General features: G+C 54.7%; 44 protein-coding genes and 1 pseudogene (2 of these 45 running past the window's edge). 9 read left to right on the top strand and 36 right to left on the bottom strand.

Annotated elements, in window-relative coordinates:
• Window positions 1-2,299 carry the 5' portion of a valine--tRNA ligase gene (locus NTX17_06385; protein MCX5800998.1) on the bottom strand. It extends 368 nt beyond the left edge of the window, so only the first 2,299 of its 2,667 coding nucleotides appear in the window; the start codon lies at window positions 2,297-2,299; its stop codon lies beyond the left edge, outside the window.
• A gap of 234 nt (window positions 2,300-2,533) precedes the next feature.
• Window positions 2,534-3,646: an alcohol dehydrogenase catalytic domain-containing protein gene (locus tag NTX17_06380; GenBank protein MCX5800997.1), complete on the bottom strand. Its 1,113-nt coding sequence runs from the start codon at window positions 3,644-3,646 to the stop codon at window positions 2,534-2,536.
• Window positions 3,647-3,818: 172 nt separating this feature from the next.
• Here NTX17_06380 and NTX17_06375 point away from each other — a divergent pair, with 172 nt between their 5' ends.
• Window positions 3,819-5,513 (top strand): hypothetical protein, encoded by a 1,695-nt coding sequence (locus tag NTX17_06375; GenBank protein ID MCX5800996.1) that lies wholly within the window; start codon window positions 3,819-3,821, stop codon window positions 5,511-5,513.
• Window positions 5,514-5,520: 7 nt separating this feature from the next.
• Here the strand turns inward: NTX17_06375 and NTX17_06370 are convergent, their stop codons facing one another.
• The 17 genes from NTX17_06370 to NTX17_06290 all read right to left on the bottom strand — a co-directional run bounded on the left by NTX17_06370 (window position 5,521) and on the right by NTX17_06290 (window position 26,360).
• Window positions 5,521-7,230 carry a hypothetical protein gene (locus tag NTX17_06370; GenBank protein ID MCX5800995.1) on the bottom strand — a complete coding sequence of 570 codons (1,710 nt, stop codon included), beginning with the start codon at window positions 7,228-7,230 and terminating at the stop codon, window positions 5,521-5,523.
• A gap of 79 nt (window positions 7,231-7,309) precedes the next feature.
• On the bottom strand, window positions 7,310-8,017 hold the full coding sequence (locus tag NTX17_06365) for an acyltransferase (GenBank protein MCX5800994.1): 708 nt from the start codon (window positions 8,015-8,017) through the stop codon (window positions 7,310-7,312).
• A gap of 55 nt (window positions 8,018-8,072) precedes the next feature.
• Window positions 8,073-9,134: a Gfo/Idh/MocA family oxidoreductase gene (locus NTX17_06360; GenBank protein MCX5800993.1), complete on the bottom strand. Its 1,062-nt coding sequence runs from the start codon at window positions 9,132-9,134 to the stop codon at window positions 8,073-8,075.
• A gap of 66 nt (window positions 9,135-9,200) precedes the next feature.
• A complete protein-coding gene (locus NTX17_06355) occupies window positions 9,201-10,049 on the bottom strand; it encodes a sugar transferase (protein ID MCX5800992.1) in 849 nt (282 codons plus the stop codon).
• Window positions 10,050-10,929: 880 nt separating this feature from the next.
• Window positions 10,930-12,000 (bottom strand): radical SAM protein, encoded by a 1,071-nt coding sequence (locus NTX17_06350; protein ID MCX5800991.1) that lies wholly within the window; start codon window positions 11,998-12,000, stop codon window positions 10,930-10,932.
• Window positions 12,001-12,253: 253 nt separating this feature from the next.
• Window positions 12,254-13,348, bottom strand: coding sequence for a glycosyltransferase family 4 protein (locus NTX17_06345; protein MCX5800990.1), 1,095 nt, complete (start codon window positions 13,346-13,348; stop codon window positions 12,254-12,256).
• An 18-nt stretch (window positions 13,349-13,366) separates the two neighbouring features.
• Window positions 13,367-14,359 (bottom strand): radical SAM protein, encoded by a 993-nt coding sequence (locus NTX17_06340; protein MCX5800989.1) that lies wholly within the window; start codon window positions 14,357-14,359, stop codon window positions 13,367-13,369.
• A gap of 42 nt (window positions 14,360-14,401) precedes the next feature.
• Window positions 14,402-15,622, bottom strand: coding sequence for a glycosyltransferase family 4 protein (locus NTX17_06335; protein ID MCX5800988.1), 1,221 nt, complete (start codon window positions 15,620-15,622; stop codon window positions 14,402-14,404).
• Window positions 15,588-16,745 carry a glycosyltransferase gene (locus NTX17_06330; protein ID MCX5800987.1) on the bottom strand — a complete coding sequence of 386 codons (1,158 nt, stop codon included), beginning with the start codon at window positions 16,743-16,745 and terminating at the stop codon, window positions 15,588-15,590. The genes NTX17_06335 and NTX17_06330 overlap by 35 nt, the downstream gene beginning before the upstream one ends.
• Window positions 16,723-18,129: an O-antigen ligase family protein gene (locus tag NTX17_06325; protein MCX5800986.1), complete on the bottom strand. Its 1,407-nt coding sequence runs from the start codon at window positions 18,127-18,129 to the stop codon at window positions 16,723-16,725. Before NTX17_06325 ends, NTX17_06330 begins: the two co-directional genes overlap by 23 nt.
• Window positions 18,130-18,196: 67 nt before the next feature.
• Window positions 18,197-19,111 (bottom strand): glycosyltransferase family 2 protein, encoded by a 915-nt coding sequence (locus NTX17_06320; GenBank protein ID MCX5800985.1) that lies wholly within the window; start codon window positions 19,109-19,111, stop codon window positions 18,197-18,199.
• Window position 19,112: 1 nt separating this feature from the next.
• Complete coding sequence (locus tag NTX17_06315) at window positions 19,113-20,411, bottom strand: flippase (protein MCX5800984.1); 1,299 nt, start codon at window positions 20,409-20,411, stop codon at window positions 19,113-19,115.
• Window positions 20,408-21,175: a DapH/DapD/GlmU-related protein gene (locus NTX17_06310; protein ID MCX5800983.1), complete on the bottom strand. Its 768-nt coding sequence runs from the start codon at window positions 21,173-21,175 to the stop codon at window positions 20,408-20,410. The genes NTX17_06315 and NTX17_06310 overlap by 4 nt, the downstream gene beginning before the upstream one ends.
• On the bottom strand, window positions 21,176-22,303 hold the full coding sequence (locus tag NTX17_06305; protein MCX5800982.1) for a peptidoglycan bridge formation glycyltransferase FemA/FemB family protein: 1,128 nt from the start codon (window positions 22,301-22,303) through the stop codon (window positions 21,176-21,178).
• Window positions 22,291-23,418, bottom strand: a complete 1,128-nt coding sequence (locus NTX17_06300; GenBank protein ID MCX5800981.1) for a DegT/DnrJ/EryC1/StrS family aminotransferase — start codon at window positions 23,416-23,418, stop codon at window positions 22,291-22,293. The genes NTX17_06305 and NTX17_06300 overlap by 13 nt, the downstream gene beginning before the upstream one ends.
• A gap of 75 nt (window positions 23,419-23,493) precedes the next feature.
• Entirely contained in the window at window positions 23,494-25,758 is a 2,265-nt protein-coding gene (locus NTX17_06295) for a polysaccharide biosynthesis tyrosine autokinase (GenBank protein ID MCX5800980.1), read from the bottom strand.
• Window positions 25,759-25,784: 26 nt separating this feature from the next.
• A complete protein-coding gene (locus tag NTX17_06290) occupies window positions 25,785-26,360 on the bottom strand; it encodes an SLBB domain-containing protein (GenBank protein MCX5800979.1) in 576 nt (191 codons plus the stop codon).
• 242 nt (window positions 26,361-26,602) lie between these two features.
• On the opposite strand from NTX17_06290, the gene NTX17_06285 reads away from it, so the two are divergent.
• Together NTX17_06285 and NTX17_06280 are read left to right on the top strand one after the other, a co-directional pair.
• Window positions 26,603-27,766: a glycosyltransferase gene (locus NTX17_06285; protein ID MCX5800978.1), complete on the top strand. Its 1,164-nt coding sequence runs from the start codon at window positions 26,603-26,605 to the stop codon at window positions 27,764-27,766.
• Window positions 27,767-27,818: 52 nt separating this feature from the next.
• Window positions 27,819-28,715: a class I SAM-dependent methyltransferase gene (locus NTX17_06280; GenBank protein MCX5800977.1), complete on the top strand. Its 897-nt coding sequence runs from the start codon at window positions 27,819-27,821 to the stop codon at window positions 28,713-28,715.
• Window positions 28,716-29,122: 407 nt separating this feature from the next.
• On the opposite strand, the gene NTX17_06275 is transcribed toward NTX17_06280, so the two are convergent.
• Complete coding sequence (locus tag NTX17_06275; protein MCX5800976.1) at window positions 29,123-30,604, bottom strand: glycosyltransferase family 39 protein; 1,482 nt, start codon at window positions 30,602-30,604, stop codon at window positions 29,123-29,125.
• A gap of 370 nt (window positions 30,605-30,974) precedes the next feature.
• Here NTX17_06275 and NTX17_06270 point away from each other — a divergent pair, with 370 nt between their 5' ends.
• From NTX17_06270 to NTX17_06260, 3 genes are all read left to right on the top strand, one after another.
• Window positions 30,975-32,078, top strand: a complete 1,104-nt coding sequence (locus tag NTX17_06270; GenBank protein ID MCX5800975.1) for a DegT/DnrJ/EryC1/StrS family aminotransferase — start codon at window positions 30,975-30,977, stop codon at window positions 32,076-32,078.
• Window positions 32,079-32,611: 533 nt separating this feature from the next.
• Window positions 32,612-33,913: a glycosyltransferase family 39 protein gene (locus tag NTX17_06265; protein ID MCX5800974.1), complete on the top strand. Its 1,302-nt coding sequence runs from the start codon at window positions 32,612-32,614 to the stop codon at window positions 33,911-33,913.
• Window positions 33,914-34,393: 480 nt separating this feature from the next.
• Complete coding sequence (locus tag NTX17_06260) at window positions 34,394-36,511, top strand: hypothetical protein (protein MCX5800973.1); 2,118 nt, start codon at window positions 34,394-34,396, stop codon at window positions 36,509-36,511.
• Window positions 36,512-36,643: 132 nt separating this feature from the next.
• Here the strand turns inward: NTX17_06260 and NTX17_06255 are convergent, their stop codons facing one another.
• From NTX17_06255 to NTX17_06240, 4 genes are all read right to left on the bottom strand, one after another.
• Window positions 36,644-37,558, bottom strand: coding sequence for a methyltransferase domain-containing protein (locus NTX17_06255; protein MCX5800972.1), 915 nt, complete (start codon window positions 37,556-37,558; stop codon window positions 36,644-36,646).
• A gap of 408 nt (window positions 37,559-37,966) precedes the next feature.
• A complete protein-coding gene (locus tag NTX17_06250) occupies window positions 37,967-38,695 on the bottom strand; it encodes a GAF domain-containing protein (GenBank protein MCX5800971.1) in 729 nt (242 codons plus the stop codon).
• Between the two features lie 21 nt (window positions 38,696-38,716).
• A complete protein-coding gene (locus NTX17_06245) occupies window positions 38,717-39,478 on the bottom strand; it encodes a FliA/WhiG family RNA polymerase sigma factor (protein MCX5800970.1) in 762 nt (253 codons plus the stop codon).
• Between the two features lie 5 nt (window positions 39,479-39,483).
• Window positions 39,484-39,924, bottom strand: a complete 441-nt coding sequence (locus NTX17_06240) for a response regulator (protein MCX5800969.1) — start codon at window positions 39,922-39,924, stop codon at window positions 39,484-39,486.
• A 313-nt stretch (window positions 39,925-40,237) separates the two neighbouring features.
• On the opposite strand from NTX17_06240, the gene NTX17_06235 reads away from it, so the two are divergent.
• Complete coding sequence (locus tag NTX17_06235) at window positions 40,238-41,089, top strand: response regulator (GenBank protein MCX5800968.1); 852 nt, start codon at window positions 40,238-40,240, stop codon at window positions 41,087-41,089.
• A gap of 9 nt (window positions 41,090-41,098) precedes the next feature.
• On the opposite strand, the gene NTX17_06230 is transcribed toward NTX17_06235, so the two are convergent.
• The 10 genes and pseudogenes from NTX17_06230 to NTX17_06185 all read right to left on the bottom strand — a co-directional run bounded on the left by NTX17_06230 (window position 41,099) and on the right by NTX17_06185 (window position 53,258).
• Window positions 41,099-42,640 (bottom strand): sigma-54 dependent transcriptional regulator, encoded by a 1,542-nt coding sequence (locus tag NTX17_06230; GenBank protein MCX5800967.1) that lies wholly within the window; start codon window positions 42,638-42,640, stop codon window positions 41,099-41,101.
• Complete coding sequence (locus NTX17_06225; protein ID MCX5800966.1) at window positions 42,624-43,415, bottom strand: ATP-binding protein; 792 nt, start codon at window positions 43,413-43,415, stop codon at window positions 42,624-42,626. Before NTX17_06225 ends, NTX17_06230 begins: the two co-directional genes overlap by 17 nt.
• 90 nt (window positions 43,416-43,505) lie before the next feature.
• Window positions 43,506-46,763: a hypothetical protein gene (locus tag NTX17_06220; GenBank protein MCX5800965.1), complete on the bottom strand. Its 3,258-nt coding sequence runs from the start codon at window positions 46,761-46,763 to the stop codon at window positions 43,506-43,508.
• A gap of 302 nt (window positions 46,764-47,065) precedes the next feature.
• Window positions 47,066-47,260, bottom strand: a complete 195-nt coding sequence (locus NTX17_06215) for a hypothetical protein (protein ID MCX5800964.1) — start codon at window positions 47,258-47,260, stop codon at window positions 47,066-47,068.
• 111 nt (window positions 47,261-47,371) lie between these two features.
• Window positions 47,372-48,235 carry an undecaprenyl-diphosphate phosphatase gene (locus tag NTX17_06210; protein MCX5800963.1) on the bottom strand — a complete coding sequence of 288 codons (864 nt, stop codon included), beginning with the start codon at window positions 48,233-48,235 and terminating at the stop codon, window positions 47,372-47,374.
• Between the two features lie 12 nt (window positions 48,236-48,247).
• Window positions 48,248-49,126 carry a geranylgeranylglycerol-phosphate geranylgeranyltransferase gene (locus NTX17_06205; GenBank protein ID MCX5800962.1) on the bottom strand — a complete coding sequence of 293 codons (879 nt, stop codon included), beginning with the start codon at window positions 49,124-49,126 and terminating at the stop codon, window positions 48,248-48,250.
• Window positions 49,127-49,148: 22 nt separating this feature from the next.
• Window positions 49,149-50,240 (bottom strand): tetratricopeptide repeat protein, encoded by a 1,092-nt coding sequence (locus tag NTX17_06200; GenBank protein ID MCX5800961.1) that lies wholly within the window; start codon window positions 50,238-50,240, stop codon window positions 49,149-49,151.
• 31 nt (window positions 50,241-50,271) lie between these two features.
• On the bottom strand, window positions 50,272-50,760 hold the full coding sequence (locus NTX17_06195) for a hypothetical protein (protein MCX5800960.1): 489 nt from the start codon (window positions 50,758-50,760) through the stop codon (window positions 50,272-50,274).
• A 1,121-nt stretch (window positions 50,761-51,881) separates the two neighbouring features.
• Window positions 51,882-52,460: pseudogene (locus NTX17_06190) on the bottom strand (gliding-motility protein MglA).
• 384 nt (window positions 52,461-52,844) lie between these two features.
• The gene (locus tag NTX17_06185; GenBank protein MCX5800959.1) at window positions 52,845-53,258 is read right to left on the bottom strand and encodes a hypothetical protein; all 414 of its coding nucleotides are present in this window, start codon (window positions 53,256-53,258) and stop codon (window positions 52,845-52,847) included.
• A 418-nt stretch (window positions 53,259-53,676) separates the two neighbouring features.
• Here NTX17_06185 and NTX17_06180 point away from each other — a divergent pair, with 418 nt between their 5' ends.
• Window positions 53,677-54,624 carry a lysophospholipid acyltransferase family protein gene (locus NTX17_06180; protein MCX5800958.1) on the top strand — a complete coding sequence of 316 codons (948 nt, stop codon included), beginning with the start codon at window positions 53,677-53,679 and terminating at the stop codon, window positions 54,622-54,624.
• Window positions 54,625-54,724: 100 nt separating this feature from the next.
• Window positions 54,725-55,879 (top strand): glycosyltransferase family 4 protein, encoded by a 1,155-nt coding sequence (locus tag NTX17_06175; protein ID MCX5800957.1) that lies wholly within the window; start codon window positions 54,725-54,727, stop codon window positions 55,877-55,879.
• A gap of 37 nt (window positions 55,880-55,916) precedes the next feature.
• Here the strand turns inward: NTX17_06175 and NTX17_06170 are convergent, their stop codons facing one another.
• Window positions 55,917-56,597, bottom strand: a complete 681-nt coding sequence (locus tag NTX17_06170; protein MCX5800956.1) for a zinc-ribbon domain-containing protein — start codon at window positions 56,595-56,597, stop codon at window positions 55,917-55,919.
• Between the two features lie 156 nt (window positions 56,598-56,753).
• Window positions 56,754-57,671 carry the 3' portion of an ATP-dependent DNA helicase RecG gene (recG, locus tag NTX17_06165; GenBank protein MCX5800955.1) on the bottom strand. 1,155 nt of this gene lie beyond the right edge of the window, so 918 of the gene's 2,073 nt are visible here — the last part of the coding sequence; its start codon lies beyond the right edge, outside the window — the gene reads right to left on this strand; its stop codon occupies window positions 56,754-56,756.

Here is a 57,671-nt window from a genome sequence, read left to right as displayed (position 1 = left end):
CCTTTATCAATACCGAGGCCTTTCTGCTCGGCGCGACGTTCATCTCGGAACGAATGTTCCTTATCCCGCAGACCGCCTGCTGGAGAACGGCCATCTCCTTCTCGGCCTCTTCATCCACCATGGCCTTCGAACTCTTGGGCCACCTGGCCCTGACCAGACTCTCACCGCTACCCGGCAGCTTCTGCCAGATTTCCTCGGTGATGAACGGCATGAAAGGATGAAGCAGTCTCAGGAACGTGTCCAGGACCTTGTGAGTCACGTATTGGACCGACGCGTACTCGGGAGCATTCTTGTCCCCGTAGAAACGAATCTTGGCCAGCTCGAGATACCAGTCACAGAACTCGCCCCACGCAAACTCGTACAGCGCACGGGCCGCGCTGTTGAACCTGTAAGTAGTAAGATACCTGCCGGTCTCTTTTGTCAGCTTTGAGAGCCTGCTCAAGATCCACCTGTCTTCGAGCGTGAGCTTGAGCGACTTCGCGTCGACGCCCGAAGGGTCAAACCCCTCCAGGTTGGTGATGGCGAGCCTCGCCGCGTTCCAGAGCTTGTTCGCGAAGTGCCTCCCAGTGTCGAGCTTCTTTGCGGAAAACAGAATGTCCTGGCCCGTCGGGGTGAGAAGCGCCATCGCAAAGCGCAGGGCGTCCGCTCCGTACTCCGAGATTATGTCTATCGGGTCGGGAGAATTCCCGAGCGATTTCTGCATCCTTCGGCCGAGCTCGTCGCGCACTATCCCGTGAAGATGCACGTGCGGAAACGGCACTTTCCCGGTGAACTCAATGCCGGCCATCACCATGCGCGCCACCCAGAAGAAAATGATGTCGGGCGCCGTGACGAGAAGAGACGTCGGATAGAAGTACTTCAAGTCCTCCGTCTCCTCCGGCCAGCCGAGAGTGGAAAACGGCCAGAGCCAGGAAGAAAACCACGTGTCCAGCACGTCGCTGTCCTGCCGCAGGCTGCTGCCCGAGCACTTCTTGCACTTCTCCGGCTTTCCACTCGAGGCGTGTATCTCGCCGCACTCGTCGCAGTACCAGATGGGTATTCTGTGACCCCACCACAACTGCCGAGAGATGCACCAGTCTCTTATGCCTTCCAGCCAGTGGAGGTACACCTTACTCCAGCGCTTCGGGAAGAACTTCACCTGGCCCTTCTTGGCGGCCGCGATTGCGGGCTCGGCAAGCGGTTTCATTCTCACAAACCACTGGTCGGAAAGGTAGGGTTCCACGATCGTGTCACAACGATAGCAGTGACCTATCGCGTATTCGTACGGTTCGGTCTTCGCGATAAGCCCCCTGTCTTCGAGAGCCTCTAAAAGTCTCTTGCGGCACTCGAAACGGTCCAGCCCCGCGAAATCACCCGCGTTTTCGCTCATGGTTCCGTCTTCGTTGATCACAACGATGGGCTTGAGTCCGTGACGCTTGCCGATCTCGAAGTCGTTCACGTCGTGTGCCGGAGTCACCTTGACCGCACCGGTTCCGAACTTGGGATCCACGTAGTCGTCGGCGATTATCGGCATCTCGCGCCTCAGGAACGGCAGGACTGCCGTCTTGCCGACAAGACTCTTGAAGCGCGGATCCTTGGGGCTGACTGCAACTGCCACGTCTCCCAGCATGGTCTCGGGCCTCGTCGTGGCGACCGTGATGTGCTTCTGAGTACCCTTTATCGGATACTTGATGTAATAGAGATAACCCTTGGCATTCTGGTGGCTTGCTTCCTCGTCGGAGAGCGCCGTCTTACACCTCGGGCACCAGTTGATGATATATTTGCCCTTGTAGATTAGGCCCTTCTCAAAGAGCCTGATGAAGACTTCTTCCACGGCTTTCGACAGGCCGGCGTCCATTGTGAAGCGTTCCCTCGACCAGTCGCAGGAGCAACCCAGGAGCTGAAGCTGCTTCAGAATGATGCCGCCATACCGCTCCTTCCACTTCCAGACCTCTTCCACGAACTTCTCGCGGCCCAGATCCTCTTTGCGAATCTTCCGCTTGAGGAGATCCCTCTCCACGACGTTCTGCGTGGCGATCCCTGCGTGGTCCATCCCTGGAAGCCACAGAGTCTCGTATCCCTCCATTCTGCGCCATCTTATGATGATGTCCTGAAGCGTATTGTTAAGCACGTGACCCATGGTGAGGCTGCCCGTCACGTTGGGCGGAGGAATCATGATGCAGAAGGGCTTCTTGTCTGCGCTGGGAGCCGCCGAAAAGCAGTTCTTCTCGATCCAATATGAGTACCACTTCTTCTCGACCTTTGAGGGGTCGTAGGGGGCAGAGGCTTCCTTCGCCTCTGCCGGACTTTTGTCGTTCATTTAATCACCTTGAAGAGGCCAACCCCATTTAAGCTTAAGAGCGGCCAACGTCACAGGTTGCCGCTCAACGCCAAGATGCATGAACTCACAAGCTATCACAAAGCCGAGGCCATAGTCAATGGAAATTGGGGCGTCTTCAGGTCCTCCGCGACGCAAAGAAAAGGCTGCGTGGCGACCCTCGAAGGCCGTTCACGCAGCCACGTAGCTCAGAGCGCTTCGTTCCGCGCAGTTCCGCTATGCGATTCCCCTGCGGCGCTTCGCCTCCTCAAACTCTCTCTTGTCCGGGAAGAGCACGATCTTGGCCGACGTTCTCGGTCTCGTCATCATCTCGGTGAAGCCCTTGTCAAAGTCGGCGAGAGTGAACATGTGGGTGATCACGGGGCTTATGTCAAGCCTACCCGAAGCCAGGAGGTTTCTGATACGGAACCAGGTGTCGAACATCAACCTGCCGTTTATTCCGTGAACCTGGGCGCCCTTGAAGACGATTCCATTGTTGTAGTCAACGAGGGTCGGCGATTCGGAGGCTATCCCGAACGCCGTGAACCTGCCGCCCTTGCGTAGCATCTTGAAACCTTCATCGAGCGCCTGCGGAGAGCCGGCCATGTCGAGCACTATGTCCGCTCCGAAACCGTAGGTGTTGTCTTTGACGAACTTGACCCGGTCGATGTCCTGCTTGTTGGCGTAGAGCGTGAAATCCGCGCCCATCCGCTTGCCGATCTCCATGTTGATGTCGTACTTTCCGACGAGGAATATCTTCGTGACGCCCGCCGCCCTAGCCACGCCGACAGCGAAGAGAGCTATCGGGCCGTCTCCGACTATGGCCATCGTCTTACCGGCGACGTCGTTGTCTTCTCCCAGGACCGCGTAGGTGGCGTTTCCGAGAGGTTCCTGAACGGTTGCGAACTCGGGAGGGATGGCGCGGTCATTAATCCAGCAAACTGAATCCGGCACCGCGATGAACTCCGCGAATGCGCCGTTACAATCCACGCCCAGTATCGAGAGGTTGGCGCAGATGTGCTCTTGCCCGGTGAGGCACTGGATGCAGGCCTTGCAGGGAATGTGAGTCTCGGCGGAAACGTAGTCTCCAACTTTGACCTTCTTCACGTTCGAGCCCACTTCTACGACCTCTCCCGCCACCTCGTGGCCAAGAATCTGAGGAAGCCTCTTCTCTCCGATTCTTCCCTGAGACCACGCGTCCCACTTGTAAATGTGGACGTCCGTGCCGCAGATGGACGTGGCTCTGACCTTGACGAGTGCCTGGTCAGGGGCAATCTTCGGGGTATCGACGTCCATGTACTCTGCCCCGGGCTGGGGTTTCGTCTTCACAACCGCCTTCATTTTCGCCATGCTTTCCTCCTTATCAATTCATGCACTCATGTGATTCCTGCTTACCTATCAAGTAAGACGTTCATGCGAAGGTTGACCAAGAAGGATAGCATTTGCACCTCGTTCCGTCAAATGCTTCCGCGCCCTTTCTTGCCCTTGACACTGCCGCGCTCAGGCCCCTATCATGTGCGGCATGAAAGCTCGCGCACGTGTCACAGCCGTCTTTCTCGCGACCGCGGTCCTTCTCACTGCGGCGTATGCCCTGTGTCCATCCGGCGCGTCTTGCGCGCAGCAGAGCCCTGCCACTTCGTGTTACGCGACCTCCCACCTTACCCCACCGGAGCTTCTCCCGACGGGCCACTGGGCCTACGAAGAACTGAGAAAACTCTGGGTTCAGGGCCTCGTGGACTCCTTCTTCGTCTCGACCGAACCCGTATCCAGATACGACGTCGCAGAGCTCTTGATATCGCTCCAGGAAAGCTCGAGGCCGGCGCCGAATTCACCGGCGCTGCAGAGATTGCTCAGGGAATTCAGCAGGGAGATGAGGGACCTCGAGGGAGGAGCGAGCGGCGGGACGAGCGGGGCCGGTGCGACTGGTTACGGCGCGAACCGCGAAACGAGCGGCGCCACCGCCCACGCGGAAACGCCGTTCCTTTTCCAGAAACAAGGCCAGAACCTCGATTTCCGCTTCTCATTGTATGCGGACGCCACGGCCGACAACTGGGACACGGAAGACATGGAGCTCAGGGACGGGGCGCGAGCAGGCTTCCAAGCGTGGGTTCTTCTCAGGCCAAACATTGTCCTGTTTGAAGACATCTACGTCGGGAAGCTCTCAGGCGGCTGGCGATACGGGGAAGAGCTCTTCAGCCTCAAGGACGTCTTGATTCTCTCGGATAGGTTCTACATATCGCTGAGAGCGCCTTTCATCGACGTGACCCTCGGGAGAGACAAGCTCAGATGGGGACCGGGAAGGACCGGGACTCTCCTTCTCTCCGATGCGGCATCAAGCTACACGCTCTTGTCCGCAAGCAAGGCTTTTGGCAGGAAGCTCAAGATCTCTACCGTGAGCGGCATCCTGGACTCAGAAGAGGGAAAATACCTTGCCGGTCACAGAATCGACATAGCCCCCTCAAACTCAATTCAGATCGGCTTCGCCGAAACGGCAATCTACCACAGCCGCTTCGTAGAGCCTCTCTACGCCATCTCGCTCGTGCCTTTCACTCTGGTGGAGAGAACTCTCCACCGCGATTCCCAGGATTCGGGGGCGGACGATCCCGCAAGAAACAACGTGGGAGTGAGCACCGATCTTGTGGTGAGGGCGTGCAGAGGCGTGAGCCTCTACGGCGAGTTCATGCTGGACGACTGGGCTGAAGAAACTTCCAAGAGACCGACCAAGCTTGCGTATCAACTGGGAACGGCAATGTCCAAGTCCACCGGCGGCCGCACCTTCAATGCCATTGCAGAACTCTCACGGGTGTGGAACTACACCTACAGCGTCTCCTACAGCGATGTCTACGACAGAGACGCCTCTCACCAGGGCCTGCCCCTCGGTTACTGTCTCGGCCCCGATTCCAAACGCGTCTTTCTTCTTCTCTCCTGCGATGTCTCGCGTGACTTTGAACTGGGCCTCAGTTGGGACGAGATACTCAAGGGCGAGGGAGAGTTGGGACAACCGTGGCGGGAAGAAATGGGCATGGTCAATGCGGATAAGCTCTCCGGAATCGTGGAGACGAAACGCTCAATCGCGCCCTTTGTGAGGTGGCTCCCTCGTGACAACGTCCTAATCGAAGCGTCGGCGGGGCTCAAGCAGATCGAGAACAAGAATCACGTCGAGAAGGAAGACGAGTCCGGCGCCCTCTTCTCGCTGAGACTGGCCGCCAGGTGGTAGGCCTGGCCTAATTCCCTATCACCCACTCCGGCCTGAAACTCACGCTCAAGCCGATCTCATAGCTCGTCAACTTCGCGCCGTCGAGATTCCGATAGTCCGACACTCTCTCCAGCGAGGCAAACCCGTCCACGTCCAGATGAAGGGTCGGATGAAATCCTGCGAGGATACCCACCCTGTGCGACTTTTCCGCCGTCCCCAGCGGGAACGAACCCTCCGGGAAGGAAGCGTCACCCCAGGGCCCAACCACGGGGACCGGCCAATCGTTCTCAATCGAAGTCTCGCCGTGCCGGGCAAACCTGTAGTCAATCTCGCACGTGAACTTCTCGTTCAACCATCTTGTCACGGAAACATAGAACGCGTCTGCATCCGGTCCGAGCGGATGCCCCAGAAGCGCGCCGCCATAAACGTACTTGTTCCACGGAAGGGGCTGGCTGTACGTCCACGGGTTCACGCGCACGTATTCCAGATTGACCGAGGTGTTTAGAAGACCGAACGGATCACCGCTGTGTAGCCCCAGGAGAAAAGCAATCTCAGGCGGTTCCTTGTCCGTGGAGCTCTTCCGTTCGAATTGGTAGTCGTCAACAAGGAACTGCCCGTAGAGTTGTAGCCTTTCCTTAGGCCACCACGTGGCGTCGAAGGACCACATCGGATTATCGTTCTCGTTGAGATTCCACTGCTCCGCGTAGTAGAAGCACAGGGGATTGATGTAGCCGGGTTCGAGTCCCCTGTCCGGCCCGCCGTACACGACCGTCTCCGAGAGCCCCACCTCGAGATCGCGGGTGATGCGTACGTCGAGGCGATGCCCCGAAAGGTGGCGTGAAATGACCTCGCCCGGGTAGAGGCTGTCGGCCTCGTACGGAACAGACCCCTCGAGTTTCAGATCGCCGAGCGTCGTGAAGAAACCTGTCGCGGTCACTCTTCCCAGGTGGAGGCTCATACAGATCATGTCCATGGGAGGAGCAAGGTCCGAAAGAATGAGCGAACCGCTCTTGCCCGGCCCCCAGGAGACCTTGTCCCTGCCGAGCAGGAACTCGAACGGCCCCAGAGCAAGCTTCCCGTATCCGTTCGCAACGTACCCACCCAACTCGTCTCGCCACGGCCGGCCAAGAAAACCGGGATCCTCGGACACATTTGTATCTACCCTGAACCTGTGAGAAAGGCTCAGGCCGTGCGGCAGCGTGACCTCCGTCCAGCCTGAGAGAATCGCGCGCCCGGTCCCCTCGCTCTCAGTTTTCGTCTCCTCGGACTCCTCACCTCCCACTTCCTCGATCCAGGTCACTTCTCGTTCGCTTGACGTAGCGACTCCCTGAAGCTCGGCTCCCAGCTCGACGGTGGAGTTTCCAGCCGGTTGAGCGCTCGTCCCGGCTTGTCCCGCCGTCTGCGACTTCGTGACCTGTGTCGCGAATTCGTCCTTCAGTCTTTCGACGAGCCACGCTTCGTAGGGGCTCAACTTGACTTGACCTGAGCCGACTGCCTTATCCAGCAGGGCAAGCCCTTCGACCACTTTTTCTCTGCTGTACGGACGGTCGGAGAAGGAGAAGTTTCGAAGAAGACCTCTCCTCCCAAGCTCCTCTATGTAACTGTGGATTCTCGTGTCGGAGGGCACATTGCTGATGGTTGAGGAGAACAAAGGAGAACTGAAGAGACAAGACATTGCCAGAAGGCCTGCAAGAAAGACGTGCGTGACGACGAGGATTCGTGTGAAACGTGCTCTCATTGTGTTACTCCCGCGTATCGCGTGCTTCAGCTTCGTCCAGCGGACGCCTGGGACTGCCCGCCCGGAGTCAGCAGGTCCTCTACTTCTTTTCGTACGGCTCCCAAACGTAGGGCCGCTCGAAGAAGCCCTTTCTGCACTTGAGCTCACTCACCTTGCAGAGAACCTTCGCAGGCGAGCCGGCGACCACAGTTCCTTCTTCAACGTCCTTGACCACTACGGAACCTGCGCCGACCAGGGAATTCTTGCCGATCACGACGCCGGGGAGAATCGTACTGTTGGCACCGATTCTGGCATACTTCTTCACGGTCGCGCCACCGGCGCATTCCTTGTACCTGGGACATCCCATGGGATGCGGGTCGTCGGTGAAAACGACGTTGGGGCCGATGAACACGTGATCTTCCACGGTCGCCATTTCAAGAAAGGCTCCGCTGTGGATACGGACGAAGTTCCCGATTCTATTGTCAAACTCGAGCACTGCATTGGTACCTATGGAACAGCCGTTCCCGATTACGTTGCCCTCGCGGATAAGGGCGCCGTGTCCCGTCTGTAACCCATCCCCTATTCTTGTGCCTGCGTAGATTGTCGTAAAGGACCTGACGACGCAGTTGTCGCCAAGAACGGTTTCAAGCTCTCCGTCCGTCTTGCCGCGAGGCGGCTTACCGACGACGACGGGCGACTCCAGCACGCAGTTCTTGCCCAACTTCACGTTCTTGAAGATCGAGCTCCCGGCGTGTTCGCCCGGTCGCGACAGCGGTTTCTCCCTGACAGGTAGTCGCCGCGTCTTCATCTTGTGTGGTCGTTTCTTTGGTTTCATAAGGCAGGATTGGTGCAAGCAAGAAGTCTCAGGCGACGGTGTCGTGGAGCATGCATTCCACGGCGCGGCCCTCTTTCATGGAACGTTCCATCGCCTCGAGCACCCTCACGACCCTCACGCCGCTTCGGCCGTCGCTGCGCGGCGTCTCCTGAGTCAGTATGCAATTCAGAAAATGCTCCACCTCGGCTTTGAGTGGTTCACAAGTGTCGAGCTTCGGAGACACGATGTCTCCGGAACGGTAGCTCAGGTGATACTCTCCGAACGTCTCGGGATCCTTGAAGTCCACGCCCTTGTCGTAGAGCTTGACCTTTTCTATGTTTTGAGTATCGTCGTATATCAGCATCTTGCTGCTCCCGACGATTGTAGTCCTGCGCAGCTTGCTCGGCGAAAGCCAGCTCACCTGCACGTGCGCGATTACACCGCTCGCGAATTCCATACTCACGAAAGCTACGTCGGGAATCCCCTTCTGAACAAAGGCCTTGCCCATCGCAAACACTCGCGCCGGAGCCTCCTCGAGCCAGTAGAGAATCATCGACAGATCGTGTGGAGCAAGATCCCACACCACGCTTATGTCACTTTGATGCAGTCCCAGGTTCACGCGCGTGGAGCTTATGTAATAGATGTTCCCGAGCTCGCCTTGCGAAATGAGCTCCTTTATCTTGAGAACAGGAGGGCTGTATTCGAAAGTGTGACCGACCATGAGCGTGACGCCGTGCGCATCGGCCAGTTCTATCAGCTCTGTTCCCTGTTCGACGTTGAACGAAAGAGGTTTCTCGACAAACGTGTGTTTGCGCGCCTGAATGGCCTTCTTCGCAAGCTCGTGGTGGGTCGAGACAGGAGTCGCGATCATGACGGCGTCAACGCCGCCGTCTCTGAGGACCTCGTCGAAGTCTGTCGTATAGTAGAGGTCGGGATAGCGTCTGGACAGCCGTTCCAACTGGTCGTCGTCAACGTCGCAACAAACGACCCTTCCACAGGAGCCGTTCTCGACCAGATTCCTGATAAGATTGGGACCCCAGTAACCGCATCCAACAACGGCAACGTCAAGCATGCCGTTGCCGCGCGAACAAATCGAAGAACCTTTTTCCAATTGTCAACTCTCTGTGACCGGAGCCCGGGCCTCAAGAGTAAGATCGTGAGCAGTCAACACGGCGCCTCAATGGGCGCCCTTACCGAGCAAGATAACAGGTATTGTTTGGAGAATCAACTTCAAATCCCACCAGAAAGACCAATTCGAGATGTAATACAGGTCCAGTATGACCATGTCTCGAAAACTGACGTTGCTCCTGCCTGTGACCTGCCACAATCCGGTGAGTCCAGGGGTTACGGAGAGTCTTTCCTTCTGCCAGTCTTCGTAGAACTCCCATTCGTAAGGCAAGCAGGGCCTCGGCCCCACCAGACTCATGTCACCTTTCAGCACATTTGCGATCTGCGGAAACTCATCGAGACTCGTTTTTCTCAAGAAGCGCCCGAAGGGAGTGATCCTCGGATCGTCTGTAATCTTGTAAACCTTGCGCCCGTTACCGTCGACGGCCGCCTCGCGATTATCTTCGACGAACGCTTTGAGGTATTCCTTGTGCTTGGAGTCGTCGCCGCTCACCATGCTCCTAAACTTGTAGAACGTGAACTCCTTCCCATTCTTGCCGATTCTGGTTTGTTTGAAGAAGATAGGGCCTGAAGAGGTGAGCTTGATGAGAACGGCAGTCACGAGGAAAACCGGAAGAAGGACAATTGCACCAACGAGCGCCCCTAGAACGTCAGCGACTCTCTTCAGTTGGGTACGCCAGCCCCTGAGCTCTGTGGGGCGGAATCTGACGAGCGGAAGGCCATTGAGAGCGAGGGCGCCGTGACTTTTCTTGATGATCTGGAATACCGGCGAGGCGGCCAGAACAGTATGGCCATTCCGGATAAGTGAGAGGCAAATCCTGAAGATCTTTCCCAACGGCAGATCTTGTCGCGCGAGCAAGAGTCGGTCAACGGGTGCTCCGCCGTTCTTGTCTTTCAAGAAGATTGTCCCTGAGGCCACGCCAGCTGGAATGGCGGAAGCTGGGTGAACCTCGCTCCCATCTGAGCTGGGGCGAAACGCATCGGATGCGCTCCGGTCTTCAGTCACGTATGCAAGGCGAGTTTTCCGGACGGATTCCGAGAGCCCGGCCGTTCTGTCTAAGGAATGCGAGCGCGAGATGCGTGATTCTCCTGAAAGGAGCAGTCCCAACTTCGAAGGCCCTCCGGGAGCCCACGCAGAACCCTCGGACCTGGTCAGTATGGAAACGATCTCAGCCGATTCCCTTGCCGTACCCACCAAGAGCACGTGATCGTGCCTATGGCTCTCTTCTTGTTCTTTCATTTGGCCGAAGTCTTGTCCCCGGAAACAGTCAGAAGCCCGCGTTGAAGGACGTCCGTATCGCGTCTGCGACATACTCCATCTCATCCTGTCTCAGCCCCACGAACATTGGAAGCGAGAGTATGTCTTTCGCCCGCTTCTCGGCAAGGGGAAAAGCCCCTCGCTATAGCCAAGACAGCTCTTCCTCAAGGGATTCGACTTTAGCACTAAGGATGCCTGCATGGATAGAGTGAATTCGCTCCTTTGACCCCATGTTTCGTGAACGTGCTTCTCCTTCAGATCGTGATCACGAAGCTTCCTTGTCGTTGACGAGGGCAAGCGCGATGCCGTTCTTACGCCTTTCCGTCATGGCGTCATACCTGCAACTCCCGTTGCTCCCCTTGCTGCTTCTTCACCTTCGAAGCCTTCTTGAACGTCGTGCCGACCTGTCGGATCGGTGGCATATCGATGCCCTTTCCCTTCAGAAGCTCTTCCACAGTTAGGATCTGTAGCTTGGGATAGTTCTGCTTCCAAAAAGGCCTCGCGCCGTACTTAGTCTTCGCTAGTAATGATCACAACAATAGCAGTAGGACTTCGAAGCCTCCTCTCGTTTTTCGGGCAACGCCAAGGCTTCCATTCTGAACTGTCGGAATTCCTTTGAATTCCATAGTCTCTCAAAACCCGTCTCTATGGCATTGCCGCAAATGTAATAACTGGGACAGCAGGGAGTGACTCTTCCGTCTGCGTGTATCACGGCAAAACCAAAAGGTATCCTACACGGTTGTGTTTCGAAGAGTTCCGTGAGGAAATAGCGATGGTCAACAGCAGACTGACGCACCTTTCTCAGGAAGTGTTTGACGCCAATTAGCCTATCCTGGTTTCTAAACTCGTCAAAGATTTTCACCATGTTGTCATAGTCCTTCATGTCAAGGGCTATCTGGTCAATCTGGTCATAGATTGCTGCATTCATGAAGACGACATTGTCACCCAAAAGCAAACCCAGCCTGATCATTTCGCAAATAGTGTCAATGTTCATCTTCGAGATTACAAATCTTACTTGAATTTTCGTGTTAGAACCTAGCTGGTTCCTTATCTCTCGAAGATGACTAATGTTTTTTACTACTCGATTGAGTGATGTGGCGTCTTTGGGCTTGTTGATAAGCACAAAAGTTCTCTCATCAGCCGCGTTGAGGCTGATGCTGATAGAGAAGACATGTCTCTTTATGAGGGAACTCGACATTTCTGGTCCCAGCAAGGAACCGTTGGTCGTCAAACGAAACGGTATGTCCCGATAATCGAGATACTGACACATCTCGATGAAATGAGGATTCAAACACGGTTCACCCTTGCCACAAAGATCAACTTGTTTCACGTTAGCTCTGTGTAGACCATCCACAATTCTAACGAAATCATCATACTTGAGAATCTGAGGTTTCGACTGTAAAAACAGAGTACGTTCGGGATTCGTCGATCTCTCGGCAAGGTCACTGTGAATCCAGCACATGGCACATCGGTAGTTGCAAGCATCACTTAAGGAAAGCTGCGGAGAACAACGCAGAAACGATCTGCCTCTAACAAGACGACTGACGAGAAGTTGATCTTTAACAATACTGCGGATCTTCCGAATCGCCATTCTGCCAACGTCGGTATGGGTCATTGAATATCAACCATAGGACAAGAATGCCCGCATGGCACTCGCCACGTACTCCATCTCATCCTGTCTCAGCCCCACGAACATTGGAAGCGAGAGTATGTCTTTCGCCCGCTTCTCGGCAAGGACAAAATCACCCTGCCCGTGCCTGAGATAGAGCTATACGCTGACTGCACGTGGACAGACGTAGGATAGTGTATAGCTGTGTCAACACCTACTGACATGTGCCGATCGATTATCGCTTGCACAACGAACTGTAAACCTCGTTGTACTGGTTTGCAATAGTAGTCCAATTGTGTCTCTTCTCTATTCCTATCTTGGCCTTTTGAGCAATGTCAGTCGCTTCACTTGGATGCACTAAGACATAGTCCAGCTGATTCGCCAGTGAATCGGCATTCGAGACTTCGAAAGGGAATCCCATGCCATCAGCAACTGCTTTGTTCTCAGGGGTATCACTATAAACAGTCGCGATCCCAAACGATAGACCTTCAAGAAGCGCCATCGACATGGCTTCGTATTCTGAGGGAAAGACGAAAACGCGTGCATGTGCATACAAGCAAGAGTAGTCATCGCCAGTCTGAAATCCTACAAACTTGACTCCTGGCGTCTTGCTCTGCTTCAGCTCATGGAAGTAGTTGACGTCAGTACCGCTTCCACCACCGGCAATCACAAGAGGAATGCCAGGCTGGAGCTTTCTGTAGGCTTCTAGTAACGTATGTAGACCCTTCGTGCGTTCAATTCGACCTGCTGAGCAAAACAAGTAATTCTGGGGATCAATATCCCATTTCCTCAGCAGTGATTTGTCCGGCTTGTTTCTTAATTCCATGCCGTTCGGAATATAGATGACATCTCTTCCATATCTGGACTTGTAGTAGTCAGCGAGTGGCTTTGATACACATGTAATCACATCTGGTATGTGCAAGAAAAACCGCTCTGCGATTCTGGACATGACTCTCGCGAATGTTCCCCATTTCTTCCTCAGATAGGCTTGACCGTGGGAGGTAGCTACGATCCCGTACCGAGCTCTTGGCAGCCAGGCCAGCAAGCATGGATCCACACTGTGTATGTGTACCAAATCGTACGATTCGCGCCTTGTATCACGTGAAGCATTCCACATATGTGCGATCATCTCGATGTTCTTCGATGAGCTTCCCGGAACAACCTTCACCCTAACGCCACGATAGTTGTCCACGGTTCGTGCATAAGAATCATATCCGTATACAGTTATGTCGTGGCCCTTGGATACCAGGTGGGGCACTAATGAATCGACGACTGCTTCTACACCGTGATGGCCAGGTATTCCCTTTGTACCGAGTATGGCGATCTTCATTGTGCTCCCAGAGGATTGTCAAAGTAACAACGGTTTGCCTTGAGCCATTCTCAGCTTGTTTCTCGCTACCCATCGTAAGGGCACCCAGAGATGCCCGCGCATAGCCGGCACAGCAGTTCCCGTCATCCAGCAAATCTGTCTGCAGTTCTCCACCCGTTCCCTTATAGCACTTGCCTGCTCGCTTCGCCATATATCTTCGAAAGACTGTGTTCTTAGATCTCCCATAATCATAGGGTCTACAGAACCATTGCACGCCAAGACACGACCCCAAGGATCCAAGAAGAATGTATCTGTGCCTGCTCCGCAGGGTATCGGGCGATCTTTTCCCTGGACATGTCTCAATAACCCTAGGCTCAGATAAGCCCTGAACCAGTCTTTCATCCTCTTCTTGAGATTCTTGCGCGGGGAATTGAGCAGTTGTTCGATAAAACTGACCATGACTGCTTGCACTTCCTCGCTGTTCTTGATTTCATTGTCGTATTTATGGAAATAGAACGAGTTATGAACAACCGCGTTTGCGAATTCCAGATCCATTGACGCGACCAGATCATATACGTCTAGCAAGTCTCGGCAGTTGTCTCCACTTATTGTCATGGCGAAGCCAATGTCCCTTATTCCAAGGCGTTTCAATCGTAGTATCGTTCGCATGGCACGATCGAACCCACCTTCTAGCCCCCGGAGTCTATCGTTCGAAGCCGGAAGACCTTCGACGCTGACCCGGATCGTTATGTGGGGGAATTGCTCGGCAATCGCAATCGTCTGGTCAACAAAATAACCGTTGGTGCTGATTTCCAGTCGTCTGGTCTTCTTATCAAGAATCCTCACAATCTCGACGATGTCTCTTCTCAGTAAGGGCTCTCCACCCGTAATATTCAGACGCTGCATGCCTCCGGGTATCTTCTCCAGTATCTCAGGCTTGAATTCTTCCGAAACTTTGCTGGGGTTCTTCCAGCTATTGCACATGCCGCACTTGGCGTTGCATCTATAAGTGGTGATAATTGCACATTCCATAATGAGTTAAGATCCCCGCCTCTACTAGATTATGCGGTCAAATCAAAGAACGCGCTTGTAGACATCCATCATGGCTTCATAGTGCCTTGCCACATTGTACTCCCTTTCCACCTTGTCTCTGGCCGCCCTCCCCATCTGCGGAATAAGAGGTTTGTGCTCAAGCAAATAATTGATCTTCTCGCGAAGGTCATCGGCGTTCCCCGGCTCAAATAGAAGACCGTTCGCGCCGTGCTCGATCAATTCCGGCACACCTCCAATCCTCGATCCGATAACGGGTTTGCCCAAGGCAAAAGCTTCGTAAAGAGACATGGGCCCGTTCTCATACCATTCCGACGGTATCACCACAAACATGGCATTTCGGACCAGTTCCTTGAGCTTCTCATGGGGTACGTAACCCAGGAATGTTATGCTGTTCGTATCTTGAGCATAGTCTTCCAGCTCCCTCTTCCGAGGGCCTTCGCCCGCGACATACAGCTTCGCGCTTCCCAGTTTCTTCACAGCTTCGATAAGGACGCGGCCCCCTTTCTCGCCGGACAACCTCCCGAAGTAAACCAGATAATCCTCATGGTCGTACCGAGGCGTATAAGCCCCGACGTCGATCAATTGGGGAATGTGAACGATCTTTCGACCGTCGATGCCGAACTCGATCATCTTATCTCTCAGAAACCGGCTCGGAGCGATGAAAACGTCGACGTTATTCTCATAGATACGCATGAACCTGTGAACATACAGTTCAAGGGCAGCTAGAGCGCTCGCGGCCAGCGAATCTCGTTTGCACCGGTGAATGACGGCGTTATAGTATTTTCCGTCCTTGCATCTCTCACAGACTTGTCCTCCGCTAAAAAGGAGTGTGCTGGGACAGATCAGCTTGTAATCATGCAGAGTCTGGACGATGGGAAGGTCATACTGTTTGATGCCCGATAGAATTGATGGAGACAGGTGATGGGCGATGTTCTGGATGTGGGCTAGATCCGGCCTGGTTTTTTCGATGAGGCGTCGGATCTTTGTCTTTGCTTCGCGGGAGTACAGTACTCTCATCGCAGCTTTGAGGCTCCTCGTCAAACTGGGACCTCCCGACACCTCGGAAAAATCAACATTGCTTACGAAGTATTCCTCATATTCGGAGGGAACATTCCTTTCGTGTGACATACTAAAAGGAATTACCTCGTGGCCGTGCTCTGCCAGTTCCCTCGACAGCGCGAAGGTGTAGGTTTCGGAGCCGCCTCTGTTATAGTGGAAGGCGTTGCACATTAGTACTTTCAAGTTCTCTTCCTTTGACGCCAAAGAGCTCTTCATACGCACGGGTCATTTTCTGCACCGAGAATCTGCCTTCCACAGTCTCCAGGGCGGACTTGGTAATTACACCTCTCAAAACGGGATCCCCGAGCAAGGACAGTACGCGCCCCGATGCTGCTTCGATATCCCCGTGGCTAACTAGAAACCCGTTGACCCCATCAGTTATGATCTCGTTCAAGCTCCCAACATCAAACGCAACAACCGGTACCCCAAGGTACATCGCCTCAACGACAGCCAGGCCAAAGGTCTCTATTTGAGATGTGCAGAGAAAGACGTCGAACTCTGTCACCACGGACGGAGCATCGAGGCGGGCGGCCATGAAATGAACCCTATCCGCAAGTCCGAGTTCCGCCGCGAGGGCCTTGAGACGATCAAGAGCCGGACCGTTTCCGATCAGTACAAAGTGCACAAGACTATCCTGGCAAGCCACCTTCGAGGCAATTTCGAGAAATTGATCGTGTCCCTTTTCTTTCCCAAGCCTCCCCGCGTTGCCGACAATGCGGGTTCCCGGCGAGAGTCCCAGCTCACGCCTGAGCCCGCCTGGGTTATGTCCTGAGCCAAGCCTTGCAAAATCGACACCGTTATGTATGACCTTGATCCTTTCAGGACGGAACCCCCACTTCTGGACCATGAATCTCTTGAGAAACTCGGAGACTGCAACAGTGGCACTCAACGTCGGCGAGGAAAGCCCGAAGGCGAGCCTGTTGAGGAACTGGTTTGTGCCGGGACCCACGCTGTGTTCAGTCGCAATTCGGATTGGCACTCCTGCAATCAGTGCAGCGGGGGCTCCAAAGTGAAGCGCGTCTCTGCAGTGCATGCTAAGAACGTGAGGCTTGAACCGTCTCAACAAGCTGATGAGCCTGAAAAGCAAGACGAAATCAAATCTACGTTTCTTCTGTACGACATAGAGGCTGATACGCGAATGGTCTAGCTCGGCAGCCAAGCCCTCTACCTCGGCGAAAACGCAAATGGCCACCTTGTACCCTGCAACGTCGAGCTCCTTCGCCATATCCACAACGACCCTCTCGGCTCCCGCGAACACGAGAGAGTGTATCAAGAGAAGGACTCTAGGCTTGTGTAGACTCTCCATCAACGCGCAGCAAGACCTCCTGAAGACCCACTGCCAAGCCGATTGTACATATTCCAGCTTGATCGGTAAACGCAGTCCCAGTGAGCCCTGCGAACATGATTATGGCTTGTACATAGAACGAGACGATTCCGAGAGATACTCCCTTGAGGAGTGGGTTGCGAACTCGTTTGAAGATAGAAAGTCCCCTCTTGAGGAAAATCGCGATCAGCGCACAGATAGCGGCCAAGCCAACTAGTCCTGCTTGCGCAAGCACTGTTATGACTCCGCTGTCACCAGTTTGCACATCTCTCCTTGGCAACTCCGCTGCGAACTCGGAAGACTCATGTACATACCCCACGCCAAACAAGGGATTCTGCTTGAAAAGCTCGATGCGGAACGCCCCGTCTTCTAGTCTAATACCGAAGCTGCCTTTAACCCCCGCAACGTCGCTGAATGTTGAAGCAAACCTCTGGCCGATCAGGTCAGAGGATCTAAGAAGCAAACCCTCCTTACCAATGATGGCAAGGAAGATCATCGTCAACGCCGCAGCAGCGGCAGCCTTAAGCCAAAGCCCCCGAATCCTCTTCAAGAGGATTCCACGCTTGTTGCTGTGAACGCAGGCAAGAGCAAAGAGAAAAAGCACACTTCCTACGGTGCCTATCCAAAATGCCCTCCCAAAAGTCAGAATCACACCAGAAAACACTGCAACACCAGACGCCACAGATACATCCCTTGTTCTCTTGGAAGGAGAGTAGAGATAAATACCAAAGAGACAAAGCAAAACGACGCCCGTCAGATGGAAGGAAAGAACGTACGTTCTAGGAATGTTCACTCCTCCAACGTGCGTCCACGAAAGGCCCGTGAACGGAGAAAGGGAATGATGGGTTATGAACGGAAAAACCATCACCAACTGAGACACCAAAGATAACGCTAGCAGCGCCACAAGCAGCACGGAGAGCTTTCTGCGCGACGACACAAACACAATCACAGGAATCATTACAAGGTAATAGAAGTAAGGTTCTGCAACTCGAAGAGCAAGATTGAGCGTGCCGTGGCCAGCCGCAACAGTGTATGCTGCCACTAAGATGACGTAGGTCAAGTAGGTGAAGGTGGCACGTACAGGAAACACCTGAAGCGCGTTGAAGGAGCCGCGCACAAAGAAAGTGCGTATTGAGGCTACAAAAACTGTTGAGAGAAGAAGCAAGTCACGCAGCTTGAAAATGCCTGGTATCCTAGCAAATGTGTTCGGATCAACGAATCCAAGGAAATTGTACGCACCCAGCAAGACAAGCACGGGTGAAATCTCAGAGCCAAACAAGAGAATACAAGTAACAAGAATGGCGAGGGTGAGAACTGCACCCGCGGCGAACTTTTTCGCTATTACCCACCCCTGGACCACAGCCATTCCTAACAAACATGCGGCAAAAAGCCGCATAGGGACAATACTGAAGAGGTCAGACCCTTCAGCCAGCTTATTCGCGAATTTTCGTCTTGCGTGCATCATGGACCTTCGATCTCACGATTAGGTACAGTCGCCAGGTTAGCAACTCGAATGTGGCAGCTACCCAGGCAATCAGCGCAGCACCTCTACCGTGGTGCTTGCGAAAGTATCGCACGAGGTCATCCCGCTGGATTGTCAGTATCGACAACAGGGGTTTCTTGACAGTCGAACGGCTTACGAGGTGACAGATCGCAGTATCAGGATTGTGAAATATCCTAAATCCTGCACGCTTGAGACGCATGCAGAGGTCGTCTTCCGTAAAATAGAGCATCAAGCTCTCGTCGTAGAAACCCACTTGTACAAGCGCGGACCTTCTGGCCATCAGAAACGCATCGGATATCACGTCAATCTCCCTCTGAGTGCGTCTGTCCCAATCCATCATTCTTGCGTTTCGTAACATCCTGGAGTTCATAAAGAGTCGTACCAATGGTTCCCTGCTCATGATAACCCACAGAAGAGTTCGAAAAGGCCAGCAAGTCCGTATAGTCTCACCTTCACTGTCAAGGAACATGCAGCTTGCAGCACCCGCGGAAGGATGTGCTTCCATGAACTCAACCATTCCGGAAAGCGTGTCCTTCTGAACGAAAGCGTCCGGATTGATGATAAGCACGTACTTCCCGCGCGCCTGGGTAAGCCCCTGGTTGTTGGCCTTTGCAAAGAATACGTTCTCTTTGTTAGGAATAAGCTTAACGGGTGAGAAGTCCCTCGTTACCATCTCGGGTGTGCCGTCCGCGGACGCATTGTCTACCACGAAGACTTCTGTTGGGATGCCTTGACTGCTTTCCAGTAGTGCCTTGAGACACAGGGCAAGCTCATCTCGACAATTGTGGGTCACAACCACGCAGGAAACGAGAGGGAGGGTTCCAGCAGTTCCTAGATCTTCCATGTTACTCTACCAACGCTCGCATGTTGCGGGAGACAAATCTTGCAAGCTCAGAGAAATCATTCTTCCCGACCGCCAGAAGAGACAGGGGGGTGCGCCCTGACACCTTGGCAAAGATCGTGAGAGTGACCATCATTGAGAGCAGATATGCAACTGAAGAAGCAATTGATGCGCCCACGATTCCGAAGGTTGGAATCAAAACGAGGTCTAGTCCTATCCCGATTGCCAAACTCACGGCAGCCAGCGCAGTGTTTATCGCGGGTCTCCGGGCAAACGCGTTGAAGTAGACCGTGGTGATGTGCGCCAGACCATACAAGATAGTGCCCGGGAGAAGAACTATCATGGCGTTCACCGAAGGGGAAAACGCGTTGCCGTAAGCGGCCCTTATGAGCACTCCTCCGACGGCGGACAACACCACTGCGCATCCTAACCCCCACAACATCGCCATCCGACAGGTCCTCGCCGCAAGTTCGTAGGATTCCTCCGCCGTGGCAGAAGAGAATCTGGGCAACAATGCAACCGCCATAGCGCTAGGAAGGTACATTATGACGGAGCTGATAGCAACCGCGACAGAGTACAGACCGACCGCAGAAGCGCCAAGAAAATAGGCCACGAGGAAGACGTCTAGCCTGAGACTTGCCACTCCTATGAAATTGCCCATGCAGACCGCCCCACCAAACCTTAGCGATTCCTTGAAGAGTGAGGGCAAGAAAGAAATCCCGGGCGCTGCAAAAGGCCGGACCAATGCGAGAGTCACGGCCAGAGAAATGGCTTCACCTCCCAACCAACAGTATAGGGCCGTCCAGATACTGGGATGATTCAGGACGAAAATCAAGAGTAGCGACATGGTGATAAGCGGCCCTATCGCCCTCGTAAAAGCGAATCTCCCTATCTTGTTGAGACCCTGAAGAAAGGCCGCAAGATGCTCTCTCAGTAGCCCAAGCGGAATGATCACGGTCAGGAGACCTAGGAACGGAGCTAGTGGGGCATTCTGTCCCAGCCAAGCCCTGAAAACCAGAAACACACAGGTCACGAGGAAGGTCGAACACGCAAACAGAAAAAAAGAGTTGCGAAGTAAAACCTCCACGCTGTGTTTTTGTTTGCCAATAGTACTCGCCACAAAGACAGGCACTCCAAGATTTCCAATCAAGACAACAAAGCCAGAGGTAAGCACAACGAGAGAATACGTGCCCTTGCCCGATGGACCCAGGGTCCTAGCTATCACAACTCCGCTCAGGAAACTGCTGGCCAGAATCGCCAGCTGAGAAGCAAGACTGAACGCTGTGGCTGTGCGCAGACTCACGGCTGAGGCCCCTCAGTCCCTGAAAACCTCACGGTGCTACCTTCCGCAAGAAGAGTTCTCTTCACAGTGGCAGGGTTTCCCCCCACTACAGTGCCTCGAGCGACATTTCTGTTGACTACGCTGTTCGGCAATACCACCGCAAATGGGCCGATGATGCTTCCAGGATATACCGTGGAGTTGCCTCCGATCCATACGTTGTCGTCAATCTTCACCGGCGAAATCACCGTTTCTGATCGGTCGTTCAATTCCTTTCCTTTGAGTGCTTGAAAGACACTTGAGTGTGTCCATATCCCTACTGACGGCCCTGCAATCTGAACGTAATCGCCGATCTCCAGTCCACCCGACCAGTCCAGTACCGCGCCGAGCCCTATGTAAGTATGCTTGCCGATAGAGATCTTGCCCACCTTGAAACCTGTCATCACCACCCCCCGTTCGATGAAAGATCCTTTCCCGATGACGGCATTTCCTACGAGCGCGAACTCGGAAACCACAACGTCCTGACCCACCACCGTTCCATCCCCTATCCGCGCCCCCACACCAATCTTGGCATTGCCCCCGATGGAAACGTCCCTGCCAATACTGGCGCCAGAGCAAATCCGCACAGACTCTCCCAAAGCTGTCCTTTCACCGATGCGTACCCCGTAACCAAGATAAGCACCACGACCGACGCGCACACCCCCCAACGCGAAGAAGGCGGTCCTCAATCCAGAAAAAGGCATGAAGCCAGCCCCGATTCTAATTAGCTTACCCAAACCTGTTTTCATCTACCTACTCGCTAACAGCCTTTTCAGCGCCCTTTCAGGATTCCTCAAAGCGGACAGCACCCTGACCAGCTGGCCCAGATAGGTCCTCTTTAAAGCCGAGCAATAACTGACAACCGTACCGCCAAATCCCATCTTGAACATCGAGATACCGGGAAGTCTCTCCGCGTCAATTCCCAGAAAATCATACGTGGCTGAGCCACGCCCCTTCGCCCCAAGTATGCAGTTCCACTGAAGGAGGTCATTGGCCGCGTGTTTCCTGCCATCCTCTGACGAAGCTCCGCTGAAATACAGCGACGTAGAACCTGTGTGAAGCATGATTTCTCCTGCGACGATTTTGCCCCCCCACACTCCTACGTGAAACGACGCAATACCTACTGGGACGAGCTCTTCGATCAACCGCAGGAAGAAAGACAATTTTGCGGGAGTTTTTCCCCATCTTCCGAGGGTCCGCTGAAGCAACTCGTGATAACCAGGAACGTCCTGTGACAACCCTTGTCTTACTTCAACCCCTTCCTTCTGCGCTCGGCGAATCATATTCCTCCGCTTCGGCCCGAGCATTTGCCAGAGGTCTTCCTCACTGCGCTTCAGTGCCAGGATAACCGTCTGGGCATCGTGGATTGAGTATCCAGCGGTTCTCAGGACGTCCGAATCGTACCCCGGAGGAGTGATGACATAATTCGTGTGCCCACCACTCACTCTCTCTTGCTCCTTCAGGACCGCCAGGGCTGCCTCCTCGGAATGCGGAAGAAAGATAGGCCCCCCGTAAACCGCTTCGTACATTCGTGGAGGCGACCAGGATGTTCTGAGTCCCACCCGCCCTCGCCGCGTATAGAAAGTGTTGCAGGCTACTATCTGACCACTTGCGATGGCAAGAGAAGTCACTGGCCTCAAGTTGAACTCTGAAGACAGCACAAGGTTCCATTCAACAGAATGAAATGCGGTTGACAGAGGACACCTCGAGAGAAAGGCTGACATTCCGTTTGTCAGTTCAGGGGTCAGTTCCTGAAGCTCAAGAGAAACCAGCTCCAGCGATGACGCAGCTCCACTTGCCTGTGGATGTCTGCCATTCGCCATGGCTTTCTTTCTGTGAAGTGCCGAAGGCTCAGAAGTCTCTCTCACCGTAGACATCGTAATCTACCGAACTCCTGAACGCTGGCGATGATGTGTTCGATTTCAGTCGCAGTTAGGTCAGGGTATAACGGAAGCGTGACAAGGCGCTTCCAGACTCTCTCGGTGACCGGCAGTGACCGCTTGAAGGGCGCATATACTGGGTAGAGATGGTTCGGGATGTAGTGAACGCTGGTTGCTATCCCCTGTTCCGCAAGAAAGGAAATCAACTCCTCTCTGACCGAAGGCGGCACCTTAATGACGTAGTTGTGATGTGCGCTCCTTGCATATGGTTTCTCGACCGGAGGTTCTAACCACGACATCCGCGAGAAAGCAGCATTATACCTCGTCACAATCTGCCTGCGCCGCTCGTTCAGAGCGTCAAGCTTCTTGAGCTGAACCAGACCAATACAGGCCGCGATGTCGTTCATGTGCGCCTTGAAGCCCACCTCGCGCACTGTGTACTCCCACGAGTAAGCGTTGGAACCAGATCTCTCGAACGTGGACTTGGTTATTCCAAGCCAACGCAGGCTACGGAGTCTCTCGGCAAACTCTTCGCACGGGGTAACTACCATCCCTCCCTCACCAGTAGTGAGGTTCTTTACCGCGTGGAAGCTGAAGCATCCTAAGTCACCCAAGGTACCAAGCTTCTTCCCTTTGTATTCACCGCCGCAGCCATGTGCAGCGTCTTCGACAACACTTATGTGTTTGGCTCTCGCCAGATCCAGAATTGGATCCATATCGCATGCATGGCCGCCGTAGTGAACTACTACAATGGCCTTGGTTCTGGGCGACAATAGTCTCTCAATTTCTGCGGTACTTATGTTCAATGTATCTTCTTCTACGTCGGCAAAGACAGGAATTGCGTTGTTGTAGAGAATGACGTGGTTAGTGGAAACGAAAGTCAGAGCGGTAGTGATCACCTCGCTGCCTTCGAGGTCAAGCACCTTCAGAGCAAGATGAAGAGCGGCGGTGGCAGAGTTGGTGCCGACGGCGAACCGGGTTCCAAGATACTGGGCAAACTCGTTCTCAAACTGCTTGGTCTTGGGCCCTAGCCCGAGCCATCCTGTAGAAAAGGATTCTCTCAGGGCGTCCAGTTCCTCTTCACCTATGGCCGGTTTGAAAACGGGAATCATGTCTTCTCTGGAAGTTATGTCAAATTGCCATAACGGGAAGAGGGCCGATGCGGAGCAGAGCTGAGGTGTTTACCTTCATTTCCTCTTGGAATCGGCCTCGTCAGATTGCGAATAGGATCTATAATCATAGTCGTAGTACTTGCCGCCAATCCTGTGATGAGTATCAAGGTCATTAAGGACTATCCCAATTACCTTGGCGTGCACTCCGTTCATGACAGACAACGCACGCGACAAACCTGTCCCCGCCGTAACATCACACCTCACTACCAATAGCACCCCATCGACTCTGGCACCCAATGCCGCCGCGTCTGAGATCGGCAACACCGGCGGCGAATCAAATAGCACAAATTCAAAATCTTTTGCAAGCTCGCCAATAACCTGCTTCATCTTGCGCGAACCAAGCATTTCAGATGGATTGGGCGGCAGAGTACCGGTGCCGACAACGTATAGCCCGTCGACCCTTGTACGCGTTATCACGTCCTCGAGTGCCATCTTTCCGCTTAAGACGTCACTCAACCCGCCTCCCGTTCCTCCACCCAACAACGCACCGACTGTCGGCCGCCTGAGATCTGAGTCAACAACCACGGTCTTGTTGCCGGCCTGCGCCATGACCACAGCGAGGTTAGCCACTACAGTGGACTTGCCCTCTGATGGACCCGGACTCGTAACAACGATGGTATGAAGCGGCTCATCCACCTGCGAGAAAAGTATGTTGGTCCTCAAACTGCGGTAAGATTCCGAGGCCGGGGAGCGCGGATCCATCTCCGCCAAGAGTACTCTACTGTCTTCCCCGCCGCTGCAAACCTTGGTCACTCCTACACGACCAATTCTAGCGCGAAATAATCCCTGCCTTCTGTGCCCATCTATCATGCTGGGAATAGATGCCAGTAGAGGAATCCCGTCGCCCAATAGCTCAATGTCAGATGCATCTTCGATCCTGTCCCGGAAGCGCTCAACGGAGAAGGCGCCTATGACACCCAGTAGAAGCCCCGCTACGAAGCCAAGCACCAGATTGCGTTTCTTCCTAGGAAGAATGGGTTCTCGTGGCGCTTGCGCAACGTCAATGACGGAAGCACTCCCTAACTGACCCGCCTCTTTGATTCGAGCTTCCTCGTACTTGCCCATAAGCATGACGAGAATCTGCTCGTTCGCCTGCTTGTCTCGCTCCAGTCGTGCGAGCATCAGAGCCTTGCCAGGAAGCATTTCAAGCTCACCGTTGTAGTCGCGAATGATCCCATCAAATCCTTCCACACGTGCGCGAAGCGTCCTGACTTCAACCTCAAGACCAAGTATCTTCTCAACCAGTTGCTGAGAGTAAGAAAACGGATCCTGTAGGTTTATCTCCTTGGACAGAGCGTCCTTCGTTCGGTCTACGAGTTGACTCTTGGTTTCCTCTATCCTTCGATTGATTTCCTGCATCTTCTCATGATTGTCAGTGTATCCCTGCGCCAGATAGCGCGTCCTGATTCCCTCTAGGTTCGCCAGCGTATTGCGTAGCTCGGTCACAACTGGGGCGGAAACTCTCCCTATGTCCTCCACGAGTGACGTCTTCTGAGCAGACAGTTGAGTCTCAAGGAACGAGAGCCGACGTTCGGCCGCCTCAAGATCTACTTGCGCCTGCCCTCTCAGTGCCTCAAATTCCGCCAGTTTCTTAACAGCAGCTTCGGTCTCATCAGAAAGGCTTGCCACTTTCTCACGTTCCTGGAAACTCTTGAGAGCCTCCTCAGCCTTCGACAAACGCTCCCTCACAAGGGTCGACTGCTCCTCTAGGAAGCTCTTAACCTCAGCAACTTCTCCCCTGGCGCGGTAACGGTTGAGTTCGAGGTAGGCGTCAGCGATCGTGTTGGCAATCACACTGGCCTCATGCGGACTGCCTGCCTTAGCTCCTATCCGTATGATGTTGGTGTTCTCAATAGGAGAGATTTCTGTCGATGCGACCAATTCCTCCAAGAGATCCGCCGTTGGCGCCGGGTGGGCCTTCGAGCCGAGTATTCCTAATCTGTCTGCGTCAGGGCGAGCTCGTAGATTGGCAATGACTCTCTCCGCTACCATTCTGCTTCTCAAAATCTCAACCTGATTGCTCAAGAGCATCTCGTTCGTGATACCCAACTGCATGAAGCTCGGAACACCAAAGACAGACTCTACTCCTCCCGCACGGCCTTCCACCTCCACCATGATTGTGCTTTGGGCCTGATATACTTTCCTGGTAGTGAATGTAAACACGGCAGTCACGCCCACTGTGACAAGGAGGACTCCAACGATCAGAAGGCGGTTCCTCAGAAGAACACGCAGGTAATCACTGAAGGCAGGTTCTCTCTTTTCCGAATTATTGGACTGCATCACTATGGCCTCTACTACAGATGGATCTACCTCGTTGCATAGACTATTACATTGGCAAGCAACGCAGTAACAGACAATATCGAGCCAAATCTCATAACCTTGTGCCAGAACGTCGCTGGCACAACGACTGTATCTCCTGGCTCGAGGACGGGAATGCGCGACCAATCGCCGGAGCCGGTGTAACGCTTCAAATCGACGGCGATCGCCCCTTTTCCTCCGGCCCCTGTCCGGACGAGCTTGATCTCTGTCAGGTTTGCATCCTCTGTCGGTCCTCCCGCCAGCGAGAGGAGACCAACAAGGTCGGTCCCATCTGCGACCAGGTAAAGACCAGGCTTACCTACTTGCCCCCATACGTGCACGTAGAATTGCAGTGCGTCTTCTGTACCCAAGTTAAGGTAGTACTGGGACCTTCGTGATTCGTCGGTCTTAGGAGTCTCTTGTTGATTGTTTGCCGGTTGCTGGTTTTCTATTGGCTGTTGGTCTTCTGCCGGTCGTTGACCTTCTACCGGTTCGGCAGCCAGCGCGCAACTACACCCGAGCACAGTTATCAATAGAGTCAAAGCGAACAGTCTGAACGCTAGAACGCTAGAAAGGCGAATCAATCTGACTCCTTTGTTTCCAGACGACCACAAGATGACCCGTCAAGGCACCACGCTTGGCGTATGCTACAGGCCCAAGGCGGGCTGTGTCAAGCTACTTTTCTCGTCCGATGAGGTGGATGCGAAAAGAAAGAGTGCTCGCTCAGTGCGTCGTGCGGTACAATGTCCAGGCTGTGCCCCTGCAGGGACTATTTTCGTCTGGAAGTGGCCAAGCTGCAGGTTCTAGGAGGCTATGGAGAGCAACCATGAGAAAGAGACAGGATTTCTCTGTACTACACATGACCGACTTTGACACCGAATTTCCCGGGTCATTCATAGATTGCTTGAGACGCCTGGGCGCCAGGATGGCTAGCGACAACCTTAAACTCGTGCTTGTCTTCCCTTCCCACAGAGACTGGCAGGAGACACTGACTGGCAGCAACATTTCCGTATTTCATCTTCCTTCGCCTCGTCTTAGGAATCCCCTTCGCTTCATTTTCTTTCTTTTCAGAGTGAGCAAGCTTGTAGCTTCCGAAAACGTGAGAATAATTCATTGTCATTTTGGAAAAGACTCCAAGATTTTTGCGGTGCTGCTTAGAGCGTTCTTCAACAGGAAGCTGAGGATTGTATGGCACTGGCACAACCTTCCCGCTACAAAGGTTCACAGACGCGGCAATATCGTCAAGAGACTATTCAGAGACACCTTCTACGGTCTGGCAGGTCACTGGGTAGATCGACACGTGGCCATTTCCACGGAACTGTACAGTTGGCTAGCCCATATCTCCAAAAAAGTGTCCCTCGTGCCAAATGGAATTTCCCTTGAGCGATTCAGAAAAGACAGTGTGGAACTTCCAGCGCTGGAAGAGATACGCCAACAAGTTGGTGTAACTGAGCGTTCTTTTGTAGTCTGTAGTGTGGCAAATTTCAGACCGCAAAAGGACCACGCGACTCTCTTGAAGGCAGCAAGAGAGGTCATTCAATGCAGAAAGGATAGCACCTTCTTGCTAGTAGGAGACGGCCCTACTAGAGAAGGCATCGAGAGACTTGCGCGAACCTTGGGAATACAGCAACAGGTGATCTTTCCGGGCGTGAGACGAGATGTGGAAAAAATCGTCAGCATTTCAGACGTGTTTGTTCTCTCCACGCATCACGAAGGCTTTCCCTACGTGCTACTCGAAGCCATGGCCCTTGAAAAACCAGTAGTTGCTACAGACGTCTGGGGATGTAACGATATAGTCAAGGAAGGGGTAGGCTTCCTTGTACCTCCGCGCGACTGTCAGCAACTCGCAGAAAGGATAATATGGCTCTATGACAATAGGGAGAGAGCGACAGAGATGGGAAGACTAGGCAGAAGACGGATAGAACAAAACTACGACTTGGATACTTGGACAGCGAGAATCGAGCGACTCTATCTCGACTTGTGTGAATAGGGAGTCCTCGTGGTTAGGACGCAATTCCTCCTGTGCTTGGATGGAAGCGAACATGATCCACAAAGATATTGCTGATGATTTTGAGAAAGGGTTCCTTTCCGAGACTCTGCTGAAACAGATAGAAGACTGCGATTCCTATGAGTTAGCGCACTTGTTCCTTGAGCTGTTCAGAGAGCATCAACCTGTGCTGGAGGCAGGATGCGGTAGCGGTCGCTGGAATGCTTGGTTTCGCAACCACGGCATACGAAGTGACGGCATCGACTGGAGTGAGGCTCTGTGTAGCCGAGCGCGCAAAGAAGTGCCCGAGTGCCGTTTTTTTGCGTGTGACATGCGCTCCATTCCTTTAGAAAGCAAGACCTATGGTGGGGTTATTGCACTGGGGTCGATTGAGCATGCTCTCGAAGGACCTATCCAGGCGTTGCGCGAGTTCAACCGTGTCCTACGCGACGATGGAGTTGCAGTCATAACCGTACCATATGGGGGAGTGTTGCGTCGAACAATGCGGTTTCTTCAGAGATCTAGATATAACAATGTGATACGACGACTGTTTGGCAAACCATATGCTGGTATAAGCGTTCGCGATGCAAGGAAGAGCGCCGTGAAGAAATGGCACCCACGGTTGGTTTACGGTCCCAAGGGTTGGTTTTTCTACGAATACGAGCTGACTAAAGTTCAAATGCGGGTCTTTCTGAATGATTCAGGCTTTGAAGTTCAGAAAGAATTCATTGCGTTTCTGGACGAAGGAATCTTAGGCAGTTTTGGCAGGATTGCAGGAACATGGGATGCAAAGCGGGGTAATATGAGCCTTACTTTTCTTGGAAGGCTGTTAACAAGATTGATCCCGGTCTCAGTCACGGGGCACATGCTCTGTTACGTGGTAAAGAAAAAGGGCTCCATGCCTCTTCTTGGGCCAAGGCCCTGTCTCCAAACACGTCCGTTAGGTGCCTAATATATCAGGAGAAGCACGCCTTCATTCCGGCCAATTCAGGCGCATACACTCAGATCTTTTTCAGTTTGCCAGACACGTCCTGGCATCTGGTGGACTCATTGGTAGGTGATGGGTGCAACTTTGTAGCAAGCGACTCGACCGAGCCATTCAGGCTCATGTTTTCCTCATACAGTCCATCCGACAGCGGAGCTTGCATGGCGTGTCAACGTCGGTTTTGTTTGTCCGCAAATCGCCAAGAGGTCTCACACGGGGTATACTTCCACCGCCTAGAGATAGCTGCACTCCACGAGACCAGGAAGATCTTCATTCTGAGGTAGAGTCTGCTTCCAATTGAGATCGGCGGGCCCGGACATACCGAGCACGTGGAGGCCGTCTCACCACATGGTGTTGTGGACACCGCGACCATATTAGTCACTACCCCTGTAGAATTCCGAGAGTCCGAAACTCAGTCTGTCTCGAACACGCGAGAAGTAGACGACTTGTCCCTTGCCCAAGAGTCTCGCATGCAAGCCTGCGTTATTGTACTTTCGAAGATCGCGCTCATGGATTAGCCAGACAACTGTGCTAGTGTTCGAGCGCAACCTGACCACCTGACGATTTCCTGTAATCGCAACGATCGGAAAGCCCGGAAGATAGTACTGCACCACTCTCAACGGAATCCAGGGCTCAAAGGTGCCGGGATCGCCGACAGCAATCGCGGTAGTATCGGGAGAAAAACCGCGCTTAACCGAGTCCAGGACCTCTCCTGCCCGTCCTTGCCTCTTGATCCCGTCACGGGAATAGTCCAATGCCCAGAAATTCGCAAAATTCCTGTACCTGTCCATCTTGATACCCACAACCCGTCCTCCCACCGGCAGGGGCGAAACCAACAAGAACAGCAGACAGTTGGCCAGTACGATGCTACCCACGAGAACGTGCCTGCTTCTGCCGCCCCGTTCATAGACAAATAGGCTGGAAAGAAGAGTAAAGCATGGGGTGAATGCCAAAGCGTATCCTGAGTTTCCCATGAAGAGAAGGTAGGAAAACAAGATGGGGCCGCCCCAACACACGACGTAAAAGGTGACTAGCTCTTTTCGAAGTCCGCTTCGAATCCTTCTCGCTGCGTGTATGCTCCAAATCAATGCAATCACGGCGAAGCCGAGCCCCCATAAAGAACTGCAAGAGGCATAGGCCATCGTCTTGAGGTTTCCGAAATGCGCAAGAACGCTGCCCTTGTAGAGTCGTTGCGATATCTCCAAGTACGCCTTCGGTCCACCGCTCAGAAGTACGAGTGGAACAAGCCAAGACAGACATGCCGCAGCCAGCACAAGAGCCTGTTTTGCCGCCTCCTTCAATGATCTGAGCGAAATCACAACTGCCATCCACATTGGGACAAAGTAGAGGAGTAGACTCTGTCTTATTCCGCCCGCGAGACCTAAGGCCAGGCTCGTTGCGAGAGCGTATTCCCTGTTGCCTTTCATGGTGCGGTACCCTGTGTACGCTATCAAGAGCGACCCGAAGGCATCAGCTGCATAGGAAACAGGCAATGCGCCATGCGCCCAAAAAAGCGGACTGCTAATAAGAAAGAGTGCTGAGACCACCCCGCATCGATAGTTGAGCATTTCTTTCCCGAGCATATAGATCAGAACAACTGCCCCACAGCTAAACACTATGCTCAGGGCTATGAGATCCTTGTTTGGATCTCTGACGAAGAGGTGTAGGAGCTTACCCAAGCCGACGTACAAGATGTAACCTGGGGGATGTGGCTGGTGTTTCTCAAGGTTGAACTCCTTGATGCCAAGCGCGAAATTCACGGAGTCGTGTGTGCATAGACACTTGGCAGCAAAGGGGAGTCTAGTAAGACAAGTGACCACTATCAGAGAAACGACCGTTGAGAAGTTTCTGTTCATCCTGAGCCTGCTCAAAACTTCGCCCTTCCTGACTACCGCGGATGGAAAGAAACATGAGCTTTGTCTAGGACGTAAGGAAACCCACCATTGCGTTCGTTGTCAAGGGCAATCCTCGGTCAGGAACAAGTATCTTCACGAGTCCAAAGCACACAAGAAGGAGCAGACCACCTACAAGAAGTTCCTTTCGCGTCACGACCCCAAGTTCTCAACGAAGTAGCCAACCACGAAAGCAACACAGAAAGGATCTGTTACAAGGTTACGATGCCTGGCCGGGCATCACAATGTCCATGCAGAAAGCAGCTTGTTACATGAGAGAGGGTCTCGTAGAATGGGGCAGAAAAGGTCACATTGTAGCCCAAGGAGAATCCGCATGAACATTCCACTGGTTGATCTTCAGGCACAATACGGAAGCATAAAGAACGAGATTGACGGCGTCATGGCCGAGGTAATTTTGAAATCTGCGTTCGTCGGAGGACCTTACGTCAAGTCCTTTGAGAAGGCCTTCGCACAGTCGTGCGGCGTCCGACACTGCATCGGAGTAGGAAGCGGCACGGACGCTCTCTTCATCACCCTCAAGGCTCTGGGCATCGGTGAAGGAGACGAAGTCATCACTGCGGCAAACACCTTCATCGCGACGTCGGAGGCCGTCACGCAGGCCGGTGCCAGGGTTGTCTTCGTCGACGCCGATCCTAAGACATACAACATTGACACAGGCAAAATCGAGCAAAAGATCACACCAAGAACGAAGGCCGTCATACCCGTTCACCTTTATGGACAACCCGCCGACATGGATCCGATTCTGGAACTTGCCCGAAGGCGCGGTCTCAGAGTGATTGAGGACGCTGCACAGGCGCACGCTGCTGTTTACAAAGGCCGTCAAGTCGGATCGTTTGGTGACGCGGCGTGTTTCAGCTTCTACCCCGGAAAGAACCTCGGCGCTTACGGCGACGGCGGAGCCATCGTTACTAACAGCGATGAGTTGGCGCTCAAGGTCAGAATGTTTGCCAACCACGGAAGAGTCGACAAGTACGACCACGAGGTTGAGGGCGTGAACAGTCGATTGGATGGGTTACAGGCCGCGATACTGGGAGTGAAACTGCGGCACCTCCCGGAATGGACAGAGAAGCGACGGAAGAATGCGCGTCTGTATGGCGAGCTTTTGAAAGGCGCAGACGTCGTGACTCCAGTTCAGATCCGTGATGTCAAGGCAGTGTATCATCTGTACGTGATAAGAGTGAACGGAAGCCGACGGAAGCAGCTTCAAGAGCACCTGAAATCAAAGGGCGTCGCCACCGGAATACACTACCCCATCGCGCTTCCGAATCTCAAGGCATACGCGTATCTCAAGCACAGTGAGACGGATTTCCCGGAAGCAACCAAAGCCTCTCACGAAGTTCTGTCCCTGCCCATGTATCCGGAGCTCGACGATTCGCAGGTTCAGTACGTCGCGGCATCGATAAAGGAATTCTTGTAGCAAGAGACGCTGCATGGCGTTAGAGGCCAGAGTCACTCGCACTGGCAGACCTCCGAATCAGAGCCGCGCCTGTGTCCCGCGCGAGCATCTTGACACGGAATCGGATTTCCTATGGAATAACGCTCATCACGGGGGCTTGGCGCTACATTCTCCTCGGACTGGCGGCAATTGGCCTGTACGCCGTTCGCAAGCATGCACGGCAGCTAGCATGGAATTACGCCATACTCGTACTCAGCACTTTGACCTCTTCGATCACCCTCGCGATACCTAGATACCGGCTGCCGGTGATGCTCTTCGTGTGCGTAGTCTCCGCTCTCGGGATCTACTATGCCGCCGTGAACGTGTTTGGCCGCCCAAAGGAATGTTCGCTGTGGTATGGCACATAGGCGCTGTCTCATGGCCGAATGGCCTCGGAATCATTGACTCGCCTTCGCAAGTTGTGGTAAATTGAACTAGCTCAGCTAGGTAATCATCACAGAACAGGGACTCTCGAATCCGGCTGGGAGATCCCGGACACAAGGAGTGTCCTTCGAATGACGGCGCTATTGGTTCGTTTGAGCGGCAGAGCATCAGTTGTATACTTTCTGTGTCTTCTCGGACTGATTACGTCACTCATCTTTGTCTTCCTGATGTTCCCCAAAATGTCGTCTTCCGAACACCTCGTTGTTGACTCCGATTCCTTTGGTCCGATTGCGCAGGGCATATTGCATTACCATGCCTTCAGCTACTATCCGGACCGTGTGCCTACGCTGGATAGAGGACCTGCCTACCCGGCGCTAATTGCCGTGGCGTTGATGATCTCGAACGGCTGGTGGCCGGGTTCGGTCCAACTCACACAGTGCTTCCTGTTCGCGCTGACCGTCCTGATGCTATTCTGGCTGGCGTCTGCTTTCTGGGGTAGGACAATCGGACTTGTCGCGGCTGCATTAGCAACGGTCCATCCGTTCCTGTTATGGTACTGCAGCAGGATTTGGGTGGAAACGCTGTCCATGTTCCTATTTACCGGGGCCATAACAGCCGCGATGGCGTTCCATCGTCGACCAACGTGGTGGCGCGCGCTGCTAGTCGGAGTCACACTGGGAATAGCCGCGCTGTGCAAACAGACATTTCTGCCGTTTGCCGTGATCTTGCCGGCAGCTTTGTGGCTCGTGAAGGGGAATGCTTCAAGAATCAAGATGCTCGCGGCGGCCTGCCTTCTGGCGACCCTGATAGTGTTTCCGTGGACGGCGAGAAACTATATGTTGTCCGGCAGAATCGTCCCGGTGCAAGGCAAGATGGGACAGAATATGGAGTTCGGGGACACCGTCGTGAGCAGCTTCCGACAGCATCCGTTCTCAATGTACGGTTTGTGGGAAGCGGACGCGCCTAACCAGATAGCGGTTCGCGCGAGCGTCCCGAAATCGCTGAAGGGCGCAGACAAAGAACTCGCGATTGACTCCGCTTATCTCAAGATGTGCAAGGATAGATACCGAAGCCATCCCGGGTTCCTGGTGAAGAAGATGGGCATGAACCTGGCACTCTTCTGGATGCTCAGCGAAACACCTAAGAAGAGCATGGTCCTTGCGTTGCTGCAACTCCCGTTGCTCGCGGTCTTCGCCTTCTGCGCATTCAGGAACATCAGACGCTATGGGCTGAGATCGATCCACGGCTTCATCGTGGCAATGGTGCTAGCGTTCTGGTTCCTGCATCTGCCTGTGCTGTCGATAGCCAGGTACTCTAATGCACTCATACCGACCATATTCATGTATGCCTTCGGCATTCTGGAACCGGTGTTCCGATTCAAAGATGGAGCCGATGCGCGCCCTGGCGGCGTACGCGTATCTCAAGCACAATGAGGCGGACTTCCCGGAAGCAACCAAGGCCTCTCACGAAGTTCTGTCCCTGCCCATGTATCCGGAGCTCGACGATTCGCACATTCAGTACGTCGCGGCATCGATAAAGGAATTTCTGTAGCAAGAGACTCTGCATAGCGTTAGAGGCTAGAGTCACTCGCACTGGCAGACCTCCGAATCACAACCACGCCTGTGTCCCGCATAATTCGCTTCACCTTCGGCCTCGGATGTGATATAATCCTTCTATCGGATCGCCCTCCAGAGAGTCCGTGCCATGGAAGTGGACTTTGATCCCATCGGACTCTCACGCTCACTGACTTTTCAATAAACTGCACAAATCGCTCGGCTGCCCGTGCCCTGCGGACAGATTCGAGACGTGGGTTTTACACCTGAGTGAGCCACCACCGGGTAGGTCGCTCGCATAACCAAACAACCTACGCTGCCACGATCAGTACGAGTCTTTTCTCGGGGTTGCGAGACGGCATGAAAAGAGTAAGAGTGAGAGTCAGCGTGCGTGTTGTGTTGGCGTTTGCCTTCGTTTGGCTCGCCGTGCAGGGTGTTCCCTACCCGCCGGGCGCTGTCATGGCGGAGGAGCCCGCCTTCGGGCAGAGCGCGGTTCAGTTGGAAAGTGCCGACTCTCTTCTCGGTCCGGATCGGAGCGAGAAGTCTTACGTTCTCGCCGACATAACCGTGTGGGGTGCGAGCACCTCGCTACCGTTCGCCACGAGGCTCGACAGACGCCTTGCGGAACGAACCCCGGGAACGTTCTCCGACCCCGTGCGTGCTACAATCTCGGCGCTGCCGGGTGTCACATCCAGAGACGAGCTTTTCGTTAGACCCAGTGTGAACGGTGGCTTGCCCGATTGGGTGTCAATCTACTACGGCGGATTCTCGGACTGCTACCCTTACACCCTCTACGGAACGTCTTCGATTGCGAACGGGCAGTTTGACCAGTTGCGCCTGCTCAAGGGCGCCTTCCCCGTAGAATACGGAGACGCGCTCTCGGGAGTCGTGCTCATCGAGCCAAAACGTACGGTCGCGCGGAGCGTCTCGGGCAACTTCTCTCTCGATCTCGTGAAGAGTAGTCTCAACATCAGTGGACCGTTGCAAGAGTATAGCTACGCGCTCTCCTGCGAATCCTCGTTCTACGACAAAGTCCTCGGCTCTCTCAGCGACGAGAACTATCCGGGCTCCTACTCTCTGATGTCTTCCGTGTCGAGAGTGTTTGGCCCCAGGCAGATCTCTCTCAGAACCTTCTATGCGCTCGGTGGAGTGGACACGAGGCTCGAGGCCTCCGCCGACAGGTACACCAGCGCGACGGCGAGGAGCCGAACTGTCAAGAAGCGTCACGAGCTCACCATTCAGGAAACGGGAAACAGGACGACCCGCACCACCTCCCTCGGCTATTTCTTTGACACCGAGGCATACGACGCAACCGACGGGCTCATGGGGAGGGACGCGGGAACCTTGAGCGACTTCTCTGCCGACATCTCCCTCAGGGCAGAGTCTTTCGGCATCACGCACAAGAGTACTTTTCAGATAACGAACTGGCACGTGGTGGACGTCGGGGCTTCGGTGCGAAAAGAAGAAGTGAGCCAGTTCACAAGTACCGAGGGATGGGACTTCATGCCCGTGTTCAACACGGGTCGCGATGACATCGCAGACACTTCCCTCGCCCACAGCGACGAGTCTCTCAGCTACTGGAAATACGCTCTCTTCGCTCAGAACCGCCAGGACCTCGCCGGTTGCCTGGTAACCTTCGGTGCCCGTTGCGACGCTCTCAATTCCAGTGTCGCGCCGGCGCTCCGCGCTTCGGTCGAGAGACGTTTTGGAAATCTCACTTTCCGAGTCGCCGGCGGTCAATACCTCAGGTTCCCGATCAGCGGCACCTTCAGGGAAGGAAAGCTGGCCGGTCTCGTGCGCTCCTACACGGAGCCGGAGAGAGCCGTCCACCTGGTAGTGGGTTGCGACGCAGAGATTGGTCCGGCGACCGTCACAATTGACTTGAACAGGCAGGATTACTCTGACTTAGTGATAAGGGACGCATACGGTACCGAGTCAAGAGGAGGCACGGGTTCCCTCCGGTCCGTTGACGTTACGCTGTCCAGCCCCATGGACAACCAGGACTACTGGGCGTACGTCACGGCCTCTCTGGGCAGGGCGGACATAATGGGCATACCCACTGACTGGGACCAGACCCTGGTGGGAAAGGCGGTCTGTTTTGCGAGGTTGCCGGCATCCCTCGAAGTCACGACACGGGTTTTCTGCGGGAGCGGCCTCGCCTACACGCCGGTCCTGGCCAGGGTAGCTCAGGTTGACGCTACTTCAACGCCCGTCGTGGACGAGACCGGCCAGGTGGTTTACACGGCGGTGTGGGGCGAGGACAATTCGGCAAGACTGCCGGTACAGTTCAGGCTTGACTTGAGGGTTGCACGGAATTGGGCGCCGTTCGGAAAGAACACCAGACTGTTCGTCGAGGGACTCAACCTGACAAATCACAAGAACATCTCGGGCGTTGACTATCTGGATTATTACTCCCGCACCGTCTACCGCACAAACGTGCCACGGGCAGCCAACATCGGCTGCGAGTTCTGCTTCTGAGCGGAAAGGATTCTGGAAACGGAGCCGCACACTTGCGGAAATCTTCCTCAGGTAGGGGGCAATTACCCCAAGCTCGAGGTCTCAACTCGACTAGTTTTCGGGGGCAAGGTTATGCACGATGGCATGAAAATCTCACTGTCGGGTGGCACTAAGCATATAGTGATAGTTGTGGTACCTGCGTATGAATTCAAAGTTGCTGAATAGCTTGTAAAATCGGAAACCCCACTCACCAATGCAGGGGTACGCTGTGTTTGGGTAGATTCTTATGTTTTGGAATCCCAAACACTGAAGCATGGCTTTCACCCGCCATACACTTGTGGGAAATTCGTAGTCGGCTGGTCTATGAGTAGATCGTTTGAACCAATGGTATGTTGATCTCAAGGACCTATATACTGGCTTTGGAAGCCATATGGACTTTGCCATTTGGAACATTCCCCATGCATTTGGATCCTCCAGAAACAAAATCCCTCCTGGCTTAAGCAAATTTCGAAAAGACTCTAATAGCGTGAAAACTCTTTCGCTTTCATGGTGTATGAGATCAATGGAGATAACATAATCAAAGTTGTTCTTCTTAAAGGGCAACTTGTTCACGTCTCCACCAACACATGATTTTGCCCCGCAATCTCTCTGGAGCGTATCCAGTATATCGTAGACTATATCAAAATTGACAAACGTGTAACCTTGTTGTTCAAACTTGACAAAACTGGAATCATAACCACACCCAATGGTGATAAACAACTTGGGAGGAGCCTGTATATTGGCGCTTACCATGCTCCAAAACTCTTGCTTAGAATTATTCCATTGAAGTGAACTGAATTGCTCCTTTGGATTCAATCTTTGTGACTTCATCATCCTCGAAAGGTTCTCTTCTTCCTGCAAATGGTCAATACTCATGCTGGGTGGGTACAAAAGCGGGATACCTTGCCTAACTTTGTACTCTGCACCGCAACGAGTGCATTTTAGCCATTCAACGGAATTGGCCAAGTCTCCGTCACATACGGGGCATGCTATCCATCGAATCAACTCTGGATTTGTGAGATTGCTCATTTGACTACTCCCAAGAAGTTACATGAAGCAGCCTAACATGTAGTATACTAAACTAGATAGTTCAATACACAGACAGAATTCTGCAAGATATCACGGCTCCAGCTTTCTACTGGTCGGCCGTAACCGGTTCCTACACTTTGAGCTCCAGCGATGCCCGCTTGCAGTATAGGTGGATACGCTGCGACCCTTCGTCCAGGCAACCAGATACACATAGCCAGTTCCTGTGGAATAGCAGCCTGGAGTCGTCGCTACAGGTTCCGTGTGACTATTCCCGTCTACTTTCGCATGGGCCCTAAGTCCCGGTAGCCATACCCGGTCTCCAGGCTCCCCGCATCAAACCGTGCATGCGGTCTGGCCTCGCGTGGCTTTCCTGTGAGAACTCAGACTTTATGGATCTGGCTGTGCGCCTCACGCAACGGCGATTGGCTCTCTTGTTCTCTCTGCTATCAGGGAAAGGACGGATCCGGAGATTAGTGTGCAGAAAAGCTGAAGAATTCTCTTGTGGTCGCTTACGAAGGCTCCGGGCTGCGAATGCCCCATCGTTATCACGCCGAGGGAACGCGTGCCCGCAATGATAGGGACTGCCAGGAAGGAACCCAGGGGCGGCAGACCGTCCTTCCCGGGTCTGGTCAGCTCCCGCACCAGGACCGGCTTCTTCTCTCTCGCGGCCCAGGCCGAGAGGCCCTGCCCCAGATCGAACTGCACGCGCTCGATCAGGTCTTGCGGAAAACCGAGCGCCGCCTCCAGTTCTAGTTTCGCGTTGCCTTCGTTGAGGATGAAGAGGGCGCCGTTCTGGAAAGGAATGAGGTCCCGCAGAAGAGTAAGGCACTTCTCCAAGACTCTCTCTTCTCCCGTGGGGGAAGAGACAATCTTCGAAATTGCCGCAAGGCTCGCTATCTCTTTGTCGCGCTTGTCGTGCTCGCGCGTAGAGTTGTCCGCAATGAGTCGGGCCACCCTGTTGCACAGGTGAGCCGAGAAGACCAGGGAGAAGCCTTCGGGCTTCCTGGCCACGCCCTTCGCCAGCGAACGGTGAAGCACCCTCGCCGTCTTCAAGGACACGAGGCCCTTGTCGTGGAGCGCGTCCACGAGGAGCGTGCTCGCCCTCATGAACTTGGCCCTGCTCTCACTCTTTCTCATGCCGGTCCCCTACCCCGGTCCTTACACCAGGACCTTTGTAACTCTTGGCCTGAGCCTCGAGATGGCCTTCGTGTGTACCTGAGAGACCCTCGACTCGGAGATGCCCAGGACCTGCCCTATCTGCTTGAGCGTGAGTTCCTCGTAGTAGTACAGGGCGATGACCAGTTTCTCCTGCTCCGGAAGCTTATTGACGCACTGTAGCATCATGTGGCTCGATTCTTCTTTCTCCACTACTTGAAGCATGTCCACCGCCTGCGGATCCTGGATGACTTCGCAGAGTTCGACTCGACCCGCCTCCCCGTCCAGGTGCACCGGCTGATCGATGGAAAGAACAATCCTACCCCTCATCGTCTCCCCCGCCCTGGTTATGTCCTTTGAGCTAAGGCTCATGCTCTCTCCCACCTCTGCGTCACTCACAGTCCTTCCGAGCTTCTGTTCAAGGACCTGCACTTGCTTCTGCATGTCCCTCGCTTTCCGCCTTGCACTCCTGGAGGCCCAATCCAGAGACCGGAGCTCATCAAGGATGGCCCCTTTTATGCGCCACATGGCGTAGGTCTCAAATTTCGTCTTCTTTCCCGTGTCATACTTCTTGAGAGCGTCCATCAAACCTATGACGGCTGCATTTGTGAGGTCCTCTTCATCGATCGTCTTCGGGAGTTTGAACTTGATCCTGTCAACGGCACACTTTACAAGAGGTAGATACTGTTCCACGAGCTTCGCTTGGCGGTCGTACCAACCGGGGCCGGTACGTTTGGGGAAGCTTGTGCATTTGTGTGCGCGCACGGACGTCACGCTCCTTTAACCCGGCCGGGCGCCGAGGACAAATTCCTCCGGCGTCCGGCCTGCTTTCGTCTGGGCCCCTTCAGGGCCTTCTTCAAGCATTCCTTGATGTCTTCAACGTTGAATGGCTTCGAGAAACAGCCGATTGCGCCTGCCCTCTTTGCGCTGGCCAAGACGTCCGGCGAGCTGTAGGCCGTGATCAGTATTGAGGGCACCGCCCTCCTGGTCCTTTTCATCCTGGACATGAGTTCGATGCCGTTCATTCCAGGAAGCCTGAGGTCGGTGATGAGCACGTCGCAGTGCTCGAGGTCGAGCTCCAGGGCCTCTTCCGAGCTCCCGGCGGTCAGGGTCTCGTATCCGTCTTCAGTGAGGCTTTCCGCAAGCGCCCAGGCAGTTGCACTCTGGTCCTCTACGATAACTACTTTCTTCGCCGGGCGTTTCTGCGGCATGGTTGTCCTTTCAATTGCTTGGAATCAAAAAGTCTCGTCTCGAAATCAGAGCAACTTGCGTGCCACCCACTGCGAATCTATAGCTTTTGCAATGAGTTACGGCTGTTTCGGGGCCCGACGGGGGCGCACGGGGCGCGGCAGAATCGCGTACACGGCTGAAACTGGCCTCTTTGTGGCTTCACGGTGGGCAAAATTTGTATGCCTGGCGGTCTCGCTGGCGCAACTTTTGTCACTACTCAAGGTTCGCCGCGAAATGTTCGATATATAGGGGTAGAAGCCTGGGGCAACAGCCCAAAGAAAGGATGGGGCAATCGTGAGAACTTCCATACTCGTCGCCGAGAGCGATCCTGAGTTTTCCGCAGTTGTGATAGAGACCTTTTCTTCGGGCGAATATTCCGTCAGGGCGGTCTCAACTCTTGACGACGCAATTGCGGAGATCGAGAGAGAGACCCCTGACGTCGTGGTGCTTTCGGAGGAGCTCTCCGAAGGCAAAGGCCAGGAGATCTGTCAGAGACTGCGCGAGAAAAAGGGCCAGGCAGAGGTGCCGGCGCTGATACTCCTCACTTGTGAGTCGAAGTCGCACCAGATTCTGGCCTTCAATTCCTGGGCGGACGCGTGTCTGCACCGACCCGTGGATCCTGTCATTCTCGAATCAACCGTGGAGAGCGTCGTTCAAAGAAGAAGAAAACAGGCTCCGGCGAACCCGCTCACGAAGCTTCCCGGTCCGACCGCGCTGTCCAAGGAGATGGGGCGAAGAATGGCCGCAGGGGAGGAATTTTCTGCGAGAACCTTCAGGCTCGATACCCTCCAGGCAAGCGCGTACAGAAGAAAATACGGCGAGCTCAAGTTCCTCACAATGGTGAAGCTTGCTGCACACACGATCGCCAGTTGCGCGCTCGTCCACGGCGGTAAGGAGGCCTTTGTCGCCCACAGAGGCACGTCCGAAAACCCTGAGTTCGTCGTGCTGATCGAGGCCAACAAGGCGGAAGGGTTCGCGAAAGCCACGTGCGAAGACTTCGCCGGCGGTTCAGAGCTTCTCTACGACAAGAGGGATCGCATGGAAGGCCAATTGGTAGAAATAGACGAGACGGGCAAGAGGACTTCGATTCCCTTCGTTTCCATGGCTGCAGAAGCAATGAGCGAGGAGAAGGTGGCGCATCGCTAGCAGGCGGAGTTACTCTCGCGGAGAGGCGTTCTCCTCGTCGATTACAGCGGTCTCGCCGACCACGTCCTCCCCGGCATCCTCCTCAACGTCGTCCCCGGCGTCTTTCGCGTATTCTTTCAGTTTGGTCCGCAGAGTCTGTCTGGATATGCCCAGAATCTGAGCCGCCCGGGTCTTGTTGTTGTTGGCAAGCTTGAGCGCGCGGAGTATGCATCGCTTTTCCGCGTCGACGAGAGTGCAGGTCTCCCCTTCCCGCTCGCGCGGCCGGCCCGGCTCGGGCACTTTCCCGTACTCTTCATACTGCGGCCGGAAGTCGCCTTCCTGCCTCGAGGCCAAAACGCCACGCCTGACTGGCTCGAGAACAAGATGATCCGGAAGAATGACGTCGTCTGTCTCGAGAAGCATCGCCCTCTCTATCACGTTTCTCAGCTCTCTGACGTTGCCGGGCCAATCGTATACCACCAGTCTTTGCATGGCCTCCGGCGAACAGGCACGGACGTTCTTACTGAGTTCCTTGTTGAAATGCTCCATGAAATGCAGAACGAGAGGCTCGATGTCCTCCATCCTTTCTCTGAGCGGGGGCACTTCGAGAGGAACAACAGAGAGCCTGTAGAAGAGGTCGAGCCTGAATCGGCCGGCCTCTGCCTCGTCGTGCAGCTTCTTGTTCGAGGCGGCTATTATCCGCGTGTTGACGCTTATGTCCTGGGTGCCGCCGACGCGTCTGAAGCACTTTGACTCTATCGCCCTCAAAAGCTTCGCTTGAAGCCTCAGGTGCATGTCTGCAATCTCATCAAGGAACAGCGTGCCGTTGTCGGCCACCTCAAAGAGCCCCTTCTTCAGCATCCTCGCGTCCGTAAAAGCGCCCTTCTCGTAGCCGAACAGCTCGCTCTCGAGAAGGTTCTCGGGAAGCGCGCTGCAATTGAGCGCCACAAATGGGCCTTCCCTGAAACCGCTCTTGTCGTGAATGAGACGCGCCAGAAGCTCCTTCCCCACCCCGGTCTCGCCCATGACGAGTACCGTTGAGCTGGGGCTATCGGCAACCTTCTCGGCTTTTTTCATGAGCTGCGCCATGATCTGGCTCGATCCTATGATTTCCTCGGTGTCGTAGAATCTCTTCAACTCCTGTCGGTAAAGTCTGTCCCGGCGCCTGGAGAGGGAACGTTCTATCGCATTTCCCACGGTGGCAAAGAAGACGTCCGGTTCCTTGTGAGCAGTCTTTGTTATGAAATTGAACGCGCCGGCCTTGATGCACTCCACGGCATCGGGAATGTCGCCGTACGCGGTGATCATGATGACCGTCACTTCAGGAAATTCCCTCTTTATTCTCTTCAGGACGTCAATCCCGTCCTCGGCCCCCAGCTTCAAGTCCAGAAGCACGGCGTCAACCGGCTGTTCCGAGAGCTTGGAGACGCACTCCTTGGAGGTGGTGGCGGAGAGCGCCTTGTAGCCGACGTCCTTGAGCGCCTCGCAGAGACTCCAGCTAAAGCTCTTGTCATCGTCGACTACGAGAACGTTTCCTTTTTTCAATTCCTGAAGCTTACCTACGTTCGCCATACCTCTTCTCCACCGGTATATCTACCGCAACTTTGGTTCCCCGGCCTTCGACGCTTGAAATCGCGATGCCGCCGCCATGTTCTCTCATGATCGCCTGTGAGATCGAGAGGCCGAGCCCCGTACCTGCTGACTTGGTTGTGAAAAACGGGGTAAACAGCTTGGAAAGATTCTGCTTGGGTATCCCCTGGCCCGTATCGGAGACGATGAGCCTGAGAAATTGAACCGACCGAGCAGGGGTGCCCGGTCTTGCGTCCGTCTTGCGCCGCCCTCCACTCACCGCCATTTTCTTCGCGACAGTCTTGAGCTCCAGCGTGAGCCTTCCGCCCGCCGGCATCGCGTGGACGGCGTTCAAGACCAGATTCAGGAGAACTTGAGACATCTGCCCCGGGTCCACGTAAACCATCGGTGGCTCGTCGTCGCAGCGAATCTCAACCCGCACGTCCTGCTTCTCGATCTGTTCTCCCAGAAGCTGAAGCGTCCTCTCCACGGAATGCCGCAGGTCATGTCTTACAAGCTGGGGCTGCGTGGGCCTGGCAAAGAGAAGCAGGTTCTCGATTATCTTCTCAAGCCTCCCGACCTCGTCCAGTATCACGTCCGCAAACTTGACGCGCTCGTCGTCCTTGGCGAAGCGCGAGCGTAACACCTGGGCGCTCGTACCGATTCCCGCGAGTGGGTTTCTTATTTCGTGAGCCACTCCCGCGGCCAATTCCCCCAGAGAAACGAGCCTGTCTATCTGTGATGACGGGAGTTTGCGAGACGAAAGAGTCTTCTTCATTAAGGCACAAGCTAGCACCGGCCCCCATGGCTGTCAACAGAAAAGCCCCACATAGGGGGGGCCGTCGATTCAACCGGGCCGCAGCCTGTTTCACTGCAAGACCACGAGCTTCTTCGCACTCTTGTACCCCGGCGCTTCAAGCCGGTAGAAGAACACACCGCTCGAGACATTCTTACCTTGATCGTTCGTACCGTCCCAAATGACTTCGTATGGCTCGCGTCTGGCTTTCTTGTTCTCGTCGACGAGCACCTTGATCGCGCGGCCGGTCACATCGAAGAGTCTGAGCGAGATTCTGCCGGACTTGCCGACGGTGTATCTAATCTTGGCCGTAGGGTTCGTCGGGTTGGGAAACGCCTGCCCCAGCCAAGTCACGGCGACGGGTGGCGCCGCGCTACCGTTCTCAACGCTTACAGGGTAGCTCATCCAGTTCAACACCCACATCATCCATTCGGTCAGGATGTCGTCGGAACCACAGGCAAGCGGCCCCAGAGAAGCATCCGTTCTCAGGACACAGAAATCGTAGCCCTCTGTAAGTGTCGCGTAGTAAGCACCACCGGTTGTGGTCACAAGATTGCTGACCGCCGCGTATTTGGCCGGCGACCTCGAATCGTACTGCCTCTCGGCCTTAGCACCGGCTGCAGAACCGGACACTCCGATCACGTTGAACGCCCTCAAACACCCGTTCATGCGGGCCACAAACAACGTCGTGTCATGCACTGCACCGCCCGCTACGCCTCTCACAGGCAAGCAGTAGGTGTAGTCACCCGTGTTCGACGCATAGTTGTTGGCTACGTTCGTGACACCCAGCACGTTGTTGATGAATGGCTTGCCCCAAGTGGCATTGCTGTTCAGCCATCTCGCAACAGCGTCACCACTCATCCAGAAGAACCTGGGCGTGTACTCAGATGAGTACATGACCAGCCAGCTCTTGATCATGTCAGAGTCCTGCTGATACATACTGTAGTTGAGCTGCGTACCGGCGTTCAACATGCAGTACGTGTAGGCCAACATCTGCTGAGCCGTAGCTCCAGGACCCCAGTTGTACTTGTCAGTCCCGGGTCCACCTACCTGTCCAGGGTTCGCTGCCCAACGACCGATACCGTTCCTCTGGTCACTAGTCGGTCCCAGCTTATTGAAAACGTCAAAGTCCACCTTCAAGGTGCGCAGATGACGTATGATCCTGTCGGAGTTCCTCTCGCCCCAGTTACCTCTCTGACCAAAATGATCTGCAACTATCAACTGCGGCCACGTGATCCAGCCGTACTCATCCCTCATCATCGGCAGAATCTCGAACTCCTCGGCAACTCCACCGGTCGTGTCAGGAAGCAAGAACCAGTCGCTCGATCCCGTGTAACGAGCCTTCAGGAAGAACTCAATCCTAGTACCAGGTACAAACAAATTGTTCGGAAGTATCTCCGTACCTTCCGCCAACCCATTAGCTACCCTGATAGCATCAGCCTCGTGGAACGCCGTCATCCAGGTCTGTGCAACCGTAAGCGTCGTCGCACCACCAGAAGCAGTCGCCCTGCCAGTGTCCATCCTGGCAGATTCCCATACACCGGTAGTCGCTGTCGGGAACCACGTAGTGAAGAACGCGTTCGTAACAGGCTGCCGTGGACCTACTTCCGCCATACGGAAGGTAAGCCATACCTCCATGTCATCCGCACCACCACGACAAACCATCGTGTCCCCAAAGATCGGAGGAGCGAGGTTGCTCAAATAGCCCGCTATTCTCGTGTCGGCAGTGCTCGTCGGGTTAAGCGATCCGTCCTCAGCAAACTGATCCTGGAAATAGTCCAGCTCTCCCATGCTGATGTACGGAGCAACGTCAGAACCGTACACACCAAACGACACGTTGTCAAAATACGGCGTTACGTTGCACGTGTACGAACAGTCGCTCCAACCCCACGGATCCCTATCGCAATAGTTGATAACACCGTAGGCAATCTGTGCCTTCTCGGCTGTGGGCGGGATGGTACTGGAAACATCCCAGGTCAACGGACGACACGTCGCCGTCTCACCCGTGTAGTACACGTTACCGTCGCTCAACCACCCACTCCAACCACCAGACTCGCACGCAGGAGCGTACCTAACATTGTAGAAGAAGAAAATGTACATCACTATAGGCGAGTAACCAAACCTCTCGCACACCATACGCCTGCCAGGCAATCCGGGACGATCAGAAAAATCGACCACCGGCGAATACGCAAAGTTGTCCTGCCACTGCGGATGCGGATAGGCAGGGTGGTTCTCATCGCAAAACACCAGCACACTGTCCGCAATCCCACACCACTCAGAACCAACCGGGGCGAGACAGACGTCCCCATTCAGGCCAACAGGTAGGTCGCCAAGATACGCAACGTGAGCATAGTCACCGCAACCACCATAGTAATGCGACCAGCCCGACGGTAGCCCTCCGTCTGCCACTCCCTCGAAGTTCTCACTGTCAGGCGTGCTGTTGATGGTAAGCACGTAGTTGTCGAACTCGACACCACCGCACACGGTCGGGTTGTAACCGTCCTCATCGGAGTAACTACCATCAGAATCGAAATTGAACGCGATGCGGAAATCGACCGGAGGAGTCAACGACGCCAGGTAATTATCAACGTCCATGCTCTCGCTGCCGCTTACCACATCGTCGTACGTGGCCATCGTGTCGTAGTCCACCCACTCACTGCCGCCAGTGTCGTAAATCTGCAATATGACATGGGTGTAGTCGTACCCGGATTCGCTTTCGTTGTTGTAGTCGTAAGAGAAAGTGATCTGATCGCCAGAAGCGTAGGTGTAACTCTTCGTGACTACCGTCTGATACATGTTGTTGTCGTAGCCAGTGCCACTATTGTCACTGAAGCAGAGATCGATGCCCTGCTGGTTCGTCATACCACAGAAGAGAGACTTGTTGCCAGAAAGCACGCACGACCCGATGTTGAAATACGGGTCAGCGCTCGTGCTGCTCGCCACGTGCATGTAGTCCTCTGCCTCTGTAGTGTTGTCGACACCCTTCCAGCCGTCCATGAAGAGACCGCTGTGCGGAACCCCGTTGAAACCGTCGGCGCTCCACGTCCACATCTTCCGGTTCGCCCAACCGGGAGCCGACGGCTCAGCAGCATAAGGTACCCCACCCGGACCGATCACCGTCCCGCCATAGTAGAACGTGTCGGTGCCCTGCATGGCAGCGTTCACGCCGAAGACATCGACGACGGCTCCCGCCGCCTCCATCTTGTTGGACGCATCGTCAAGCATCACGACTCTGTTCTCAAGTTCCCTGGCTTTTGCTACGCCCGGCAACATGGAACACAATATTAGCACCAGAACAATGAACACCCCCTGCTTGGCGACTGTTCGCATCGCTACACTCCTTGTAGGGCCGAGCGCCCTTCACGTCGCAGCATTCATGCGGCCCGTAACACGACAAAAAAAGCCTCGCGGGCAGCGCCGTGAGGCTTCACACTAGTTGTTGTTCAAGCTCAGTTGTCTAACCGGAAACCAATAGCCACGGTCCGCTCTCGGAGCAGGATGTTGGAAATCTGAAGAACGGATCCAGTGATTATCCGGACCTGCTACATTGTTATGATATCAAATAATTACACTCAAGTCAAGACTTTATTGAGGGCGTAGGGCAAGAGCGGCCGGGGCAGATTCACGGGATTCTAGGGTTCGATCTCCTCGCCATCGTCCGAGAGATCGTTCACGAGGCGTTCGACGATGCTAAGACGCACTTCTTTTCTGTTGTAGTAGCCGTCGGCGATTCTTCTTCGAATCGCTCTGAGACGTTTTTCGTCAAGCATCATTCCGTCACCGCCGTCTCGGAGGCGCTTGACTCTGGATGTGTGGCTCGGAATCATTGAGATCAGCCTCCTAACTCTGCTATCGGCGGAATGTTACAAAAACATTAGTTCCAAGTGAGCGAACGTCGCAAGAATCACGAGGCGAGGATTCGCGCAGAAATCTGCGCACTAGCGGGCCAGAAAGAGAAGGCCGAGCACGCCGACCGCCAGGCAGTAATAGCCGAAGTAATCGAGTTTTCCACGTCTTACGACGCCGAACAAGACTCTCGCCGCAAGGAGCGCCGAAAGGAAGGCAACCACCGATGCGATTGCGAGATTTTGCGCACCCACGCTTGGAACGCCGCTGGAACCCTTCGCCAGCTTGAGCAGTGCGCCTCCAGCGATGGCAGGAATAGAGAGAAGAAAAGAGAACTTGACCGCCTGTTCCTTTGTAACGCCAAGAAAAAGACCGGTACCGACAGTCATGCCTGAGCGCGAGATCCCCGGCAGAATCGCGATTGCCTGAGCAACCCCCACGATGAGGGCGCGGAGCTTGCTCACGTCACGGCCTCTATCTTGCGCCCATCTTGTCAGGATCAGGAAAACTCCTGTCAAGGGAAGCATGGCAACCGTCAAAGTGGCCCCGTGAAACGCGGCTTCAATCTTGTCTGAAGCCACCGCACCCACCAGAACAGCCGGTAAGGTCCCGATAACGACGGCCAGGATGAGCAAACGCCCCCTTCGTCTTTCATTCTGTGAGCCCTCGACCTGAGAGCCCACAGAACCCCCTGGAAGGAAGCCCCCGGTCTTTGAATCCACAACCTGCGACGTTCCAGCGGGCAGAATCGACCGCAGCATGAGCCATATCTCACGTCTCAAAACAAGACAGAGTGCCGCGGCCGTTGCGACGTGAACGGTAATCTCAAATGACGCGTCCGTGAGCCGCACGCCGAGGAGCCTCTCAAACAACACAAGATGCCCCGAGCTGCTTACGGGCAATAGCTCGGTAAACCCCTGCACGATTCCGAGTATCAAAGCCGTCCACCAGTTCAAAACTACCTCCTACTAAAGGCTTCCAACGCCGATTGCAGTGAGGCCAGCCAGCATTGCAAATTTGAGGACCCGAACGACCGTCTCGATCCTGCGCTTTTCAATTGGATCGCGCGGTGACCGAAGACCCCACATTGAAAACGCCTCCCAAACCAGCAGAGCGTCAAGCGGTAGCACAATGGTGAAATAGTACCGATTGTAGAGTCGGGGCCAGTAGGGAACAAAGCTCACCACTACAAGAACGAGCATGATCACCGAAGCAAGTTTGAGCGCGAATCTCTCTCCTCTGGCACTCGCGACACTCCGGCCACCCGCGAGTGAGTCCCCCTTGACGTCCTGCACGTCCTTCAGTATCTCCCTCGGCAGATTGGAAAGAAATGCCAGAACAGCGGGGAACAAAACGGGCTTCAAGTGTCCAACCGATAACCCGCCGGCCACAAGCGTAGAGCCTGCGAGCAGACTCACGAGGATATTGCCGGGGAGACCCGAGCGCTTCATCCGAGCGCTATAGAGCCACACGAGCCCACACATCCCTGCCAGGGCAAGCTGAACAGCGGGCCGAAGTCCGAGAGCGAATAGAGCCCCCGCCAACGCACAGAGAATGGCCACGACAAGCACGGCTTTTCGTGACAGCATCCCGGACGGTATTGGGCGCGATGGCCTGTTTACCTCGTCGGCGCGCACGTCGTAGTAGTCGTTGAGCGCGTAGCCGAATGCGGCGAGAAAGGCCACGGAGGCTGCCGCAAGGGCAATTGCGCCGAGCGCACCGGAGGCCATCCGGCCGCCGGCCGCAAGGAGTCCGCCGACGAAGGTGGCCGTGAATACAGCGCACGAATTGAGAATTCGCATCGCCGCGAAGAGGCCGGCTATTCTTCTGACCGAGAAGCTGTTCATGAGCTACGGTTGGGGGTGGCGATCACTTGAGAAGCCTGTCGGCGGTCATGTAGGCCTCCCTTGCCTTCGCAGGAAGGCGCTTCTTGTCATAAGCCACGCCGAGATAGAAGTACGCCTTGCAGTCTTGCGGCATGAGCTTCGTGACCATCTCAAAGGCGGCGATGGCTTCGTCAATCGCGTCTATCTTGTTGTAGGCCAGACCGAGGAAGTAGTGAGCACGCGCGTCTCTCGGATCACCTACGATGCAACGCTTGAAGTTGTCGATCGCCAGGTCGTAGATTCCCTTGCGACTGTAAACTTGGCCGAGGTAGTAGGAGGCCCTGGGGTTCTTTGGGTTTAGCTGAAATGACCATTTGAACTCCTGCAGCGCTTCGTCCAGCCTTCCCCCGTCAAGATACGCAATACCCAGGTTGAAGTGCGCTTCGGCCGAATTGGGATCGATCTCGAGAGCGGCCTTGAACTCGGCTATCGCCTCTCTGTAAAGGCCCTGGTCTCCGTAGACGGCACCCAGATTGTAGTGCCCTTCTGCGCTTTCGGGGTCAAGCTCCAGGGCCCGCTTGAAGGCAGCTATGGCGTCATCGTGGTAACCCAGCTTATCAAGAACGAATCCCAGGTTTGTGTGCGCTCTTGCGTGTAGCGGATTGAGGTCAATCGCGCTCTCGTATTGTCTCAGGGCATCCTCGAACATCTCGGTGTTGGCATACGTGACGCCGAGCCTGAAATGAGCCTCCGCGTTGCGGGGATCGAGTTCGATTGCCGCCTTCTGTTCTGCTATCGCCTCCTCAGTCCTCCCCATCTGCGCCAGTACTTGACCGAGGCCATATCCGACGGCCACAGAAGAAGGAAACGATTCTTGCGCCTTCCGGAGCACCCGCAAGGCTTCCTCGAATTCCCCTCTGTTCCTGAGCAGACTCGCAGCAATCAGGTACGCGTCTTCGTCCGCCCTGCCGTTGCTCATCAACAGTCTTATGACGGAAAGGGCTTCTTCGCTCTCGCCGTTGGCTTCGAGCGTTCTTGCAAGCTCGACCGCTGCGAGGGCGTCGTAAGGATTATCGCGGCAGGCCTTGCGAAGCGCTTGTATGTCTTTCTTTCCAGGAATTCTAGTGGGCCACATCACACTCTAGGAACACTCCCCCCTGGTACGTCTAGCGAGTGGGAAAGTAGAATCGGTTATAAGGGGCGCCATTGTACATGAAGAACAGGAGGAACCCGTCGTTCGGTGCATAGCGCAAAGACAGGTTCTGTATGAACAACCCGTTGGACTGAAACCCTTGAAGCCCCGAGTGGGTCAGAGAGCTGCCTATCGTAAGATCGAGCTTGAGCGGGTTCGACAAGGGGTACTGGAATCTGGTCAGGAACAGACCGCTCGTGTCACCTTGTTTGGTTGATCCCGAAGCGTAGGAAAATACGAGCTGATGAGAGATGTCGAGCTTCGAAGGATCCAGCAAAGAGTTTCTGCTCGACAGGGGCAAGAGATTCTCCCAGGGGTCCGCGGAGTGGTGGTCAAGCAATTGAAGCTCGGCGCCGACCAAGCTCGGCATAGAAAGCCCGAAGAAGGTGACTGCAACGAAAAGGCACGTCACAACCCTGCTGTGCGTGCGCATTAGACAATCTCCCGATCCGTTCGTTATCACGATGTCGCCCTCCTCCGGAATCCGGCACGCCCCTACCCTCGGTCCTCGTGGGTTCGGCACACAGGGCCACTCCACAAGTGGAACATAATGGACTGCAACTTGTTAGTCAAGGAAAAATCCCATCACAAAAAAGCCGTCGGTCAGAATGACTGACCGACGGCGGGGGCGCTGGAGCATCGGGTTATGCCGAACGCCTGGCGGACCTGGGCAGCGTGCCTCTTCAAGAACTACCGCGAGATGCCGTCAAGCAGGAATTCGTCTGCTGGTGCCTCCCTATTATCTGCATTGTCTGCCTCTGCCTTTACTCTCAGCCGCAGTGTGATGACAAGTTCCTTCTCTCCTTGCAGCATGCCGGCGGGGATTGTTATGACCTGCTCCAGGCTCTTCACATCGGTACTGGGCTCTTCGCTCGAGCAGGGGCTCTCCGTGTGCTCCGTGTGCTCCGCATGCTCTGTCGCTTCCTGTTGGTGTTCTCCAAAGATACCCACGTTGTTGCGCCTGACCATGCGACGGAAGAAGGACTCGTCGCCAGTAGTAACCTGCTCGCTCGCCGGCTCGTGCACGAGCGGATCTGTCTGTTCGTCCGCGGTCATCTGCTCGTCCGCTTGTTCGGTTTCCTGTGCGATCGAACGCTCCTCCGGCTGATCCTTGCTCTCCGTCACTTGCTCCGCCGTGGGAACCTGCGACGGGGGCTCAAGATCAGACTCCGTGGACAGGATGACCTCTTCGCGCACTATGTCTTTCTCCAGCGAGGCGCTCTGGACGCCCTCACTAAAGAAACCGTGCAGTATCTCGTGTTCGCGCGCAATGGTAGGCTCAGGCTCCACTTGAGGTTCCATGACCCGCTCGCCTTGCTGGGACGCTGGTCCAATCTCCTGTGAGACTATCTCCGAGACTATCTCCAGCTCTTCCGAATCGACATCCGAGGCCTCTTGGGTGGCCTGGGACGCCAGCTCTATTGTCTCGGGTTCCATCGGCTCTGCCAGCTCGTGCCCTGCTTTGTCGGACTCGTGAGAGGACTCTGCTTTCGCAATCGGCGTCACTTCGGGACACTCAGTCTCTATCTCCTGTTCTTGCTTGCGGCCGAAGGACTTGCTTATGACCATCCGATGTCCTATCTCCTCCGATAGCTTCTCGAGCAGGAGTCTCGAGAGTCCTCTGAAGGTCTCAAACACGCCGGTGCCCTCTGTTGCAACTGCCTCGAAGTACGGCGCGTTCTTCGGGTTGAGTTCCCTGTTCAGTTCTTCAATCGTGTAAGCCCCGGCAACGTCTCTCTTGTTGTACTGAATTACCCACGGAATGCTATCCAGGTTGAGATCGTACTCGGCCAGATTTTCCACGAGGTTGGCAAGACTTTCCTTGTTCTCGTCCATCTTGCCGACCTCCGAGTCCGCTATGAACGCGACTGCGTCCACTCCCCTCAGGACAAGCTTCCTCGTCGCGTTGTAGAACACCTGCCCAGGCACAGTGTAGAGAAGGAACCTGGTCTTGAAGCCCCCAAGTTCGCCAAGGTCGAGAGGCAAGAAATCAAAGAACAGGGTCCTGTCGGTCTGCGTCTTCATCGAAACCATCTTGCCGCGGCTTGACGCGGGGACGCTGTCGTATATGAACTCCAGGTTGGTGGTCTTGCCTCCAAGCCCGGGACCGTAGTAGACAATCTTGGCATTCGCTTCCTTGCCAGAGTAGCTTATGACCACCATTTTGCCTCTCCTTTGGTCTTGCTCCGAACGCGCCTGGCCCCAAAAACCTCTGCAGAATTCCTATCCAGCTCGAGCTTGTGCGTTCTTTCCGCTTGCACGGCTCAAGTTCCCGGAATCGCATAATGCCGGGAAGCTTTCGGCAATGTCGGTCCAGGCAGGCCCTCTAGAGGCGTTCCTGTACCGCTGTTGCCGAGTCCCGAAGTAGCAGTTTTCGTGCCACGAGGGTCTCTCTTCTGCGGCAAACAAGGCGGTGGCAATTCCAAGTTCTGTAACGGACTACACGTAAATCAGGTCGGTTGCGCTGGTGGTAGGACACGGAGGAATGTCAAGTCACTTGCAAGACGCAATGGGGTTTGCAATCTGCAGCAAGGCCAGGCTTGTCAACTAGCACTTGCCGTTTCGCTTGATCCAGAACCCGGGCCTCTCTTTCATCTGGGGCATCAACCCCGGTTCAACGTTGCTCGTCAAGTAGTGCTTGAGGAAGATGTTCTTGACGTCTGCGTAGCTCTCTGCGGGAAAATAGCGACTGACTTTCCCAAACATCCCGTCTCTCTCGGAGAAAATGAAAAGCGTCAATTCCGTGACCTTCTCACACTGCTCCTCCGAATACGCCAGATCGGGAGACTCCTCTATATCAAGCCACAAAGAAGCCTGGGGTCTTGATATTTCGAAGCTGTGCTTGGTCGTCATCAGATACTCCCACAGGCCGTAGATCTCCATGGGGACGTATCGCACTGTGCAGCGTCCGGAAAAACCCTGCTTGGTCACCTCGCATCTGATGAGTTTCTGACTGGGCATCTGCGGCTCCTTCCTTGCTGGTGCCGGACGTGGCACGCAAGTTGCTCCAAAGTAAGCGGTCTCTCATCGCGGGGCTTCCCCAGGGAGGAAAGCATGAGACTCAGACCACTCTCGAGAAGGCTACTGGGACCGAAAAGGACGACGTCAATCTACTGCAGATTGGCGAATCGGGTGTACGTCTCCTGCCCGCTTTATAAGGACGTAGGCTCTTGTCCCTTCGTAGCAGAATGCACAGGTCTTCCGAAGACAAGCGCAAGACAGAGCGCCTAGCCCTTTGGGCACATGTTATTGAACCCCAAGTCACCTGTCAAGGCGTATCGCATCCCCCCTCACATTTGAAATAGCTTGACAAGCATGAGTCGTTTGATTAGCTTCTCTGGCGAGTTACGCCGAGGTGTCTGCTAGGAGTTGCCCAACGATGGTTTCCCTTGTGCTTTTCAACGTACTAGGCCTATGCATTTCGGCCATGCCGGCAAGATTGGGATACTTCGTTGCAAGAAATTTAACCGCCTTCCATTACTACTTGTTCCCCTCCAGGCGCGCAGCAGTGCTTTCCAACGTGAGGCATGTTCTGGCCAACTCTCCCTCTCCGAGATTCAGGGTACTCACAGAGAACCAGATAGCGAGACTTATCTTCAGAAGTTTCAACGAATTTCTGTTCGAGTTCTTCAAGATTCCGGTGCTCAATAGGCAGAGAATAGAGAGAGCATTTTCGTTTGAAGGTCTACAGAATTTGGATTCGGCACTTTCAAAGGGAAACGGTGTCATCATCGCCAGCGCTCACATCGGAAACTGGGAAATGGGAGGAGCTGCGCTGGCCCTCCTGGGATACAAGCTTCACGTGGTCGCAGCAATACAATTCAGTAGCTCGCTGTCCGAACATGTCAAGGACGTGAAGCGAAGACTCAACATAAACGTCGTGTCGCCGGAAGAGGGCTACCGGGCGCTCTTCCGGGCGCTCAAAGACAACGAAGTCGTGGTCTTGCTTGTGGACGGAGACGTTTTCGCAAACGGACTCAAGCTGGATTTCTTCTCGGAGCCCGCCCGGATTTCGTCGGGCGCTGCTGCCCTGGCATTGAAGACCAACGCAGCCATCGTATCGGGCTACGTGAAGAGAGAGGGCCCCCTCCGCTTCAGGATGAGCGTGGGCGAGCCCATCCTTCCCGTCTCGACCGGCAACAAGGCAGAGGACATCGAGAAGCTGTTTAGGCAGGTCCTTTCCCGAGTAGAATCTTACATTGAGGAAAACCTCGACCAATGGTGTATCTTCAGAGGCGTCTGGACCGACGAGGTCAAGCGTGGAACGCTTTCAGAAGCGCAACGGACAGAAGAGCATGCCTACTATGATTCACCCTCCGGAAGCTGAACCCAGAAACCCAACTGCGACCAAATGTGTCTGCAAGACCGAATCCGCTGAAACGGCACAGACACGACGTGGCGGGGAACCTCCCTCCGCCGAGTCCGGCGTGAGGCGGCGCTTCAACATCGCCATAGTGACACACGCATACTACCCACAGTACGGCGGCGTCACGGAACACGTACACCACGCCGCCCTGGAGCTTCGCAAGAGGGGTCATCGAGTGACCATCATCACGTGCGGCCACGGCGGCCGCGCGAATTACCCCGAGGGCAACAATGTCATACGCCTCGGCAGCAACGTATTGATCCGATACAACAAGGCTTACGTCAACCTCACGACGGGCTGGAATGTCTATGGGAAAATGAGGCGCCTGCTCTGTCAGGGGCAGTACGATGTCGTCCACGTGCATTGCCCTCTCGTGCCCGTGCTCCCCTTGGCCGCGACGAGAACTGCCGGGGACGCTCTCCTTTTCGGGACTTTCCATGCTTCGGCGGAATCAAGCGCCGGCTATTTCTTGTTCAAACCTTTCCTCAAGAGGTATCACCGAAAACTCGACGGAAGGATCGCCGTCAGTGAGCCTGCGAGAGACTTCGTACGCAAGTACTTCGGCGGGGACTACAGAATAATCCCGAACGGCGTGGACCCATCAAGATTCAATCCCGACAATCCGCCGATAGAGGAGCTTGCCGACGGCAAGCTCAATGTGCTCTTCGTAGGAAGGCCCGATCCAAGAAAGGGACTGGAATACCTGATAAGGTCTATGGAGATCGTCCGTTCCCGCAGCAAGTCTCCTGTAAGGCTCGTCGTGATAGGTGATGGACCAAAGAGAAGGACGTACGAAGCGATGGTAGGTAAGCGGCACAGGGATTCCGTTCTTTTCCTGGGAAGTGTCGGCGTGGACCTTTTGCCCCGCTATTTCTCGAGCGCCCACGCGTTTTGTTCGCCCGCGACCGGTAACGAGAGCTTCGGGATCGTTCTACTCGAGGCCATGGCGTCCGGGGTTCCCATCGTTGCATCCGACATACCCGGCTACAGGACCGTGGTCACGAATGGACAGGAAGGCTTCCTGACAAAACCCAGGGATCTTGAGGCGATGGCCAGGGCCCTCTTGCTTCTGCTCGATGACCGGAGACTAAGAGAGGACATGGGGGCGAAAGGCCGGCAGAAAGCTCTTAGATATTCGTGGGCAAAGATCGCCGAACAAACCGAGCAGTACTACGTCGAGGCGATGGCCTCAAAGGCGGGAAGATCGAGAAAGTGAACGCGCGAAGCTGATCTCCGATTGGACGCGGTCGCCCTCAGAGAATCTCCTTGTTTTCTCCCAATATGTCGTTCACCGCTTCTCTGAAATCGTCTGTCCCGACGGCGTTCTCTATCCCCAGCCTGTCTTTGTATAACTCCCACGAGCGTGCGATTTCCTTGCCAAGGTAGGCAAGAACCTTTCCTTCGGCAAGTCCCTTGTCCCTCTTTTCCCTGTTGTAGAAGAGCACGTCGGAAATCAGGGCTCTTGCGAGGTTTCTGGGATCCTCGGCTCTCACGGTCGCCTCGCGGCTGCTCTCGCAGACCGTTTCCTCGACCGGGGTTCTCGTCTCTTCTTCCGTATCTTCCGGCGGCGCAGGAGATTTCTCTTCGACTTCAGGTTGCGGCTCGCTGCCCCGAGACTCCGTCCCTATCGGCTGCTCCTCCGTCTCGCGGTCTATTGGGACACCCGTCGGGCCGGGAACCTCCGCCTGCTCCGCTCCCGGGCCTCCGGGTCTGATCTCGGCTGTCTCTTCGCCGAATCCTTCGCCGAAGAGAGGCCGGCGTACCACGTCCTTCCCGAAGAGCTTCTCACCGAGTGTCTCCGGCTCACTGTCAGCTTCCCTTCGCACCAGAAAGACTACCCTGCACTTGGGGCACTTGACCTTCACACCCGTCTCTGGAACCTTTTCATCAGCAATCTTGTAACTTGTCCCGCATCCCGTACATTGTACTAGCATCGTCTCACCTTCGTTGTGCTAACGTTTTTTGCACGCTCCGAGGCGCTCGTAATACGTCATAGCCAGGCTTATGCAAGAACTGAGCCAAGCCTCGGCGGCAGGTAATCGCTTCACGGGCAGGCCGGCTTCTGGAAGGAGACCCAGGATTCTCTGCCGTCAGGCGCCGGGTAAGGCCGAAGAAATGACTCTCAACTCGCTGAGAGTCCTTCGCGCCGGCCCATTGTCGGGGTGGGCCAGCTCGGGGTCGTTCTCCAGCAAAAGGAACGCCTCTCTTCTGGCAAGAGAGAGGAGAGTTCCGTCGCGAAGAAGGTCTGCTATTCGGAACTCGGGAAGACCATGCTGCCGCGTGCCCAGGAATTCGCCAGGCCCTCTGATCGCAAGGTCGGCCTCGGCAATTTTGAAGCCGTCGTCGCAGTTTGCAAGTATTCCCAATCTTCTCGAAGCGTCCTCTCCGATCTCTTTGTCCTTTATGAGGATGCAGTACGATTCGTGGCAACCCCTCCCCACTCGCCCCCTGAGCTGGTGAAGCTGGGAGAGCCCGTATCTGTCAGGATTCTCGACTATCATGATGGAGGCGTTTGAAACGTCGATGCCGACCTCGATTACCGTAGTGCTGACAAGAACATCTATCTCACCCGACTTGAAGCGCTTCATTGTTTCTTCTTTCTCGTCGGTTTTCATCTTCCCGTGCATGAGCCCGATCTTGATTCCTCTCAGGATCGGATGTCGCGAAAGCTCTTGGGCCATTTCGGTCGCAGCCATGAGCTGCTCAACCTTCTCTGACTCCTCGACGAGAGGATAGACGACGTAGGCCTGCCTGCCGTCACGCACCTTCTTTGCAAGGAATTCATATACCTTGGTCCGCTCCCCTTCTACGACCGCTCTCGTAACGATCTTTCGTCTCCCGGGTGGCATCTCGTCGATGATCGAGACGTCCAGATCGCCATAGAGAGTCATGGCGAGCGTCCGGGGGATCGGCGTGGCCGTCATGACGAGCACGTGAGGAAAGATTCCCTTTCCTATGAGCGTGGCCCTTTGAATCACGCCGAAGCGATGCTGCTCGTCAACGATGAT

This window comes from Candidatus Eisenbacteria bacterium (assembly GCA_026388185.1).
Classification (GTDB): Bacteria; Eisenbacteria; RBG-16-71-46; order JAFGJU01; family JAFGJU01; genus JAPLKG01.
Note: the sequence above shows the minus strand (reverse complement) of the source record. Positions and strands in the feature narration are given on the sequence as shown.

Coding starts and splice junctions, on each gene's coding strand:
- NTX17_06275 (MCX5800976.1), bottom strand. CDS start 30,604: ATGAACAGAAACTTCTCAACGGTCGTTTCTCTGATAGTGGTCACTTGT.
- NTX17_06330 (MCX5800987.1), bottom strand. CDS start 16,745: ATGGAGAGTCTACACAAGCCTAGAGTCCTTCTCTTGATACACTCTCTC.
- NTX17_06185 (MCX5800959.1), bottom strand. CDS start 53,258: ATGCCCAGTCAGAAACTCATCAGATGCGAGGTGACCAAGCAGGGTTTT.
- NTX17_06380 (MCX5800997.1), bottom strand. CDS start 3,646: ATGGCGAAAATGAAGGCGGTTGTGAAGACGAAACCCCAGCCCGGGGCA.
- NTX17_06280 (MCX5800977.1), top strand. CDS start 27,819: ATGATCCACAAAGATATTGCTGATGATTTTGAGAAAGGGTTCCTTTCC.
- NTX17_06230 (MCX5800967.1), bottom strand. CDS start 42,640: ATGGCGAACGTAGGTAAGCTTCAGGAATTGAAAAAAGGAAACGTTCTC.
- NTX17_06200 (MCX5800961.1), bottom strand. CDS start 50,240: ATGTGGCCCACTAGAATTCCTGGAAAGAAAGACATACAAGCGCTTCGC.
- NTX17_06180 (MCX5800958.1), top strand. CDS start 53,677: ATGGTTTCCCTTGTGCTTTTCAACGTACTAGGCCTATGCATTTCGGCC.
- NTX17_06215 (MCX5800964.1), bottom strand. CDS start 47,260: ATGATTCCGAGCCACACATCCAGAGTCAAGCGCCTCCGAGACGGCGGT.
- NTX17_06250 (MCX5800971.1), bottom strand. CDS start 38,695: ATGAGAAAGAGTGAGAGCAGGGCCAAGTTCATGAGGGCGAGCACGCTC.
- NTX17_06265 (MCX5800974.1), top strand. CDS start 32,612: ATGACGGCGCTATTGGTTCGTTTGAGCGGCAGAGCATCAGTTGTATAC.
- NTX17_06320 (MCX5800985.1), bottom strand. CDS start 19,111: ATGGAAGATCTAGGAACTGCTGGAACCCTCCCTCTCGTTTCCTGCGTG.
- NTX17_06260 (MCX5800973.1), top strand. CDS start 34,394: ATGAAAAGAGTAAGAGTGAGAGTCAGCGTGCGTGTTGTGTTGGCGTTT.
- NTX17_06370 (MCX5800995.1), bottom strand. CDS start 7,230: ATGAGAGCACGTTTCACACGAATCCTCGTCGTCACGCACGTCTTTCTT.
- NTX17_06285 (MCX5800978.1), top strand. CDS start 26,603: ATGAGAAAGAGACAGGATTTCTCTGTACTACACATGACCGACTTTGAC.
- NTX17_06170 (MCX5800956.1), bottom strand. CDS start 56,597: ATGCTAGTACAATGTACGGGATGCGGGACAAGTTACAAGATTGCTGAT.
- NTX17_06365 (MCX5800994.1), bottom strand. CDS start 8,017: ATGAAGACGCGGCGACTACCTGTCAGGGAGAAACCGCTGTCGCGACCG.
- NTX17_06300 (MCX5800981.1), bottom strand. CDS start 23,418: ATGATTCCCGTTTTCAAACCGGCCATAGGTGAAGAGGAACTGGACGCC.
- NTX17_06255 (MCX5800972.1), bottom strand. CDS start 37,558: ATGAGCAATCTCACAAATCCAGAGTTGATTCGATGGATAGCATGCCCC.
- NTX17_06305 (MCX5800982.1), bottom strand. CDS start 22,303: ATGTCTACGGTGAGAGAGACTTCTGAGCCTTCGGCACTTCACAGAAAG.
- NTX17_06270 (MCX5800975.1), top strand. CDS start 30,975: ATGAACATTCCACTGGTTGATCTTCAGGCACAATACGGAAGCATAAAG.
- NTX17_06325 (MCX5800986.1), bottom strand. CDS start 18,129: ATGGCTGTGGTCCAGGGGTGGGTAATAGCGAAAAAGTTCGCCGCGGGT.
- NTX17_06310 (MCX5800983.1), bottom strand. CDS start 21,175: ATGAAAACAGGTTTGGGTAAGCTAATTAGAATCGGGGCTGGCTTCATG.
- NTX17_06295 (MCX5800980.1), bottom strand. CDS start 25,758: ATGCAGTCCAATAATTCGGAAAAGAGAGAACCTGCCTTCAGTGATTAC.
- NTX17_06340 (MCX5800989.1), bottom strand. CDS start 14,359: ATGGAATGTGCAATTATCACCACTTATAGATGCAACGCCAAGTGCGGC.
- NTX17_06225 (MCX5800966.1), bottom strand. CDS start 43,415: ATGAAGAAGACTCTTTCGTCTCGCAAACTCCCGTCATCACAGATAGAC.
- NTX17_06345 (MCX5800990.1), bottom strand. CDS start 13,348: ATGAAGATCGCCATACTCGGTACAAAGGGAATACCTGGCCATCACGGT.
- NTX17_06240 (MCX5800969.1), bottom strand. CDS start 39,924: ATGCCGCAGAAACGCCCGGCGAAGAAAGTAGTTATCGTAGAGGACCAG.
- NTX17_06375 (MCX5800996.1), top strand. CDS start 3,819: ATGAAAGCTCGCGCACGTGTCACAGCCGTCTTTCTCGCGACCGCGGTC.
- NTX17_06205 (MCX5800962.1), bottom strand. CDS start 49,126: ATGAACAGCTTCTCGGTCAGAAGAATAGCCGGCCTCTTCGCGGCGATG.
- NTX17_06220 (MCX5800965.1), bottom strand. CDS start 46,763: ATGCGAACAGTCGCCAAGCAGGGGGTGTTCATTGTTCTGGTGCTAATA.
- NTX17_06350 (MCX5800991.1), bottom strand. CDS start 12,000: ATGGCGATTCGGAAGATCCGCAGTATTGTTAAAGATCAACTTCTCGTC.